The organism is Methylobacterium sp. Leaf123 (genome assembly GCF_001423405.1).
GTDB lineage: Bacteria > Pseudomonadota > Alphaproteobacteria > Rhizobiales > Beijerinckiaceae > Methylobacterium.
Map to the genome: position 1 here is coordinate 1 of NZ_LMNS01000010.1, position 57,120 is coordinate 57,120.

A 57,120-nucleotide genomic window follows, 5' to 3' on the forward strand; every position below is an offset into this window, starting at 1 on the left:
CTCGATCTTGAACTCACGTCCGAACTTGCGACGCTGCATGGAGCACCTCCGGCTTCATCATCACACCTAAACTGGGTGTCCGTGAAACCGGCAGCAGGCCACTCTTGGTAGAAGAGATGCCAAGCATGGATCATGTGAGGCTAGATTGCGAGATGCACGGAGACGTCCACGGCTCCCGCGGCAGCGGCCAGCCGAACCGCATCGTCGAGCAGCGTTTCAGCCGAGCCCACCTGGATCAGCATCGACGGCAGTCCTGCCAGGTCAGCGTAGATCGGTGAGACGAGCGCCACTCGCGCATTGGCACCGTTCAGGTAGAGGCCCGCAAGTTCCGCGAGGTAGGCCCGGCTGAGCAGCGGGTCGACGGCGGCCTTGGTCTCCAGGCTGGCACTGGTAAGGGCAAGATCAGTCCAGGGTGAGCTGAGCCAAAGGCAGCCCGGCAGCGGAAGCCCCGCCTCTCGCAACGACAGGACCGTCGCGAGCGCGAGACCGCCCCCAGCGCTTTCACCCGAGAGCGCGATCTGTGTCGGGGCGATGCCTGCATCGAGAAGAAAGCGATATCCGGCGAGCGCATCCTCGAGAGCGGCCGGAAACGGATGCTCGGGCGCGAGCTGGTAATCGAGCGCGAGGGTGCGCGCCCCAGCCTCGCGTCCGGCCTGCGCGACCATATGGCGGTGGCTTGTCAGTGAGCCGGAGACATAGCCGCCCCCGTGTAGGAACAGCAGGACACGGCCGCCGCTCGCCGTGGGCGTGCTCGTCCACTCGGCGGGCACGCCGTGAGCATCGACCGGTTCGACGACCACGTCCGGCGGCAGCAGGTAGCCCGCCCCGAGACCATCGATCCGCGCGCGTCGTGCCGCGAGGTCGACCGGTCTTGGATGCGCGGCGAGGCGGGCTCGGATCACGTCGATTTCGGAAGACGGCATCTCTCGCTCCCCCTCTGGCCGTATGGGAGGCATCTTCGGCGAATGCGAGATGAACCTCGCGCGCTCGCCGGAATATTTTCGTACGCAGTCGGGTCGCAGGGAATGGATTTTGGCGAACACTCTTCACATCTGGACTATAAGCGCCGAATGTAGGCAGCGCGGAGCCATTGCAAGTCCGAGCGTAGCGACGGCACCTTCAGCCGATCAGCTTTCACCGACAGGACCGTAGCGCGCCGTCAGATCCGTCGAGGATGCGCCCGTGAGCGGATCCGGCGCATGCCGTTCAGCACTTGGCGGTGATCCTCCACGAGCCGGCCTGTGCGCGGCTTTTGCGGAGGCAGCAGCGGGGCGATCTGTTCCCACTGCGCATCAGTCAGTTCAAATCGTCGCATCAAGCCCACGTGGGTCTCAACACCCATGCTGTGAACCCCTTTGCGGAGACAACCTAGGCGACAGCGGGACCCTTCGCGGTCGGCCGTCGGTTGAAGTAGCGTCGGTGTCACCGCAGGAGTGTTCGAGATGGCCCTACTCGTCCGCGAGCTTCAACGATCCGCCAAAGGCCCTGTCGACAACGATGAGGATTGGTGGTGCCTAATCTTCGACACGGACACGAAGCGCCTCTACGTCGAGCACGAATGGCAGCATACGGACGTGCGTGGGGCTGGCCACTCAGACCACGGTAAGGAGCAGCTGGAAATCCCGGAGTATCTCTTGCAGGCGGGGCAAACGACCGGGCACCGCGAGCTCTGGCGGCTCATCCGAACACTCTTTGCCGAGGTGCACTGACCTCTGCGCTTGCCGGCCTACAGACCCTGTCCCGGCATCGCTGCCGACCTGAGCCACCGCGAGATCCAAACTGCGCAGGGGGGGCTGCCGTAGGCCGCTCTTGATGGCAGGCTAGAGGCAACCGATCTTGAAGGCATGGTTCGAGGTTCGCCCGCCGCTTGGTTGGTGTCGCCGGCCACGGTGTGGGGGTGAACGGCTATCGCGATGGAGGAACTGATGGCGCGCCTGACGCAGTCGCTACGCTTGTTCTATGACCATCTGTGCTCACAGATCCGAGCATCGGCCGAGAGGCACGAAGCGGAGGCGGCACGCCTTCGAGCTGAGCTCGCCAAGCACTCCGGAGGACCGCCCGAGACCGCCCATTGAGGTCCTGTCTCTGGAGTTGCTGCAACGGTTTGTCGGCCGGGCAGGTATAGGCATCGGCCGCCGGGTCGTGGGAACGGTGTCGAGCCGGTTCTACCGCTGGCGCAAGGCCGGCGCATTCGATCGGGTGCTGCAGCGTCTGCATGCTGATTGCCCGCGCGGTAGTGCGCCGGCTGCGCATCGTGCTGTGCGATGAGGCGACCAGCGCTCTCGACAACGCGCTCTCCGAAGCACGGCCGCGGGGCGTCCCAGCCGATCCCGGTCCGCCAAGGATGCAATGGCGGATCTCGCGAGGACCCGAGGCACTGCCTTCGGGGATTGCGGGAATCTCTAGGACTTCGCGTTTGCTCAACTAAACCCAGGGCGCCCGTGCTCAAGCGGATGTGGCCCAATTGCGCCGTGCCGCGCTCGCAGCTCTTGGATCGCCAGTGCTAAGCGAGTTAAGTTTCTGATGTTCCGGGAGGCACTTAGCGCTCCGGAGAGCCGGATCCTCCACCTTCGGAGGGCAACGCTCTATCCAGCTGAGCTACGGGTGCTGACCGTGGCTCGTGAGTATCCCAACTGAGCGGCGGACGCAACGGCGCTGTGCGGGGCGCTCTAGGTAGGGGACTCATTCAGGTCCATGCCGACGACACAGGAAACGAGTGCGGCGGCGGCCAGATCGGTGCACGACAAGCGGTCATAGCGGGTCGCGACGCGCCGCCCGTTTTTGAGGCGGTCGAACAGGCGCTCGATCCGATTGCGCCGCCGATATGCGATCCGGCTGTGCTTGTAGGGGACCGTCCGGGTGGCCGTGGATGGGAGGGTGGCGATCACCTTACGGCTCTTCAGCCAATCCCTCAGGCTCTGTGCGTCGTAGGCCTTGTCGGCAATCAGGCGCTTGAGCGGCACGACGGCCTGCAGCAGAGGCAGCGCCATGCCGATGTCGGCGACGTTGCCCGGCGTCAAAGCGAACGCAACCGGTCGGCCACGACCATCGGCCAAGCAATGGATTTTGCTCGTGAACCTGCCGCGCGAGCGGCCGATGGCTTGGATCCAGGCCCCCCTTTTCCGCCGGATGCCGAGCGGTGTGCCTTCACGTGAGAAGCATCGAGCATCCACTCCTCGGGGACTGGACCTGCGGCTGCGACCTTCGCAAACAGGCGCTGCCGGATACCGCGCTGGGACCACCTGTTGTCGCGGTTGTAGATCGTGGTGTGCGGGCCGTACGCGGTGGGCGTATCCTGCCAACGGCATCCGACCTTCAGCACATGCAGGATGCCGCTGATGACCCGCCGGTCATCGACCCGAGGCTTGCCGGGTCGGCCGTGAGGCAGATGGGGCTCAATCCGCGCCCAAGCCTCATCCGAGAGCCAGAACAACCGTGCCATCGCGATCTTCCTTCACCGGAAACCCCATGCCCAGGAAGAAAACGCAAGGAACGGCAATTAGTTGTATGAGTTCCCTAGCTCGTTTCCACCTTGCGTGAGACGACCCTATGTCGGAGGTTTCCCTCTAACTCGAACAAGCGATCGCAGCTGCCCGGACGAGTGTTTGATCCTCCGTGTTGCTCCGGTAGATGAGCATCTCCGCTGTGCCAATATTAACATCTTCGATGTCTGCGGGGGCGACTTGATCGAGTCGCATGAGCAGGGATCGTAGTGAGTTTCCGTGAGCAACGACGAGCACGCACTCGCTACTTCGAACGCGAGGTGCAATGGCACGCTCGAAGAACGGCCACAGGCGCGCTGCCGTCATTGCCAAGCTCTCACCGCCGGGCGGCACCGCGTCGTAGGATTTCCGCCAGGTGCGGACCTGCTCGACGCCGAACCGGGCACGAGCCTCCGCCTTGTTCAGGCCGGCAAGCGCTCCGTAGTCTCGTTCGTTCAAGGCCGCGTCCGCATGCACGGGCAGGTCGGTTTGGCGCAGTTCCTCAAGGATCAGCGCGAGCGTGTGCTGAGCACGCTGGAGCCGGCTCGTGAACGCGTGGTCGAAGCGATATCCGAGCGTCTTCAGCCTGCGGCCGGCGGCACGCGCTTCGTTGACGCCGCGAGCGGTCAGGGCAGGATCTCGCAAGCCTGAAAACAGCTCCCGCTCATTATCCTCGCTCTGGCCGTGCCGCACGAGCACGAGAGTATGTGTGGTGCTGTCCATGTCCGTCTGCCTGCTTGGTGCCGCCATTGCGTCTCGATGCGAGGTCGCGACGGCACGCGCGGAGGTTCCCTCGGGCTCCGCCCCGTCGCTGTCCGGCTGCGACGCCTATGACGTTGGCGGTCCGGCGCTTCAAGTCTCGATCCGGGCGCTGAGCCGAGCGCAGTGTCGCGGCTTCATGTTGCCCGCGATCCGAAACCCGCGCCGCCTCGTTACCCATCTGGCCGCGCTCGCGCGACCGCTGAGACCGGACAACGAGAGGGTGGGGCGCGGGGATGCCGACGGTGTTTCTCGACTGCGACGGGGGCCTGGCCGACTTCGATGGCGGAGCGTCGCGCGTGCTCGGGATGTCGCCGGAGGATTTTCAGCGCCGGTTCGGGATGAGACAGTTCTGGAGCCGGCTGGCGGCGGAGCCCGACTTCTTCGCGGAGCTCGCACTGTTGCCGGATGCGTGGGAACTCTACGAGGCCGTCAGGTCCTGCGAACCCGTCATCCTCACCGGTCTGCCCCGCGGGAAATGGGCCGAGCCGCAGAAGCGGTGCTGGGCCGAGCGCCACTTCCCCGGCACGCCGATGATCACGACGACCGCTGCGCTGAAGCGCGAGCATTGTCGTCCGGGCGACGCGCTGGTTGACGACTGGGACACCCATCGGCACCGCTGGGAGGAGGCCGGTGGCGTCTTCATCCATCATCAGGGCGCGGCCACGTCGATCCGAGCCCTGCGCGCCCACGGCTTCCTCTGATCACCCGGGCAGAGGCACTCTCGACGAACGTTCGGGCAGCGCGAGAGGGAACAAGCCGCCGACGGCGCGTCTCCCATGCTCTCGCCGTTCGTCAGGAGCTTGCGGAGCGAGAATTTCTGATTGCCCGGTGACCGTCCGGAAGCGACCGGATCGGCGCCGGAACCTGACTGGTGCGGAAGGTCACGAGCATCCGCGCGATCGTGGCTGCAATCGCTCGGGCCGCTATCGCTCGGCGCGCAGGCTTTTGAGGAAGCGTCGCGCCACCTCCCGCACCGCCTCGTCGTCTCGATCGTCGCCATGAGCTTTGTCCCACAGGTGGTCGAGGCTACCGTCGAGTTCATCCAGAAGATCGGGATGAGTCTTGGCGACGAAGCGGATCGTGCCGAACAGGAGATGCTCGATCGCCATCTCGCGACGGCGCGCGTCGATGGCTGGGTCGGAGGCTGGGGCAGACGATGGGTCGGACATGCCTGCACAACGACGTCTCCCTCTTCTCGGTTCGCGCTCCGCACGTGCTGTAAGTGCCGCATCTCGCCCTGCACCGATTTTCGGAAAATGAGGGGAAGCGGCCTCTCGTGGCATAGGTCCGCCGAGGCGTGCGGGGGGAGCGGATCGTATCGGACCGCGTTGAATGGGTATCCCCGATACCAAGGACCACCGCGATGGACGTGAACCGATTGGACGAGACCGAAGCCGTTCTGGCTCGAACCGATCGCGCATGGCGATCCGAGATGGTCCGCCTCTACGGTCCCGACGGCGTCCTCCGGTTCGGCTACCGTTGCGAGGGGCGGGGGGAAGACGGCACACCCGTTCGGCGGACCTTCGAGGCGCGACAACACGCGATTGCGTCCTGGCGGCGGGAACGGCGTGCGCAGGCCTGAGAGCGAAGCGGGGCCGTACCGAACTTGACCAGCGCCGTCTTGAGCCTGTGGTCCGCCTACTGGGCGGCGATCTTCGCGCAGGTCGCCCACTTGCGAGCGCTTGATGATGGCGTGGGCGTCAGCGCGTTTGCCCGACTCTCGAGAAGTCTCCTGGCCGTGGGGTTCGCGTTCCTCCTGATCGCCAAGCTCGTGTGAGGGCGCGTGTCCGGCGGATGGCTGACCGAGCCGTGTCCGTCCCGTGGAGCAACGTGGAGTCCAGCGTGAACGAGGAGGTGCCATCCGGCATTCCGCCTCCGCGGCGCCAGAAGCCGGAGCGGATCACGGGCGCGCTCGGGCAGTCATCCTGTGGACGGTCGCGCCGTCGCCGACGGTGCTGCCGCGACAAATCTCGATGTCAGGATCCGCGACGAAGGACACCACGACGGATGGCGGGCGAAGCGGCCATGCCGGCGGCGACCAGTCGATGAACTTGCACGGCGAGCGCCGGGTTGGCCCCTCAAGGCGCAACCGATGGCCTGCCGGCCCGACCAAGGAATTCGCCGATGGCTGGCCCTGATATCGATGCCGATCGTCCTGGAGCAGGCAAGCGCAATCGGGCGGCCGGCGGTGTCCTGGTCCGAGGTCTGTTGGCAGGGGCGGCGGGAGTGGCGGCCATGACCATCGCCGAGAAGATCGAGCAGAGCCTGACCGGCCGGCCGAACTCGTTCGTGCCGGCCCATACCCTGCAACGGCTGCTCGGTCGCTCGCAGCCCGACCGAGACGATATTGTGATGAACTGGGCCATGCACTGGGGCCAGGGCATCGCCCTCGGCCCGCTTCGAGCCCTAATGGCCGAGCACGGCATGCGCGGTTCGGTCGCCTCGTTCCTATTCCTGAACGCACGGCTGTTCAACGATCAGGCCCTGGAGAACGTCACGGGAGCCGGAGCCCCGCCGTGGACCTGGCCCCTCGACGAGCAGCGCGTCGATCTCCTGCATAAGGCGATCGATGCCTTCGTGACCGGCTACGTGGCGGACCGGCTCGCGACGGGCGAGGGCCGAAACAGGGAGCACGGTCGCGCCTTCTACGAAGGGGGCGCCCCTTGATGGCCTTGCGACTCGAGAACGAATGCCGCCGCGCCCGGTTAGCCTCGCGAGATGGCCTCGACGCCCGTAGGGGCCGCGGCGACCGATGAGCGACGACGTGGGGAGCCCAGCGCATGACCCGGTTCAGCGGCAAGGTGGTGATCGTGACGGGATCGGGCTCCGGCATCGGGGCCGCGACGGCGCGGCGCTTCGCGCAGGACGGTGCATCGGTCGTGCTCAACGGCCGCACGCGGGAGAAGCTTGAGCGCGTCACCGCCGATCTCGAACCGGATCGCGTCCTGGTGCAGACCGGCGACGTGTCCGATCAGGGTGATGCCGAGGCTCTGATCGCCGCCGCGGTCGAGCGCTTCGGCCGTCTCGACATCCTCGTCAACAATGCCGGCGTCGTTCCGACCGGCCCGCTCCTTGAGGCATCCGTCACCGATTGGCGCAGGGTCATGGCCATCGACGTGGACGGCGTGTTTTTCTGCACGCGCGCCGCCCTGCCGCACCTGATCCGGAGCGGCGGCAACATCGTCAACGTCTCGTCCGTATCGGGGCTCGGCGGCGACTGGAACATGAGCTTCTACAACGCCGCCAAGGGGGCGGTGTCGAACTTCACGCGCTCGCTGGCCCTTGAACTCGGCGAGAGAGGCGTGCGGGTCAACGCGGTCAATCCCGGCCTGACCTTCACCGACCTGACCGAGGACATGAAGGGCGACACGGCCCTGATGAAGCGCTTCGCGGAGCGGATCCCCCTCGGCCGTGGGGCCGAACCCGATGAGGTTGCCGACGTGATCGCCTTCCTAGCGAGCGAGGATGCGCGCTACGTCACCGGCGTGAACCTGCCGGTGGATGGCGGCCTCACGGCATCGAACGGCCAGCCGAAACAGGCGTGAGACCTCGCAGGGGCGTGTCGCTCAACCCGCGCGACCGCGACGCTTGGACATGCGACGTCGGACGACCCGATGTGGAGGATAAATCATGGACCTGCAGACCACGATCAGGGACGCCATCCTGACGGAGCTTCAGCGTCAAGCGGAGGCGACGGATGCCGCACCGAAGGTCAGCCTCGCGGAAGACGGCTTTGTCGACATCCAAGGGCGGATCGATATCGACGCGTTGATTATGGTGATCACGGGCTTCCTCGCCGGAGGACCGTAAATCCGCTCCCGGTGGGGCAATCGCGACGGTCGCTATACGGATCAGGAATGGTAGACAATGAACAAGGCCTACGGTGTGCAGGTGACGGCGCGGGGACGGGACGGAGGCGAACCGAGGACCGTGCCGGTTCTCGTGGTCGCAGGCGACGAGCAGGACGCCCTTCTGATCGTCTCCGAGGCGGTCGGTGCCGACGCCGAATCCGAGGTGCTGCGCGAACTTACCGACGCGGAGATCCGGGAACACGGTCTCGATCTGGAGGAGCGCGGGGCCGCGAAGTCGCTCGCGATGCTGAACCTCTGAGATGTTTGGGCGGCTGGAACGCTCCCGGGCCGAGGGCCTCAGAGACGGCACGCAGTCGGGGGGCTTGTCGCGTCCCCGCCCGTTCAACGACCGTCGAGACGGCTCTTGATGAAGGTCCCGGCGCTCGCAAGGGAACGTCGGCCATCCGCGACATCTTGGTAGAAGAGATGCCACGCGTGGATCATGTGAGGCCAGATCTCGAGGTGCACGGCAATGTCGGTCGCGCCCGCAACCGCTGCGAGCCGCACGGAATCGTCTAGGAGCGTCTCGGCGGAGCCGACCTGAATCAGCATCGGCGGAAGCCCCGCGAGATCGGCGTTGATCGGTGAGACGAGGGCCCCCAGCGCATCGGCACCGTTCAGATAGAGGCTCGCGAGTTCGGAGAGATAGGTTCTGCCAAGCAGGGGATCGACGGCAGCCTTGGATTCCATGCTAGCCCCTGTCAGAGCAAGATCGACCCAGGGCGAGCTCAGCCAGAGGCATCCGGGCAGAGGCAAGCCCGCCTCTCGTAAGGACAGGGCCGTCGCGAGCGCAAGGCCGCCGCCCGCGCTCTCGCCCGCGAGTGCGATCCGAGCCGGCGCGATGCCCGAAGCCAGGAGAAAGCGGTAGCCGGTGAGCGCGTCGTCGAGCGCGGCCGGGAACGGGTGTTCCGGGGCGAGGCGGTAGCCGAGTGCCAGGGTGCGTGCCAGCGCTTCGCGGCCAGCCTGCGCGACCATGTGGCGGTGGCTCTTCAGGGATCCGGAGACGTAGCCGCCCCCGTGTAGGAATAGAATGACGCGTTCGCCATCGGCCGCGGGCGTGCTCGTCCACTCCGCTGGCACGCCATGAGCATCAATCGGCTCGACCCGGACATCCGGAGGCAAGGCGTAGTCGGCGGCGAGAGCGTCGACTCGAGCGCGCCGCTCGGCCAAGTCGGCAGGTCGCGGATGGGCAGCGAGGCGAACCCGGATCACGTCGATGTCGCTCGGCGCCACGTGTCGCTCCCAGCCTGATGACGGGGTGTCACTTCAACGCCAGATGGGCGACGATGACGCTTGCACCGCCACGATAGTAGACGGGCGCTGGCACGCAACGCACCCCCGCCGGATGATGGCGTCGGGGCTCATGCGGTTTAACTCGGAAGCTGTCTGTTGCTTGATGTGCGAAGGCCGCGAGATCAGCCCATTCGTCCCAAGGCTGTTCGCCAAGGGTTGGCTCCCGACAAGTGCAGCAACAAAAGGCATCGCCCTTTGGAGTAATCCAGATTTCGAGGACTTCGCATCTCATCCCGTCCGTTGGAACATGGCAGCGGTAGGGTGGGAGCGTCCGGACCTGGAGCTTGTCCAGGAGGCCGTTGTTGGCGCGGCGGTCCCCAGGGAAGTTCGGTGGAAAGCGGGGATGGTGACGCAGATCAGGAACCGCGGGCAGGTCGTGCGGTGTTCCCGGAAGCCGACCCCTGAAGTCGTTCGACGGAACAGAAATGGCACAGCCCAAGACCGCCAAGCCCCGAGACGATCAGGATGCGAACCCGGATGAGGGTGTCGCCCCGCTCGTCCCGACAGGGGCCCTGGCGGTGGCTCTGCTCGGTTTCGCGCAATCCGCGCGGCCGTTGATCCATGTGGCCCGCGACGGACGCCGCCTCGATGAAATTGCCGCGGTCCTGCGGGCGCTGGCGCCGGAGCGGACGGTGGCGGTTTATCCCGAATGGGATTGCCTGCCCTTCGACCGCGCTTCGCCCTCGCGCGGGGTCATGGGCGCGCGGACGGGCGTGCTGCGCTGGCTGACCGATGACCGGGCGCAGCCGGACATCGTCCTCACCACCGCCCCCGCGCTCCTGCAGCGGGTGCCTCCGCCGGAGACATGGGAATCGGCCCATATCGAGCTGCGCGTCGGCGAGCCGCTCGATCCGGAGCAGTTGACGGCGCAGTTGGCACGGCTCGGCTATATCCTCGACGATCGCGTCGATGAGCCCGGCGAGGTGGCGGTCCGGGGGCGGACCATCGACGTGTTTCCGGCCGCCGCGCCGCTTCCCTGCCGGGTCGAGCATGACGGCGCGCGCATCACCGCGATCCGCTCCTACGATCCGGTGTCGCAGCGCTCGCGCGTCGAAACCGAGCGGCTGGTGATCGACCCGGCCACCGAAATCGTCCTGGACCCGGATTCCGGCCACACCCTGGAACCCTTCACCGGGCAGGAGCACCGGCTTGCCCGGTTCTATCCCGCGCTCGTGACCATGCTCGATTACGTGCCCGAGGCGCGCCTCGTGGTCGAGGCCGGGGTGGAGGAGCGGGCCGCCGCGTTCTTCGAGCAGATCGCCGAGGGCCGCGAGGCGGAGGGGACGATGTCGCCGTCCGCGAGCCGGCGGGACGACCGATCGCAACAGAAGCCCGCGCCGGATCTCTATCTCGCGCCGGACGAATGGGCGGAACTGGTCGAGGCACGCAGCCTTGCCGCCGCCACGAGCGCCGAGGCGGAGCGGATCGCAGGGCCGGTCTTCACCCGCGAGCGCCGCCCCGAGGCCGCCTTTGCCAAGGCTCTGCGCGCTGCGCTGAAAGCGGGCGAGCGCGTCGTGCTCGCCGGCCCCAAGGCGCCGCTGCGCCGCCTCGTGCGGGCGGCCGCCGCGGCCGACGGGCGAACCGTCCGCCTGATCGATACCTGGGCCGAGGTCGAGACGGCGGAGCCCGGCGCGATGCTGGCGATCGAGATGCCGGTCGAAGCGGGGTTTCGCGTTCCGGGGGCCGGTGCGACGGTGATCGCCGCGGCCGATCTGTTCGGTCCGCTGGCGGCGGGCGCGGGGCGGCGGGCCGCCGTGCTGCCGATCGGCGAGGTCGAGCTGCGGGTCGGCGATGTCGCGATCGATCGCGATCACGGCCTGTGCCTCTTCGAAGGGCTGGAGGCGATCCGCGCCGGCGAGGCGGATGAGGAGGACGCGCTGCGCCTGCGTTTTGCCGATGACGCCATCCTCATGGTGCCGGTGAGCCAGGCCGACCGGATCTGGCGCTACGGCTCGGAGGCCGAAGCCGTGACCCTCGACCGGCTCGACGGCGGCACCTGGGCCCGGCGGCGGCTGGAGGCGGAGGCGACGCTCGCCAAGGCGGCGCGGGCGATGCTGAAGGCCGCCCAGGAGCGCCGGGCGGCCCACGCCCCGCAGATCGTGCCGCCGGAGCGGGAGATGGAGCGGTTCGCCGCCGGCTTCGGCTATCCGCTCACCAGCGATCAGGCCGGGGCGGTGGAAGAGACGCTGGCCGATCTCGCCCGCGCGATGCCGATGGACAGGCTCGTCTGCGGCGATGTCGGCTTCGGCAAGACCGAGGTGGCCCTGCGCGCCGCCGCGGCGGCGATCTTTGCCGGACGGCAGGTCGCCGTCATGGCGCCGACCACGGTGCTGGTGCGCCAGCATGTCGAGACGTTCCGGCGCCGGTTTGCCCGGTTCGGCATCGAGGTGGCGCATCTTTCGCGCCTCGTGTCCCCCGCCGAGGCGAAGCGGGTGAAGCAGGGCTTGGCTGACGGCAGCGTCCGCCTCGTCGTCGGCACCCAGGCGCTCGCCGGGCGCGGCGTGTCGTTCCACGATCTCGGGCTGGCCATCATCGACGAGGAGCAGCGCTTCGGGGCCAAGACCAAGGCGAGCCTGCGCAAGGCGGCGGGCGACGCCCACATCCTCACCTTGAGCGCGACGCCGATCCCGCGCACGCTTCAGGCGGCGATGGTCGGCCTGCAAAGCCTCAGCGTGATCGCCACGCCCCCGGCGGTGCGCCAGCCGATCCGAACGGTGATCGCCCCCTTCGAGGAGACGACGCTGGCGACGGCTCTTCGGCGCGAGCATCGCCGCGGCGGGCAGAGCTTCGTGGTCTGCCCGCGCATCGAGGACATCGCGCCGATGGCCAAGCGCCTGCGTGCCCTCGTGCCGGGCCTCGACGTGGTGACGGCGCATGGCGAGATGAAGCCCGCCGCGATGGATGACGCGATGGTGCGCTTTGCCGACGGCGAGGGCGACGTGCTGCTCGCCACCAGCATCATCGAGAGCGGGCTCGACGTGCCGCGGGCCAACACCATGCTGGTCTGGGATGCGGAGCGGTTCGGCCTCGCCCAACTGCACCAGTTGCGCGGCCGCGTCGGGCGCGGGCAGCGGCGCGGGGTGGTGTACCTGTTCGGCCATCCCGACAAGCCGCTCAGCCCGGCGACGGAGAAGCGGCTGCGCACGCTGGAGGCCCTCGACCGGCTCGGAGCGGGCTTTGCCATCTCCGCCCGCGACCTCGACCTGCGCGGGGCGGGCGACCTCGTCGGCGACGACCAATCCGGCCACGTCAAGCTCGTGGGGCTCGGCCTCTACCAGCACCTGCTGCAACTGGCGCTGCGCGCGGCCAAGGGCGAGGCGGCCGAGGATTGGAGCCCGGAGGTGCGGATCGGCCTGAACGGCCGTGTGCCCGCTGACTACATCCCTGAACCCGAAATCCGCCTGAGCCTCTACACGCGCCTCCTGCGCCTGCGCGCCGAGGCCGAAATCGACGCGCTGCGCGACGAGATCGAGGACCGCTTCGGGCCTCTGCCGGAAGCGGTGGATGCGCTGTTCACCCTGGCGCGCCTGCGGATCGGATGCCTCGCCCTCGGCATCGTCCGCCTCAGCGGCGGTCCGCAGGGGATCGCGGCCGATTTCCATCCGGACAGGCAGGCACCGGTGATCCCGGTCTCCGACGAGATCACGGTTCGGGACAAGCGTATCGTCATCCGCGGGGGCTGCGACGACGCGGTCGAGCGCGGCGCACGCGCCGCCGTTTTCCTGCGCCGTCTCCAGGAAGCCCGCGACCGGCGCGGCTGATCGCTGATCGCAGGAACGGAAGCCCTCCCGGTTGCGGGAACCGGGAGGGCACGAGGCCGGAAAAGGCCGAGTCTTCGGGTGAGGATTAGCCCGGAGCGAGGCCGAGCAGGGTGCCGAGCGGGACGACGAGGGTGGCGCCGGCGTAGAAGCCGTCCTTGGCGCGCCGCGCGGTGAAGGGGTTCCAGAACGTGTTCGGGTTGACCACGTACTGAACCACCGGCTCGATGATCACGCCNCTTGGCGCGCCGCGCGGTGAAGGGGTTCCAGAACGTGTTCGGGTTGACCACGTACTGAACCACCGGCTCGATGATCACGCCCGCGCCGACATCGAAATGGGCGTTGGCCTCGAACACGAACTTGTCGCGCGAATACGGGGCCCCCGAACCGCCCGAGATGAAGTTCGCATCCGCCAGGAACTGCGTGTAGTTCTCCGACAAGCGCTGCCAGTTCATCTTCAGCCCGTAGCTGTCGTTGGGCCGGCTCTGGTCGGGCGCGTCGAGGCGCACACCGACGAACGAGTTGAAGCGGATCGGCACCGTCGGGTCGAAGGAATAGCCCGTGCCGGTATAGAACGAGATCGACGTCGGGTGCGGGTTGGTGACCAGGCCGCCATCGGCGCGCCAGACCGTCTGCGTGCCGGTCAGAACGATGCCGGACGTGCCCGATTTCTGCAGAACCGGGGCGCCGGGGTTCAGGCCCTTCGAGGTGCCGAACACCGTCTTGAAGTTGTCGTCGTGATCCGCCGTGTTGAAGAAGCCGGTGAGCGAGGCCCGGCCGGGATAGGCGGTCATGGTGTAGTCGGTCTTGGTGCCGATCTCGGTCATCACCAGCGCGCCCGAGAGCCGCTCGTAGCCGAAATCGTAGCCGGACAGCGCGTTGGTGCCGGGNATGGTGTAGTCGGTCTTGGTGCCGATCTCGGTCATCACCAGCGCGCCCGAGAGCCGCTCGTAGCCGAAATCGTAGCCGGACAGCGCGTTGGTGCCGGGATTCACCGAGAACGCGCCGGCCTGGACGTAGCTCGTCGGCGAGAGCTGATAGGCGGCATTCGCGCCCCAGACCGCGTAGAGCGGCGAGGTGAAACCGGCATTGATGTAGAACAGGTCCTGGAAGCAGGAGTTGATCGAGTTGCACGGCGGCAGGCCGTAATACCGATCGGGATGGGTGCGGCCGACCTCGATGACGAGGCGGTCGTCGAGCAGCTTCTGCTGGTAGGTGAGGCCGTAATACCGATCGGGATGGGTGCGGCCGACCTCGATGACGAGGCGGTCGTCGAGCAGCTTCTGCTGGTAGGTGAGCAGCGAGAGGCGGTTGTTGTTGGGGTTGAACGGCGGTTGGTAGCCGACCGTGGTGTCGCCGATATCGGCGGCCATGTTGAGGTTGCGGACGTTGCCGAAGAAGGTCTGCGTAAACTTGATGGTGCCGCCTGAGATATTGGCGATCCGCTGCATGTCGGCGGTCATGGAGAGGACGAAGTAGGTCGAGTTCGACTGCTCTCCGGTGCGCAGGCCGGCGGAGGGGTTGGCTTGGTAGAAGTTGTAGATATTGATGTCGAAGGTGAGCCCGCGCTCGGCCATGTGGGTGGCCCAGGGGGCGAGCGGGCCGATGCGGATGGGGTCGGCGGGCTTCTCGGCGATGCGCGGATCGGTGCGCGGCTGGGTCTGGTCGTTGAACTGACCCACCGGTGAGGCTTGCTGCGCATAGACGCTCACGGGCAGGCCGAAAGCCAGGGCGCCGAGGAGCGTGCCGGCCGCCCATGCCCTTCGTCCGGGCTGAGCCGATCCTCGTTCCATTCCGTGTCCGCCGCGTCGCATCTTACATTCCCCTTGCTGTGCCGTTTGCGGTCAAGACTTAACTGATCTTGGGGGTTGTCGTGTTGTGCGCCGCACAACCGTACCGACCCTGGATCCGTAGGGCTGCCGAACGCGCCGCAAAAGCCGTTCCACAGCCGATGACCGGTTTCTGGATTTGATCGAATATCCGATAGTCGACGACATCCGCCGCGAAGCCGTCCGATTCTGTTGCAGCATGATCAAACCTCGCGCTTCTGCGTATTTTTTGATCATACTCCCCTTGCTCTACTAGGCTGGCACTGGCGAGCGTATACGGTCAACTCTCAATTTGGACTTTTTGGATTTTGCGGCATCCTGCTTGCGGCGAAGCCACGGCCGGGGCGCGGTGGCCGCCGACCGGCGCATTCTTTGCCTTCTGGAAAACAAGTGCCTTAGCAAAAAATGCGCTCTCGACGTGGTTTTAAGGGGCGCCACAGAGGTTCACTGAAGGAATTCGTATTTACTTTTTGAGCAGCGAAACGTTTGCCGTTCAAAAATGAGGCAATCGCACAATATTTAAGGAGATCGAGGTGGGTCTGATACGTCGAAAGCTTTCGAAACAGTCTTCGCTTGCTGACGCAGCGATCACCGCACCTCTGGCTCCCGACGGCGTAAGGCCTGGGGCGCAACCCTGAAGTAGGGCGAGCCGATCAAGGTCGGGCTCCTGGTCTCCCGCTCCGGCCCGCTCGCGGTTCCGGAGGAAGCCTCAACCCTGGCGATGCAGTCCGCCATCGACGCGATCAACAAGAGCGGCGGCGTCGCCGGGCATCCGATCCAGCCGGTGATCGTCGATGCCAAGCCGGACTTCAGCCTCTACGCGGAGAAGGCCGAGGAACGCATCATCCGCGAGAAGGTGACGCCGCCGCCGCGATGATGCACGCCTGGATCTGCGGCCGTCAGGACGGCGCTGGCGGGCGAAGGGTGTCAGGTCTTCCTGTTCCGGCGTGGACCGACGGGGGCCCCGGTCGTGGGTTAGGAGTGCGGAGCCGCTGCCGAACCGGTCGCCCGCGTGCGGCGAAACGCCGGCCAGTGCGTTGTCGTCGTCAGCCGACCCGTGCCTGGAGCGCCTAGATGTTCGTTCGTGCCGCCCTCCTCATCCCCGTCCTCGTGGCCCTCTCCGCCGGCGCCGAGGCGGCCCCGTTCGACGATCTGAAGGACGATCTCTCGGCCTGCCTGCGCTTCGAGGCGGGCGGGGCGACAGGGCCGCGCTCCGTGCCGATGACCGGCACGCCCGGGCGCGCGCTCCGGAAATGCGCTGGCGAGATGGATCGGCTCGAACGGGCGGATCCGCGCCGGCTGCGGAGCGACCGCGGTCTCAGCCCCTCGACCAGGGCCGTGATCGAGAGCGTGTTCGGGGCCGGCAGCCGCGGGCGGTTTTCCCGCGCGCGGTTCTGATCTCAAGCGGCGTCCGTGCGGCCGTGCGTCAGGCGCCGAACTGGGGCAGCACGCTGCGGCCGAAGGCGTCGATGAAGGCCTCCTGATCAGCGCCCACCTGATGCACGATGATCTCGGCAAAGCCCATCTCGGATAAGTCCGCGAGCCAAGCGGCGTGCTGCCCGAGATCGTCCGAGATCCGCACGCAGGCATGCATATCCTCGGGGCGGACGAAGCGGGCGGCGGTCTCGAAAATGTTCCGGGCGGCGCAGCTCCCAATTCACCTCGCCCTCGATGGCGTTGCTCGACCATTGCGCGTGCGCCTCGGCGAGCGCACGGGCCGGGTCGGGATCCCAGCAGATTTTGGTCTGGAGGAAGACCGGCTTGCCCGCACCGCCGCCCTCGCGGAAGGCCTCGACCACCGGGCGCAGCTTGTCCGGCTCGATCCCCACGGTGACGAGGCCGTCGGCCCAGGCACCGAGGGCGCGGGCACTCGCGGGGGTGACGGCCCCGCCGATCAGGAGGGGCGGGGTCTTGGGCCGCGAGTAGAGCTGCGCCTCGACCACTGTGACGCGGCCGCGATGGGTCACGGTCTCGCCGGCCAGCAGCGCCCGGATGATTGCGGCGCATTCGGCGAGCCGCGCGTTGCGCTCGGCCTTCTCCGGCCAGGGCAGGCCGGTGATGTCCTCGTTGAGGCGCTGGCCGCTGCCGAGCGCCAGCCACAACCGCTCGGGAAACATCTCGGCGAGGGTCGCCGCCGATTGCGCGAGCACGGCAGGATGGTGGCGGTAGCCCGGCGCGGTGATGATGCCGAACGGAAGGCGCGTCGTCGCCATCGCCGCCCCGAGCCAGGACCAGGCATGGCCCGAATGCCCCTGCGCCCGGCTCCACGGCTTGAAGTGCTCCGAGGACATGGCGCAGGCAAACCCTGCGGCCTCCGCCGCCTGCACGTGGCGCAGGAGGGCGGAGGGGGCGTGCTGCTCGTGCGAGGCGTGGTAGCCGATCCGCGTCATTCCCGCTCTCACTCTCCCGCCTCGGCCCCGTCGATACGGGGCGCCCGGCGCGAATCCGTCTCCCGCAGGGAGCGGTCGGCGTAGGTGCCCTGCACCGCCTCGCGGCCGCCATGCTCGTAGAGGTCGAGCATCAGCGCGCTGTGGATGAAGCCGAGATGGCTGAACGCCTGCGGAAAGTTCCCGAGGAAGGTGTCGTCCTCGGCGATCTCCTCGGCGTAGAGGCCGACATCGTTCTGCAGGGCGCGCAAAGCCTGGAAGCGGGTGCGCGCCTCCTCCTCGCGCCCGAGCCAGAGCAGGGCGTCCACGAGCCAGAAGGCGCAGAGCAGGAAGGTGCCCTCGTGGCCGGGCAGGCCGTCGTCGTTCTTGTAGCGGTAGACGAGGGGGCCGTGGCCGAGGCGCTCGATCACCACGTCGACGGTGCGGGCGAAGGCGGCTTCGTCCACGGGGAAGCCGACCATCGGCGCGATCAGGAGCGCGGCATCGACGTCGTCGCCGCCGATATATTGCGGGTAGTAGCCGTCGCGGTGGATCGCCTCGCCGTTGATGCAGGCGACGATCCGGTCGCGCTCGCGGCACCATTCCTCGCGCTCGCCGAACAGGCGGATCGCCCGGTCGAGGGCGACCCAGTTCATGATTGCCGCGTGCAGGTAGCGCTCCTCGGGCTTGCGCGGCTCCCACAGGCCGGCATCGGGCTCGTGCCAATGCGCCGCCGAGACGTCGGCGAGCCGGGCGCCGTGCTTGCGCATCGCCGCCGGCATCGTGCCGCCCAGGCGCTCGTAGAGGTAGAGCAGGTCGAGCACTTGGCCGTAGGCGTCGGACTGATGCTGCTCGGCCGCCTCGTTGCCGTGGCGCACGGGTTTGCTGCCGCGCCAGCCCTCGAAGTGATCGACCTGGATCTCCTTGAGGTCGGCCTCGCCGGAGATGCTGTAGAGCGGCTTCAGGCGGCTCTCCTCCCGCTCGCACAGTTCGGTGACGAAGCCGAAGAAGGATTCCGCCTCGCGGGTCATCCCGAACTTCTTGAGCACGTAGAAGGACAGGCAGGCGTCGCGAATCCAGCAGAAGCGGTAATCCCAGTTGCGGATGCCGCCGATCTCCTCCGGCAGGGAGGTGGTGGCCGCCGCCACGATCGCCCCGGTGGGTTCGTAGGTCAGCCCCTTCAGCACCAGCGCCGAGCGCATCAGCTCGTCCGCCAGCGGGCCGGCATAGGCCGCGCCCTCCGTCCACAGCACCCAGGCCCGGCGCGTCTCCTCCATGAGGATGCGGACATCCGGGCAGGTCTCGGGCGGCGTATCGCGGTAAAGCGCGAAACCGCAGGCCTGCCCACCCTCCAGGGTGAAGCGCGCGGCGGCAAGCTCGCCCTCGGCGGCGAAGTCGGCATCCGCCACGAGGCCGGGGCAGCCCGGCGCCGTGACGCGGTTGCCCGCGATGGCGAGCGGCGCGAAATCCTCGGCGAAGCCCGCCAGCGGGCGATATTCGGCGATCATCGAGACGCAGCCCGAGACGCCGGTGACGAGGCGCACCAGCCGCGGCCGACCCGCGCCGCCCTCGGGCCCGACCATGAAATCGTGAAGCGTCACGAAGCCGGTCTGCGTGGTGAAGGTGGTCTCGAGGACGTTGCTGCGGCTGAGATATTGCCGCGCGGTCTCGAAGCGCTCGGTCGGCCGGATCGTGAAATGGCTGCCGCGGTTGCGGTCGAGCAGACGCGAGAAGGAGGGGTCGGCATCAAAGCGTTCGAGGCAGGCCCAATCGATCGCGCCGTCGCGCGCCACCAGCGCGCAGCCCTCGCAATTGCTGAGGAGCGCGTAGGCCTCGATCGGCTGATAGGGGCGGGTCTGCGGATCGGACATCGTCTCGGACATGGTCGTTCCTGGGGCGCCGCAGGCCGGCCGCCCGGTTTCGGGGGATGAGGGCCGGGTCAGGCGTCGAGGCGGAAAGCCGGCTCGAGCAGGCCACGGATGCCGAGATCGACGAGCAGGGTGCGCCCGTGCTCGGGGTCCGCCGCCCGCGCGGCCTCGTCCATGCCCTCGTAGGCCGTGGTGAGGAGGAGCCGGTCGAGGTCGCGGCCGGCGAAGGTCGGGCAGGTGGGCTGGCGCGCCGGAACGGACACGGTGCGCACCCGCTCGCCCGCCGGGCTGTAGGCGTCGAGGCAGGCGCCGCCGAAGCGCGCGGTCCAGATCAGGCCCTCGGCATCCACCGCCGCGCCGTCGATCCCGCCCTCGCCGCCGCTGTGGTCGTAATGGGTCTCGGGCTCGCCCACGGGCAGGCCGGTGGCGGGGTCGAGGGTAACGCGGCGCAGTACGCCCTCGTCGGTATCGACGAAGTAGCCGGTGGCGCCGTCCGGCGAGAAGGCGATGCCGTTGGGGATCGAGAGGCCGGAGAACAGCCGCGTCACCCGCGTGCCGGCGACGTGGTAGATCGCGCCGCGCTGTGGTTCGGCGTCCCGGCCCATGGTGCCGATCCAGAGCGCGCCGCTCGGATGGACCCGGCCGTCATTGGAGCGGGTGCCGGCATCCTCCGCCTCCAGCGGGCAGAACAGGCTCAGCTTCCCGTCGCGGATCGTGCGGATGTAGAGCCCGTCCTCCGCCGAGAGCAGCTGCCGCTCGGCATCGATGGCGGCGACGTCGCTCGCCATGAACGGCAGGGCGTGCGCCTTGGCCGGGCCGGCGCCCGCGCTCAGGGGCAATTCGAACAGGCGGTACTCCAAGATATCGACCCACCACGCGGTGTCGGTCGCCGGATCGTAGCTCGGCCCCTCGCCGAGATGGCAGCGGGACGGATCGAGGACGCGGATCGATGGAGATGCGGCCAAATCGGAAGCTTCCTTTGACGTCGACGACCGTTGACGCCTGTCGAAAAGAGAAGTTCCGCGCGCTTTTCAAAGACTTAATGCGCGATCTGAGCTTGCCTGTGCTACGTCCGGGGCGAAATTTTCATCCGCTCGCACCGTGCGATCCGGGCTTTGCAGCCGATGGCCGCTCGACCCCGGTCTCACGCATCCGGATGCCAGACCTGTTCGATCGCGGTCAGCACGGCATCGATGCCGCCTTCCACGCCCTGGCCGGAGAGCCAGTAGCCCTCGCCGTACATCCGGTTGAGGCGTGCGCTGACACGGGCGCGGCGTGTCCAGGGCAGAGCCGCCGCGTGGTCCGGCTCCACCGCGATGCGCAGGAAGTGGTGACGGCCGACGGCGACCGCGTCGAGATCCGTGATCGCCGACCACGGAATCCAGTCGCTGGAGAGCCGGCGGTCGAACAGGCCGTGGCGCGAGACCGACACGACCGGACCGCGCCGCAGCACCTCGCGCAGGAACAGGGGAAGGGTCAGGCCGAAGAAGCCGACGCCGACGATCAGGATGAACTGCTCGACGCTGCCGGGCGCAACGATCGGCCCGTCCTCCGGCTCGAGGAAGAGCAGAGCGAGGCAGACGGCGGTGAAGCCGCAGGCCAGGAGCAGGAGGCCGACGAGCCGCCAGCGCGAACCGTGCAGGTCGATGCGCGCGTCCGTCGGGGTGGCGCTGTCGGGTGAGGACACGGGCATCAGACCGGACGGCCCGGCACCTTGGCGAAGAAGGCGCCGAGGGCGGCCAGCGCCACGCCCGCGACCAGCACGGACATCACACCCCAACCGGACCAGATGATCATTGTCGGTCTCCGCGATCATAGCCAAGCGCTTTTGGGCCGGCGCTTTCAGTGCCTCACACAACGTCCGATTACCGATCGCCGCCCCTCAGGGCAGGTCGGCGCAGCGGGTGTTGTGTGAGAAACACGGACAGGCCGTTTCCCGCGCCGCTCGCGTTCCGGCCCAGGCGCCGTGGGACGCGCAGACGTGATTTCGCCGCCGGACAAGGGGTACAGGACCATCCATGAGCCATTTTCGCATGATCTACGAGGGCACGGCCTACGCACCGGAGATCGCCTCGTGCAGCCTCGCGTTGAATGCGGCGGACGGGCGGTGGCGCGGACAGGAGCCCGAGGAGACCGTCGGCCTCACCCTGAGCCTCCAGGGGCAGCCCTTCACCTACGACGTGCCCGCGGACGAGGACGAGCATCTCGCCATCACCCCGACCATGGACACGCAGTGGCTCGAACTGCCGACGCGGCTGTTCGCGGGGCGTGGTCTCGGCAGCCTCGACGGGCTCGATCTGACCTATGAGGGGCCGCGCGCGGTCAACCCGCTCACCGGCGAAACCTGGCGCGAGCCGCCGGGCCTGCTCGGCACCTACGGTAACGAAGCCTTCGGCCCCTGCCGGATCACGGTGGCGCATCGCGGCAGCGACCGCTTCGCCCTGCATCTCGTCGGGCAGACCGAGGCCGGCACCGGCTTCGACGTGGCCGTCGAGACGCCGCTGACGGTCGCGCTGACGAGCTATACCGGACAGGCGGGCGAGGACCGCCTGCGCCGCTGGTTCGATGGATTCCTGCGCTGGGACGACTTTTCCTGGGAGCGGGTCGTCCATCCGGGCGAGGTGCCGCAGCACAGCCTGACCGGCACCTTGCGCGCCTGAGCTCGCCCCTGCGCCGCCTGTTGCCGAGCCCTTCCGCCGTTGCACTCGCCCCGGCGGGTCTCAGCGCCTAGAACGCTTCGCGAGCGCCCGTTCACGGGGGCGAGAGGACGTGACGGAATGGACATGCAGGCTCCGCCCGGCCACGCGGCGCCGCGCTTGGTGCCGCCGGTGCCGGTGCCACCGGAAAAGGACTTGCCGACTCTGCGCTTCATCGCGGCGATGCGGGTCAACGGCATCGATTGCTGGCCGGCCTCCGCCTACGAGGCGCCCCTGCGCCGCCGCCGGCTGCTCGGGCGCACCCGCTTCACCGTCAGCGATCCGGATCTGGTGCGGCGCGTGCTGGTGGACAACGCCACCAACTACACCCGCACCCCGATGACCATCCGCATGCTGCGGCCGATGCTCGGCGACGGCCTGCTCATCAGCGAGGGGACGGCGTGGCGCCACCAACGCCGGACGCTGGCGCCCGCCTTCACCCCGCGGGCGGTGGAGACCTTGGTGCCCCATATCCTGTCGGCGAGCGACGAGGCGGTCGCCGCCCTCGACGGCGCGGCGGCACGGGGGCCGGTCGATCTGTTCCCTGCGCTCCAGCGGCTCGCCCTGGAGATCGCCGGGCGCACCATGTTCTCCGTCGGCATGGCCCGCCACGGCGACCGTCTGCGCGGCTTCCTCGAAGCCTATGCCGCGCGGCTCGGGCGCCCGCACCTGACCGATCTGGTCGTGCCCCTGCGCTTCGCCACGCCGCTCGACCGGGCCCGCGCCCGCTTCCGCCGCGACTGGGTCGCCTTCCTCGATGAGGTCATCGCCGACCGCGACGAGGGCCAAAGCGGACGCGAGGCTGGAGGCGAGGCGCGCGACCTGCTCGACCTGCTGCGGGCCGCCCGCGATCCAGAGACCGGCCGCGGCTTCTCGCATGAGGAGCTGCGCGATCAGGTCGCCACCATGATCCTGGCCGGGCACGAGACCACGGCGGTGACCCTGCTCTGGGCCTGCACCGTGCTCGCGCTCACGCCGGAGACGCAAGGAGCCGTGGCGGCGGAATCGGGGAGCGCGGACAAGCCGTTCACCCGCGCAGTGATCGAGGAGACGATGCGGCTCTACCCGCCCGCCTTCGTCATCGCCCGCCGCGCGCTCGATTCGGACGAACTGGCCGGCGAGACGGTCCGGCCCGGCGACAGCGTGACGATCTCGCCCTGGCTGCTGCACCGACACCGCAAGCTGTGGCGCGACCCCGATGCGTTCGATCCGGGCCGCTTCCTGCCCGGCGCGCCGCCGGTGCCGCGCTTTGCCTACCTGCCCTTCGGGGCGGGGCCGCGGGTCTGCATCGGCGCGGCCTTCGCGCTCACCGAGGCGACGCTGGCGCTGAGCCGGCTCGTCGGGCATTTCCGGATCGAGCGGGCCGATGACCGCCCGGTGCTGCCGGCAGCCGTGGTGACGACCCAGCCCGACCACGCCCCCGCCTTCCGGCTGACGCGACGGGGGTGAGCCCTCAGAAATCCACCGAGGCGGAGAGCAGCACCGTCCGCGGCGTCCCTTGCGCGAGGATGCCGCGCCCCGTCGTCGCCCAGTAGTTGTTGCCCGTCACGTTGACGACGTTGGCCCGGAGCGTCAGCGGCCTGTCCCGGAACAGGGTGGCGTAGCGCAGGCCGAGATCGAGCGTCGCCCAATCCGGAATCTTCTGGCTGTTGGCCAAGTCGTAATACTGCGCCGCCGTGTAGATCACCCGGCCCGTCAGGCTCAGCCCCGGCAGAAGGCTCGGCGGCAGATCGGCCTCGCCGTAGAGGTTGAGCTGCACCTCCGGCACGCCGACCGCGACCCGGCCGACATTGCGCGGGTCCTGCGAGCGCACCTGCACCCCATCGAGCAGGCTGACGCCGCCCAGCACCCGAATGCCCGGCACCGGCTCGCCGAACACGGTCATCTCGACACCGCTGTTGCGCTGGCGCCCATCGACCAAGAACAGCTGAGTGGCCGTGTCGAGGAAGCCGAAGGGCTGTTCGATCTCGAAGGCGGCAAAGCCGAGGCCGACGGTGCCGAAATCGTATTTGGCGCCGACTTCCGTCTGCCGCGAGACCGCCGCGGGGAAGGCGGCGCTGGCGTTGAGCGCGTTCACCGGCGGGGCCGGCGAGGTCAGGCCCTCGACATAGTTGGCGTAGAGCGAGAGCCGTTCCCACGGCTTCACCACGAGGCCGATGCCGGGCGAGAAGGCGCCGCTCTCGCTCGCACCGCTGCGAAAGCCCGTGACGGGATTGTAGGAATTCACATCGAGGCTCTGCCAGCGGCCGCCGACGGTGAGCAGCACCCGCTCGTCGAAGAGCGACATCGTATCGGCGAGGGCGATGCTGCGGTTGATCCGGCTCGACGTGCGCGGCGTCGCGTTCGACAGGCCGACCGTGGAGCGCGGCGCGACAGGGACCGGATCGTAGAGGTTCGACACGATGACCGGGCCGACATTCTGGGCCGGCGGCTGGGCGAGATCCTGCCAGAAGCCGACCGCGGCGAGGCCGAAGCTGTGCCGGATCGGCCCGGTCTCGACGGTGCCGCGCAGGCCCGCCTCGGCGGTCCGGTTGACGATGTGGAACGGAAGGTAGCTGATCGGGTCGCGGTAATCGCCGCGCGCATTGAAGATCGTCAGAACGCCGCCGAAATATTCCTGCCGGAAGTTCGAGCGGCCATAGGCGCCGTAGAGGGTCAGGTCCGAGGTCAGGTCGTACTCGACCCGGGTGGCGATCTGCTGGTTGGCGCTGTCGCGATACTCCCAGGGCTGGTGCTGGTTCAGGGTCAGGTCGGGCGCGCGGGGGATGCGCACGCCCGCCGCGACGTTGCGGTTGCGCAGGGGCGATTGGAAGTCGAGCTCCTGGTAGCCGAGGTCGAGCGCGGCCCGCAGGCGCTCGCCGCGATAGTCGAGGGCGAGGGCGGCGGTGCCGAAATGAAGGCTCTGGTTGTCGATCGGCGTGGCGCCGTTGTTGAACGCGCCGTTGAAGCGGATGCCCCACTCCTTGGCCTCCCCGAAGCGGCGGCTGATATCGACCGCCTTGTAGACCTGCGCATCGGAGGCGTAGCCGAGGGTGACGCGGTTGAGCGGCTCTTCGAGCGCGCGCTTGGGGATCAGGTTGATGACGCCGCCGATATTGCCGAAGGGCGGCACGCCCGACAGCAGGGTCGAGGGGCCGCGCAGCACCTCGACGCGCTCGATCGGCTCGATCGCCGGGTTGAACGCGTCGGCGACGCCGAACAGGCCGTTGAAAGCGATGTCCTGCGCAAAGACCGGGAAGCCGCGGATGAAGAAGCCGAGGATGCCGGAGAAGGCCGGCACGTTGGTGCGGATCGAGGGGTCGTTGTTGACGACGTCCTGAACGTTGCGCGCCTGCTGATCGCGGATGAGCTTCTCCGTGTAGCTCGTCGCGGTGAAGGGCTGGTCGAAGGTGTTGCGGTTGCCGAGCAGGCCGAGGCGGGAGCCCGACGCGACCTGCCCGCCGGCGTAAGGCACCGGCGGCTGGCCGATCGTGCCGGTCGGCGGCGGCAGGCCCGCCGCGCGGGCGGTGCCCCCCGCCCGGCCCTCGACCGCCAGCTCCTCCAGCGTGACGGCGGCCGGTTCATTGCCGAGCTGGACGTAGCGCGGATTGACGAGGGTGATCGTCGAGGGGCCGGCCGCCCGGTAGGTCAGGCCGGTGCCGTCGAGCAATTCGGCCAGGGCGTCGAGCGGCCGGAACGCGCCCTCCACGCCGCGGGTGGTCAGGCCTTCGGTCAGAGCGGTGCGGTAGGCGAGCTTCAGCCCGGCCTGTCCGGCCAGAACCGTCAGGGCCGGTTCGAGCGGTCCGGCTGGGACCGCGACCGGAACCCGCGCCATATCCGTGTCGCCCGCGCCGGACGGTGCGTCAGTGGTGATCGGGACGAGACGAATCCGATCCACGGCGAGCGGGGCCGCGCCCTGCGCACCCGCCACAGCCGTCATGGCGATCAGCGATGCACCTGCCAGCGTGAGATGCCGCGCCTGCCGCGCCCCTCCGCGTCGATCTCCCACCACCATGTCCCACGCCCCTATCCCCGGCCGGGAGCGGCTCTGCCCGCCCCCTGTTTCGGTAGACAGGCGAGCCGCGAAACTCCTGACCTCCGGGGGCGCGTTTTTTCCGATCTTTCTCAGGGGGCCGAGCGCACGACGACGAGCAGCGGGGTCAGGCGGGTGAGCCGGAGCCCCATCGCGGCGGCCAGCACGTCGAGCGCGGCGTCGGTGTCGCGCAGGTCGAGCGTGCCGCTGAAGCGGCGGCTGTCGAGCGCGGAATCCGCCAGCAGGATGCGCCCGCGCCGGTAGCGCTCCAGCTCGGTGAGGACTTGGGAGAGCGGCTGGCCCGAGACGGCGAGTTTTCCCTCGCGCCACGCGATCGCCCGCGCCACGTCGCTTGTGCGGGCGACGGGACGGTCATCCGCACCGCGCACCGCGATTTCGCCGGCCTGGAGCCGCGTCTCGCCGCCTTGCGTCGCGACATCGACGCGGCCCTCGGCGACCCCGACCGGGGTGGCTCCATCGATCCGGACGTAAAAGCGCGTCCCGACCGCTTGGGCCCGCACCCCGTTCCCGCGCACGACGAAGGGGCGCTGGGGGTCGGGCACCACATCGAACACCGCCTCGCCGCGCAGCAGCGCGACGCCGCGCTCGCCCTCCGTGAACCGCAGCGCCAGGGCCGTATCGGTGTTGAGATCGACCCGGCTTCCATCGGGGAGGGTGGTCGTCTCGAAGCCGCCGCGATCGGTCCAGGCATCCGCCCGCATCCGGTCCACCCAGCCGAGTGGATCGCCCAGCAGGCCGGCCAGACCGATGATGGCGGCGAGCGCCGCGAGCCCCTTTGGCACGCCGCGCCGTCGCGGATCGGGCGCCCGCTTCATCGTGCGGCGCCACGCATCCATCTCGGCGAAGGCTTCGGCATGGGCGGGATCGGCCGCGCGCCACGCCTCGAAGGCGCTTCGGTCGGCCTCCGTCGCGTCCGCGGAGGAGAGGCGGGCGACCCAGAGGGCGGCCTCCGCGTAGACCGGATCGTCCTCCGCCTCCTCCGATGCGTCCGGGGGCTCGCGCTCGTTCATCCGGGTCTTCTCGCCGCTCGTCTCGCATGCCCGTGCCGGGCAGGCGCGCGCCGCCCCTCTCATAGAGACCGGTGAGGCCGGAAAACCCTGACGTGGATTTAGAAAAAATCGCGGCAGGTGCGGCGGGTGTAGAGGAGCGCCTTCATCAGGTGCTTCTCGACCATGTTGCGGCTGATCCCGAGCCGGGTCGCGATGACGCCGTTGGGCAGGCCGTCGAGGGTGCTGAGCAGGAACACCTCGCGGCAGCGCGGCGGCAGCCGGTCGATGGCGGCGGCGACCAGGCGCAGTTGCTGGCGCGCGATGACCTGTTGCTCGGGCCGCGCCTGGCCGTCCGCCACTTCGGCGAGATCGAGATCCGTCAGGGAAGAGAACAGCCCCGTCTCGAAGCGGCGCCGCGCCCCGAGATTGAGCGCGACGTTGCGCGCCACGAAGAACAGGAAGATGCGGGGCTGCTCGATCTCCGTTCGGCCGAGCGCCTTCACGAGGCGCAGATAGGTTTCCTGCGCGGCGTCGGCCGCATCGGCCGGATTGCCCAGCAGGCGCGTCAGGAAGCGCTGGAGCCTGACGCCTTCACCCCGATGCAGAGCCTCGATCAACCCTGCCGACATCCCGCGAACCCCGAACCGATGAAGGCGCGCGACGGCACCGTTCCTGCCCGTTACGGGAGACGTAAAAAGCGCAATGAACAAGTCCGGGAGGGCAGTTTGTATGTGTTCCAGAGTATTCTTCGCAATCAAAACAAGCCGTTGAAGGCTTTGCGGGAATCGATTGCCGGAGAGTCTGTTCGTCTATTGCGCCCGTCTTGGGCGGGTCCGCAAAAACGACATATGTTGCCGCCGGGCAACGGCCGGTCGTTCCCGTTCGCCCATCGCAACGCGGCCACGGACAGCACTTTGAAACGAAAAGACCTGCGGCACCCGTTCGGGGCCGCAGGTCTTGGTTGGCTGGAAGGAGCAGCCGGTCAGGCGATGGCGCGCTTGGCCTTCGCCTTCGGCTTGAGCACCGCATCGACAGGGAATTCGATGTCGACGCCGAGGGTCGAGACACCTTCGCCCCGCTCCAGCTTGATCTGCACCTTGTCGCGCTCGACCGTGACGTGCTTGGCGATCACGTTCAGGATCTCTTCGCGCAACGTGATGATCAGGTCGGGCCGCCCATTCTCCACGCGCTCGTGCGCGAGAATGAGCTGAAGGCGTTCGCGGGCGACCGAACCGGAGCCACGCGGCTTGAGGAAGGTCAGGACACTCATGCGGCCCTCCGTGTGAACAGCTTGTTGATCAGGGACTTACGGTCGGAGGGGATCGCCATCGGCACGGTCTCGCCCTTCAGGCGACGCACGGCATCGATGTAGGCGCGCGAGGGCGCGCAGAGCGGGTTGTTGAGCGTCACCGGGCAGCCGACATTCGAGGCGCGCAGCACTTCGAGGCTCTCCGGGATGATGGCCAGCAGCGGGATCGAGAGGATCTCGAGCACGTCATCGACCTTGAGCATGTCGCCACGGTCGGCGCGGGCCGGGTCGAAGCGGGTCAGGATCAGGTGTTTCTCGATGGTGTCGCCGCGCTCGGCGCGGACGGTCTTGGAGTCGAGCAGGCCGATGATCCGGTCCGAGTCGCGCACCGAGGAGACCTCGGGGTTCGTCACCACCACGGCGACATCCGCGTGGCGCATGGCGAGCTGGGCGCCGCGCTCGATGCCGGCGGGGCTGTCGCAGACGATCCAGTCGAACCGCTCGCGAAGCTCGCCCATCACCCGCTCGACGCCCTCGTCGGTGAGCGCGTCCTTGTCGCGGGTCTGCGAGGCGGGCAGCAGGGAGAGGTTCTCGAGGCGCTTGTCGCGGATCAGCGCCTGGGGCAGCTTGGCGTCGCCGTTGGTGACGTTGATCAGGTCGTAGACCACGCGGCGCTCGGCGCCCATGATCAGGTCGAGGTTGCGCAGGCCGACGTCGAAATCGACCACGCAGACCTTCTCGCCGGCCTGCGCCAGCGCCGCACCGAGCGCTGCCGTCGTGGTGGTCTTGCCGACGCCGCCCTTACCGGACGTGACACAAAGAACCTTGGCCATTCTCTTTTCCCCTTAACCCAAGGCTGCAATTTTGATCGCGCCGCCGTCGGACCAGATCTGGACCGCTTGACCGCGCAGGTGAGTGCCCATGTCCTCGGCCGTGCGGACGAGGCGGTCGATGCCGAGAAGCTCGGGCTCGAACTTGCGGCAGTAGATGCGTGCGCGAGGGTTGCGGGCGGCGCCCGCGATGGCCCGCCCGCGCAGGGCGCCGTAGACATGGATGGAGCCGCCCGCGAGGATTTCGGCGCCCGAAGACACCGAGCCCATCACGGTCACGTCCCCCTCGCGGTGGACGATGCTTTGGCCCGAACGCACCGAGCCCTCGATGGTGAGGGACGACACGCCCGGCTTCTCTTCCTCGAACGCCGGCGCCTCGACGACGTCGCCGGCGGGGCGACCGCCGATGAGCCGCGGCGGCAAGAGCGAGGGCAGCGGGGCCTCCGCACCCTCGATGCCGAGGATACGGAGCTTCCGGGCCGACAGCTCGGCGATCAGGGTCTCCAACTCGGACGGCGCGGGTTTGAGGCCGGCGACGTCGAGGATCACGGCCCTGTCGTCGAACAGCGTGGCCGATCGCTTCAGGGCTGCGTCCAGAAGGGCGAGCCACTCGGCGAGGGGAGCTTCCGGCGCCAACGAGACGGCGCGGAAGACGCGGCCTCGCAGGGGCAGTGAGGGGCGGGTGGGAGCGGGGCTGGTCACGGGCGTTGACGTTTCCTTACCGACACGCCCATTGACCGCCCGGATGGTTACCGGGGAGTTAATTTTTTCCGGCACCGGGCAAGAATTGCCGGGCAAGATTTATCCGGTCCATCCCCGCGGATCGAAAAATCCTCATCGTGCCAGGGGTTTGGCTGAAATTTGCCGGGTGGAAACAATCCTTAAGCCGGCCTGTGCCTGTGGGATCGCTGGATCCTGTGATCGGCGCGAATCAAGCACATCGGCCCCGTGCGGCGGCACAAGCGCACAACTTTGTTGTGCCACCCTGGATTAACGGGGCTTTAGGCGCGCCGTGACCATCATTTGTTGAAGCGCCGCCGCCGTGCAGCGCATGTGAGCCCGCGGATCAGCGCAATGCGTGCCATCGCCAACCTTTCCATTATCGCCAAGCTCGTCGTCGTCTTCGCGCTCGTCATCCTAGCCGTCTGCGGTTCGACCTTCATCAGTTGGCGTAGCCTCGGCACGATCGAGGAAACCAACCGCTGGCGCGACCACACCTATCAAGTCCTCCTCGATCTCGACCGGCTGACGGGCAGCATGGTGGACCGGGAGACGGGCCTGCGGGGCTACCTCGTCTCGGCCGACACCGCCTTCCTCGAGCCGTTCCACGCCGGGACCAAGAATTACACCGAGGCGCTGGCGCGGCTGCGCACGCTCGTCTCCGACAACGCCGAGCAGCTTCGCCGGCTCGACGTCCTCGATACCGCCGCCGGCCAGTGGGCCCGCGATGTCGCCGAGCGCGAGATCGCGCTGATGCGCGACGAGGCGACCCGCGAGCAGGCGCGCCGGATCGAGGCGTCCGGTGCCGGCAAGACCACCATGGACACGGTGCGCAAGGTCGCCGTCACGATCGCCGATACCGAGCGGGCCCTTCTGGAATCGCGCGCCCGGATCGCGGCGGAGGCCGCCAGCGCCTCTCGCTTCGCCGTCGGCACCGGCCTCGCGGCGCTGCTGGCCGCCGCCGGCCTCGGCATCCTGTTGCTCAACGGCTTCGTCGCCCGCCCGATCCGCCGCATGACCGGCCTGATGAGCCGCCTCGCGGAGGGCGATGCGAGCGTCGAGATCCCCTTCCGTGAGCGCCGCGAGGAGGTCGGGGCGATGGCGAACGCGGTTCAGGTGTTCAAGGACAACCTGATCCGCACCCGCGCCCTGGAGGAAGAGACCGCCCTGGCGCGGGCCGGGGCCGAGGCGCAGCGCAAGGCGGCGATGCGCGACATGGCCGACAATTTCGAGCAGGCCGTGAGCGGCATCGTCGGCACCGTTTCCGCCGCCGCCACCGAGTTGCAGGCCACCGCGCGGAGCATGGCCGGCACCGCCTCGCAGACGGCCGACCAGTCGAACGCCGCCGCCGCCGCGGCGGAAGAGGCCGCCACCAATGTCGGCACGGTCGCCGCGGCGGCCGAGGAGCTTGGCGCCTCGGTGCAGGAGATCGCCCGGCAGGTGACCGGCTCGACGAGCCTGGCGCAGAAGGCCGTCGTCGAGGCCGAGGGCACCGCGCAACTCGTGCAGGATCTCAGCGTCGCCGCCGCCCGGATCGGCGACGTGGTGGGGCTGATCTCCACCATCGCCGGCCAGACCAACCTGCTGGCGCTCAACGCCACCATCGAGGCGGCGCGGGCGGGCGAAGCCGGCCGCGGCTTCGCCGTGGTCGCGGCGGAAGTGAAGGAACTCGCCAACCAGACCGCCCGGGCGACCGACGAGATTTCCGGCCAGATCGGACAGGTCCAGTCCATCACTGGGCAGGCGGTCACGGCCATCGGCGACATCGCGGCCCGCATCCGCGAGATCGACGGACTGGCCAGCTCGATCGCCGCGGCGGTGGAGGAGCAGGGCGCGGCGACCCAGGAGATCGTGCGCAACGTCTCCGAAGCGTCCGCCGGCACCGGTGCCGTGACGGGCAACGTCGCGAGCGTCGCGGTGGCGGCCGAGGAGACCGGGGCCGCCGCGAATCAGGTTCTGACCTCCGCCTCCGAGCTGTCGCAGCAATCCGAGCGCCTCGACGGCCAGGTCCGCCACTTCCTCGCGACGGTGCGGGCCGCCTGAGGCGCGCCGGGACCCCCATCACTTCCGCGGACCGGGGGTGATGGGGGTCTGAAACGCCCCGTTCGTGACGGGCGCCGAATGAAAAAGGCCCCGATGCGTTCACCGCATCGGGGCCTTTTCGTTGGGGCGGAGGAAGCGGGGCTGTTAGCCCGTCAGCGCTTCCTTCGAGCGCTCGAAGCGCTTGCGCTCGTTCGGGTCGAGGTGGATCTTGCGCAGGCGGATCGACTTCGGCGTGACTTCCATCAGCTCGTCGTCCTGAATCCAGGCCAGCGACTTCTCCAGCGTCATCCGGATCGGCGGCGTCAGGCGCACGGCCTCGTCCTTCGAGGTGGTGCGGATGTTGGTGAGCTTCTTGCCCTTGAGCACGTTCACCTCGAGGTCGTTCTCGCGGTTGTGCTCGCCGACGATCATGCCCTGATAGACCTTGGCGCCGGGCTCGATCATCATCGGGCCGCGATCTTCGAGGTTCCACATGGCGTAGGCCACGGCCTCACCCTTGTCGTTCGAGATCAGCACGCCGTTGCGGCGGCCGGCGATCTCGCCCTTGTAGGGCTCGTAGGCCTTGAACAGGCGGTTCATGATCGCGGTGCCGCGGGTGTCGGTCATCAGCTCGCCCTGGTAGCCGATGAGGCCGCGGGTCGGAGCGTGGAAGACGAGCCGGAGCCGGTTGCCGCCCGAGGGCCGCATCTCGATCATCTCGGCCTTGCGCTCGGACATCTTCTGCACGACGACGCCCGAATATTCCTCGTCGACGTCGACCACGACCTCCTCGACCGGCTCCAGGATCTCGCCGTCCTCGTCCTTCTCCAGAACGACGCGCGGACGCGACACGGCCACCTCGAAGCCTTCGCGGCGCATGGTCTCGATCAGGATCGAGAGCTGCAGCTCGCCGCGGCCGGAGACGTAGAACGAGTCCTTGTCGGCGGCTTCCTCGATTTTGAGCGTGACGTTGCCCTCGGCCTCCTTGAACAGGCGGTCGCGGATCATGCGGCTCGTGACCTTGTCGCCCTCGGTGCCGGCCAGCGGCGAATCGTTGACGATGAAGGACATGGTGACGGTCGGCGGATCGATCGGCTGGGCCTGGATCGGGGTCTCGACCTGCGGGTCGCAGAAGGTGTCGGCCACCGTGCCCTTCACGAGACCGGCGATGGAGACGATGTCGCCCGCCTCACCGACCTCGATCGGCGCACGCTCCAGGCCGCGGAAGGCGAGGATCTTCGAGACGCGGCCGGTCTCCACGACCTTGCCGTCGCGCGAGAGAACCTTGATCGACTGGTTCGGCTTCACCGTGCCGGAGGCGATGCGCCCCGTGATGATGCGGCCGAGGAACGGGTTGGCTTCGAGCAGCGTGCCGAGCATCCGGAACGGACCCTCCTCGACGCGGGCTTGCGGCACGTGCTTGAGCACGAGGTCGAACAGCGGCGCGAGGCCGACATCCGGCGAGGCGTCGGGCGAATCGGCCATCCAGCCGTTGCGGCCCGAGCCGTAGAGGATCGGGAAGTCGAGCTGCTCGTCGGTGGCGTCGAGCGCCGCGAACAGGTCGAACACCTCGTTCACGACTTCGTTGATGCGCGCGTCCGGCCGGTCGACCTTGTTGATCGCCACGATCGGGCGAAGGCCGATCTTGAGCGCCTTGCCGACCACGAACTTGGTCTGCGGCATCGGGCCTTCGGCGGCATCGACCAGCACGATCACGCCGTCGACCATCGAGAGGATACGCTCGACCTCACCGCCGAAATCGGCGTGGCCGGGGGTGTCGACGATGTTGACGCGGGTATCCTGCCAGACGACCGAGGTCGCCTTGGCGAGAATCGTGATGCCACGCTCCTTCTCGAGGTCGTTGGAATCCATCGCCCGCTCCTCGACCCGCTGGTTTTCGCGGAAGGTGCCGGACTGCTGAAGCAGCTTGTCGACCAGCGTCGTCTTGCCGTGGTCGACGTGGGCGATGATGGCGATGTTGCGCAGCTTCATCGGAGATCTCGAGCCGTTCGGAAACTTGGAGCCCGGCCATAAAGCGCCGTGTCGCGGGCCGTGTTTCGACGGTCGTGACGCCAGGGTACGGATTCGGGCGGTATCGCGTCGCAATATAAGGTGTCGCCCGATCCGGCAAGTGCGCGCGGCGCCGTGTCGGTCGCGGGAGCCATGCCTTCACCCCGTGGCAAGACGGGCCGAGGCATGAATCGTGTTCGATCGCGCCCTCATGCGGGGACGCTGTGGGGCCGCTTGGCCTGAGTGACGGCTGCCGGCGCTTCCGCTTCGGCATGCTCTGCGGGACGGTGGTCGAAGATGCCGCGTTGGCGATGGTTGATGGCGCAGGTCGTGCGGCGCCTCTGGGTGCGCGCCACGCTGATCGGCTCGGCGGGGGTGATGGCGGCGCTGCTGGCGGCGGTGGCCGAGCGCTACCTGCCCTGGACGGTGCCGGGCGCGATCAGCACCGATGCGCTCGACAGCATCCTCACCGTCATCGCCTCCAGCATGCTGTCCGTCACTACCTTCTCGCTGAACGTCATGGTGTCGTCCTACGGCTCGGCCACGAGCAACGTCACGCCCCGCGCCACCAAGCTCCTCATTGAGGACCGGGTGACCCAGACCGTCCTCTCGACCTTTCTGGGGTCCTTCCTGTTCGGCATCGTCGGCCTCGTCGTCTCGAAGACCGGGGCTTACGGCGAGAGCGGGCGCACGATCCTCTTCGTCGTCACGATCGCGGTCATCGTTCTGATCGTCGTCGCGCTGCTGCGCTGGATCGACCATTTGACGCGCCTCGGCCGCGTGGGGGAGACGACCGACCGGGTCGAGACGGCGGCCCGTACCGCGATCGAGACGCGCCTGCGCGACCCCTATCTCGGGGGCCGACCCCTGCGCGATCCCGACCAGCAGATCCCGGCGGGCGCCGTGACGGTAACCGTGGACGCGATCGGCTACGTTCAGCACATCGACATGGCGGCCCTGTCCAAGATCGGCGAGGCGCACGACATGGAGATCTTCGTCGCGGCGACGCCCGGACGGTTCGTCCATCCGGAGACGCCGGTGGCCTGGATCGACCGGCTCGAGGCCGGGGAGGACCGGGACACGCTGCGCCGGAGCGTCGGCGGGGCGTTCTTGGTCGGGAACGAGCGTGCCTTCGACCAGGACCCGCGTTTTGGCCTCGCGGTGATGAGCGAGATCGGTTCGCGCGCCCTGTCGCCCGCGACCAATGATCCCGGCACTGCGATCGACGTGATCGGCCGCTCGACCCGCCTCGTTAGCCTCTGGGTGCGCGGCACGACCGCTCCGGAGGCGGGCGAGCCGAAACATCCGCGCATCCATGTCCCGCCGCTCGACACTGCCGATATGTTCGAGGACGCCTTCATGTTGATGGCCCGCGACGGCGCGGGGCTGATCGAGGTGCAGCTGCGCATCCAGAAGGCGCTGCTGGCCCTGAGCCGCATCGGCGGCGAGGCATCCCGGGCCGCCGCGCTGCATCAGTCGCGCATGGCCCTGGAGCGCGCCGAACTCGCGCTCACGCTCGAGGCCGACAAGATCCGGCTGCGCGCGGCGGCCGGCGCCGTCGAGGCCGCCGAGGCGAGCCCGGCCTGAGGGCGGCGCTCGCCCCGGTCTCGCGCCGTCGAGGCGTTTGCTGTTGAGGACGCAGCACCCCCGCGCGGCGCGGCGCGCGATCTGCCATAAGCTGTCGGGCATGATCCACACGCTGCGACGTTGCCCGTGACCGACCGTCCCCCGATCCGCTTCCGCGGCCGCTCCTTCCTGGCGATGGTGCTGGCCCCCGTGCCGCCGATCGATCAGTGGCTCGCCGAACTCGATGCGCTCAAGCGGCGCGCGCCCGCCTTCTTCTCGGTGCGGGCGATCATCCTCGACGTGACTGGCCTGCGCTTCGAGCGCTCGGACCTCGCGCATCTCTGCGAGGAGTTGAACCAGCGCTCCATCACCATCCTCGGCATCGAGGGCATCGGGCCGACCTCGCTCGGGCCGGGCTTCCCGCCGCCGCTTGTGGGGGGCAAGCCGGTCGATGACATTACGCCGCCCGAGCCCGGCGCCGCCGAGGCGCCGGCTGCGGCGGATCACCCGTCCGCCCCGGCTTTAGTGGCGTCCGCGGCCCCGGCTCGGACGCGCTCCTTCGTCCTCGATGCGCCGGTGCGCTCGGGGCAGGTGATCCAGCATCTCGACGGCGATGTGACCGTGATGGGGTCGGTCGCCTCGGGGGCGGAGGTGATCGCGGGGGGCTCGATCCACATCTACGGCGCCCTGCGCGGCCGGGCGATCGCAGGGGCGGTGGGCGATCCGGGCGCGCGCATCCTCACCCGGAAGTTCGAGCCGGAACTCGTCGCCATCGACGGTCTTTACAAGACCGCCGACGATCTCGGCGGCACCCGCTGGGGCCAGTCGGTCCAGGCGCGGCTCGAAGGCGACGCCATCGTCCTCGTGCCGCTCGACTGACGCCGCGTTTCGGCACGCGCCACCCGGCGACATCCGTCCATCACGAAAGCGTGCGGGTGGCGGTCATCCGCCGCCCAGACGGCGCGGGTGGCGGTCATCCGCCGCCCAGACGGCGCGGGTGGCGGAAATCCGCCGCCCGTCCTTCGGATGTGAACCGGGAGCTTCCGAAAAAACCCTTTCCAAGCAGTAAATTGCAGGAATCTGGGTGCTTTCTGCATGGCTGGCATGCGCTCTGCAAAGAGGACCGGACCATTCGCACCGGCCGCAGAGCCGGGCCATCCGGGAGAAGCCCCTTGCTCGAACGTCTTCGTTTCACGCGTCGCGGCCTTGCCATGCTCGCCGCCGCGACCGCCGCATCGCTCGCCCCGCTTCCGCTCTCCGCGCAGGAAGTGGTGCGCGTCGGCAACCTCAAGCTCGCCCACTTCGCCGGCGTCTCCTACGTCAAGGAGATTGCCAAGACCTGCGGCCTGACCGTCGATCTCAAGATCTTCGCCAAGGGGCCCGATATCATGCAGGCGATGCTCGCCGGCGAACTCGATGTCGGCGCCACCGCCTCGGAGGCGGCGATCTCGGCCCGCGGCAACGGCGCCCAGGTCTTCATCGTCGGCGGCTTCGCCAAGGGCGGCGCCCGCCTGCTGGCGACGCCGGATTCCGGCATCAAGTCGGCCGCCGACCTCAAGGGCAAGCGGGTCGGCGTCACCCGCGGCTCGATCCAAGAGGTGCTGCTCGGCGCCGAGATGGCCAAGCACGGCCTCAAGGCCCGCGACGTCAACCTGATCTATCTCGGATACCCGGATCTCAACCAGGCGCTGCTGCAGAAGCAGGTCGATGCGATCATGCAGACCGAGCCGCAATCGGCCCAGGCCATCGCCCGCGGCTTCGGCGTCGAGGTGATCAAGCCCTACGACACCCCGGTCGGCTCGCCGATCCGCACGCTGGTGATGACGGAGAAGTTCTACGGCGAGAAGAAGCCGGTCGCGGCCAAGTTCATGGAATGTTTCGTGAAGGCGCAGAAGACCTTCATGGACGATCCCAAGGCCGCCGAGACCTTCGTCACGCAGGACGTGTTCAAGGGGCAGGTCACCGCGGCGGAGTTCCAAGAGGCGCTCGCCAACTCGCCCTACACCCTGGAGATGAGCGCCGACCACATCCAGCGGACCACCGACGTCATGGCCGAGCACGGCATCGGCAAGATGTCGAAGCCCGCCAAGGCCGCCGAGTGGGTGAAGCTCGACCTGCTGGAGGCCGCCAAGGCCTCCGCCGGCACGAACTGAGGAGGGCTCCCCGTGAACGCCTTGCGTCTCAAACCCCTGGCCGAGGGGCTGGCGGTTCCCGTCGCCATCCTCGTGCTCTGGCAGCTCGCCTGCACGGCGGGGCTCGTCAACCCGATGGTGCTGCCCTCGCCCGCCGCGGTCGCGGTGCGCTGGTGGGCCTATCTCGCCCCGCTCGAAGCCTATGATCCGGAACACGGATCGTGGTTTGCGTGGCTCTTCTCCGGCGAGATGCTGCACGATGCGGTGGCATCGCTCTACCGCGTCGTCGTCGGCTTCGCCGTCGGCGCCGGGCTCGCCCTGCCGCTCGGCCTGTTCATGGGCTCCAGCGACCTGATCTACCGCCACATCAACCCCTTGATGCAGGTTCTGCGGCCGATCCCGCCGATCGCCTACATCCCGCTCTCGATCCTGTGGTTCGGCCTCGGCAACGCGCCCGCCGTGTTCCTCATCGCCATCGGCGCCTTCTTCCCCGTGCTGATGAACACCATTGCCGGCGTGCGCCATGTGGACGGGATCTATATCCGCGCCGCCCGCAGCCTCGGCGCCAGCCGGATGACGATCTTCCGCCGGGTCATCCTGCCGGCCGCCACCCCCTACATCCTGTCGGGGGCGCGGATCGGCATAGGCACCGCCTTCATCGTGGTGATCGTGGCCGAGATGATCGCGGTCAATAACGGCCTCGGCTTCCGCATCCTGGAGGCGCGCGAATATTTCTGGTCCGACAAGATCATCGCCGGAATGCTGACCATCGGCGCGCTCGGCCTCGTCATCGACATGGCGGTAAGCCGCCTGAACAATCACCTGCTCCGCTGGCATCGCGGCCTGGAATCGTGAGGTCCCCCATGTCCGTGCAACCGCATCCCCTCGAATCCGTCACCCAGGACGCCGTTCCGATCGCGCCGCCGGTGACGTCCGCCGCCTCCCCGCACATCGTGGTCTCGGGCGTGGACAAGATCTTCCCCGTCCCCGGCGGTGAGGTCGTCGCCCTCAAGGACATCGACCTCACCATCAACCGCGGCGAGTTCGTCTGCCTCCTCGGCCCCTCCGGCTGCGGGAAGTCGACGCTGCTCAACGCCATCGCCGGCTTCTCGCACCCGACCCGCGGCGGCATCGACGTGGAGGACCGCAAGGTCGCCGCGCCCGGTCCCGACCGGGGCATGGTGTTCCAGGAATACGCCCTGTTTCCCTGGATGACGGTGGCGCAGAACATCGCCTTCGGCCTGGAGATCAAGGGCATGGCCCGCGGGGCGATCCAGGCGCGGGTGGCCGAACTCCTCGACATGCTCAAGCTCGCCGAGTTCCGCGACCGCTTCCCCAAGGATCTGTCCGGCGGCATGCGCCAGCGCGTGGCGATCGCCCGCGTGCTGGCGCTGGACAGCCCGGTGATGCTGATGGACGAGCCGTTCGGCGCGCTCGACGCCCTGACCCGCCGCTCGCTGCAGGACGAGCTGCTGCGGATCTGGGCGGCGACGGGCAAGACCATCGTGTTCGTCACCCACTCGATCGAAGAATCGATCTATCTGGCCGACCGCATCGTCGTGCTCACCTACCGCCCCGGCACGATCAAGCGCGACCTGCGGGTCGAGCTGCCGCGCCCGCGCGACAGCGCCTCGGCCGCCTTCAACGCCCTGAAGCGCGACCTCTCCGCCCTCGTCACCGCCGAGCAGCACCGGTTCGAGCAGGTGGAGTTGAAGGGGCTGACGACGGATTGAGGATTGCCGCCGCAGCTTTCTTCGGCCTGCGGCGCTGCCATGTTAGGCTCTCATATCGTTTCCGAATGATCACGTCGGGGACCGCGGATCCCCTCTCCCCGCTGAGCGGGGAGAGGGCTCGACCGACCTCGTCGTCGGCTGAGCGAGCCGGCAGGCGAGGGTGAGGGGGCTTCGACGGATGTGCTTCTTCCGTACAGGCCCCCTCACCACCGCTTCGACTCTCGCCTCCGCTTCCCGCAGGCACGGCAGGGTGCCTGCGGGCCTCTCCCCGCACGGCGGGGAGAGGGGGGAGTTGCGGCCCCCGTCCGATCAATCGGAAACCGCATCAGATCGCTCACCGCATATGGTGGCGGTGACGGAAGTCTCGTCCGGTCCATGAGAGTGACGCCCTTCCCCCGCGCCACGGTCGCGCATGTCCTCATCCTCGCCGTGCTGGCGGTTGCCGCCGTCTTCGCCGTTCTCAAGGCGGGGGAGGTGACGGAGGCCCGCGTGGCGGAAAGCCTCGCGGGGGACGCGCGCCAGCGGGCGGAGATCTACGCCCAGAGCCTGGAAGGCACCATCGAGCGGTTCGGCTTCCTGCCGGCCGCCGCCGCCCTCGATCCGCGGGTGCAGTCCTTGCTCGCCGCCCCCGACGATCCGGCGCAGGTCGCCACCGTCAACGCCTATCTCCAGCGGCTGAGCCGCGAGGCGGGGGCGGGCGTCGTCTATCTGCTGATCCCGTCCGGCCTGACCATCGCCGCCTCGAACTGGGACACGCCCCAGACCTATATCGGCCAGGATTTTTCCTATCGTCCCTATTTCACGCAAGCGCGCGACGGGCGCACCGGGCGCTTCTATGCCATCGGCACGCTGACCGGCGTGCCCGGCTACTTCATCAGCGCCCCCGTCATCATCGACGGCACGGTGCGCGGCGTGGTGGCGACCAAGGTCAGCCTCGACCCGCTGGAGACGATCTGGCGCGAGGGCAGCGACCGCGTGCTGGTGACCGACCAGAACGGCATCGTCTTCCTCGCCTCCGATGCAGGCCTCAAGTTCCGCGCGACGAAGCCCCTCGACGAAGCCGCCCGCGCCGGCATGGAGCGGACGCGCCAATACGGGCGCGACGACTATGCCCCGATCGATCTCGGCCGGACGGAGACGGTCGGCGGCGTGCCCCTGGTCACCCGGTCGGAGGCGGCGCCGCTCACCCGCGCCCTGTTCGAGGAGGCGAGCCTGCCGGCCTATGGCTGGACGCTGCTGCTCTTCGCCGACGCCGCGCCGGTGGCCATTGCCGGGCGCAGCGCCCGAGCCGGCGCGATCCTGGCGCTGGTCGTGCTCGGCCTGATCGGCCTCTACGGGGGCCAGCACCTGCGGCGGGTGCGCGAGAACCGCGCGGCGCAACGCGCTTTGGAAGCCGCGGTCGCGGCCCGGACCGCCGATCTCAGTGCGGCCAACCTCAAGCTCGCGGGCGAGATCGAGGAGCGGACCCGCGCCGAGAGCGACCTGCGCGAGGCGCAAGGGGAACTGGTTCAGGCGGCCAAGATGGCGACCCTCGGCCAGATGGCAGCGGGCATCACCCACGAACTCAACCAGCCGCTCGCCGCCATGCGGGGGCTGGCCGACAATGCCTCCGCCTTCCTGAGGCAGGGCCGGGAGGCGGACGCTGCCGCCAACCTGACCCGCATCGTCTCCCTGGTGGACCGGCTCGGCAAGATCACCGGACAGTTGCGCAGCTTCTCCCGCCGCTCGGGGACGGAGCGGGTCGCGGTCGATGTCGGCGTGGCGGTCTCGGAGAGCCTCGCCATCCTGTCCGCCCGCATCCGTGACGCCGGCGCGCGGGTGACGACCGACCTCGATCCGGCGGCGCGATGGGTGGTGTTCGAGCCGATCCGCCTGTCGCAGGTGCTGGTCAACCTCGTCGGCAACGCCCTCGATGCGGTGAAGGGGCGCCCCGGCGCGGAGGTCGCGGTGCGCGCCTGGGCCGGGGACGGGCAGGTCGTGCTCAGCGTCGAGGATAACGGGCCGGGCCTCGACGCGGCGGCCCTGGCGCGCCTGTTCGAGCCGTTCTTCACCACCAAGCCGGCGGGGGAGGGGCTCGGCCTCGGCTTGCCGATCTCGCTCGCCATCGCCCGCGAATTCGGGGCGAACCTCCAGCCCCGGCCGATGCCCGGCGGCGGCCTCGCCTTCGACCTCGTGATGGAGGTCGCCAAGGAAGCGATCAAGCAGGACGCGCTCAAGCAGGACGCGGACACGCCCCCGCCGGAGAGGATGCGCCATGTTTCCTGAGGCTGAGCCAGCCGCGGCGCGGGTCGTGCTGATCGACGACGAAGAGATGGTCCGGCTTGCCATGGAGCAGGCGCTGCAGCTCGCCGGCATCGCGGTCGAGGCTTTTTCCAGCGCCGAGGCCGCGCTGCCGGCCATCGGGCGCGGCTTTTCCGGCATCGTCGTGAGCGACGTGCGTCTTCCCGGCCGCGACGGGCTCGAACTCCTCGCCGACATCCGCCGCCGCGACCCGGAATTGCCGGTGGTGCTCGTCACCGGTCATGGCGACATCGCCATGGCGGTCGCCGCCATGCGGGAGGGCGCCTACCACTTCATCGAGAAGCCGTTCGTCAACAACGCCTTCGTCGAGGTGGTCCGCCGTGCCCTGGAGAAGCGGGCGCTGGTGATGGAGAATCGCCGCCTGCGTGATGCCCTCGATTGCGGTGACGCCCCGGGCAGCGCGGTGGAGCGCTGCCTTGTCGGCCAATCGCCGGCCCTGCGGCGGCTGCGCGACGACATCGCCTCGCTCAGCTCGGCCGCCGCCGACGTGCTGGTGCTCGGCGAGACCGGGGCGGGCAAGGAGCAGGTCGCCCGCGCTCTGCACGAGGGCGGGGCGCGGGCGGCAAAACCCTTCGTGGCGATCAATTGCGGCGCCATCCCCGAGAGCATGTTCGAGAGCGAGATGTTCGGCCACGAGGCCGGCGCCTTCACGGGGGCGGGCAAGCGCCGCATCGGCAAGGTCGAGCATGCGAGCGGCGGCACGCTGTTCCTCGACGAGGTCGAGAGCATGCCGCTGGCCCTCCAAGTGAAGCTGCTGCGCGTGTTGCAGGAGCGGCGCGTGGAACGGCTCGGCTCCAACACCAGTGTGCCGGTGGATCTCCGCGTGGTGGCCGCCACCAAGGAGGATCTCGATGCGCTCTCGGAGGCCGGCCGCTTCCGCCGCGACCTGTACTTCCGCCTCAACGTGGTAACGCTGACCCTGCCGCCCTTGCGCGAGCGCCGCGAGGACATCCCGCTCCTGTTCGAGCGCTTCCTCGTCCAGGCGGCGGTGAAGTATCAGCGCCCGGTGATCGAGGTGCCGCCGTCCTTGCGCCGGTCGCTGATGCTCGCCGATTGGCCGGGCAATGTGCGCGAACTCAAGAACGCCGCCGAGCGCTACGTCCTCGGCTTCCTCAGCCCGGACCTTGCCGGCGGCCCCGGCGCGGCGCCTAGCCTCGACGCCCTGCTCGACCGGGTGGAGCGCCTCGTGATCGAAGATGCGCTCAAGGCCTCCGGCCAGCGCATCGCCGAGGCGGCGCGGACGCTCGGCCTGCCGCGCAAGACGCTCTCCGACCGCATGCGGCGTCTCGGCTTGAGCGCGGGCGACTGATTTCCTTCAAGCACGAGACCGAGCCCATGACGCACGATTCCGGCTGGCCGCCGCTCATCCTCGCCAACGCCCCCAACGGCGCCACCCGCAGCAAGGCCGACCATCCGGCCCTGCCGATCACGGAAAGCGAGATCGCCCGCACCGCCGCCGAGATCGCGGAGGCCGGTGCCGCCCTGATCCACGTCCATGTCCGCGACGCGCAGGGCCGCCACCTTCTCGATGCGCAGGTCTATCGCGCCGTGACCGCCGCGATCCGCGCCGAGGTCGGGGATCGCCTCGTGGTGCAGATCACCTCGGAGGCCGCCGGGCGCTACGAAGCCCCGGAGCAGATGGCGGTGGTGCGCGCGACCCGGCCCGAAGCGGTGTCCGTGGCGCTGCGCGAGATCGTGCCGGATGCCGGGGCCGAGGCCGCGGCGGCGGCGTTCTTCGCCTGGGCGCGACGCGAGCGCGTCCTCCTCCAGATCATCCTCTACGAACCGGCCGAGGTGGCCCGCTACGCCGATCTCAAAAGCCGCGGCGTGCTCGGCGAGGGCGGGGATTTCCCGCTCTTCGTGCTCGGCCGCTACACGCCCGGACAGGTCTCGCGGCCCGCCGACCTGCTGCCCTTCCTCGCGGCGGCCGGGGAGGGGATGCCGCTCTGGGCGATCTGCGCCTTCGGCCCGCGGGAGAATGCCTGCGCCCTCGTCGCGGCGGGCCTCGGCGGGCATGTGCGCGTCGGCTTCGAGAACAGCCTGCTCGCGCCCGATGGCCGCCCGGCCGAGAGCAACGCCGCCCAGATCCGCCGCGCGGCGGAGGGGGCCCGCCTGCTCGGGCGCCCGCTGGCCGATGCCGACACCGCGCGGGCGCTGATGGCCCGACCGGCCGTCCGATAGGGCGGGGGTCGCGGGCCGGTATCCGCGCGCGGATCCTGCGTTCCGCAGGCTACGGCACTGGCGCCGGGCCCAATCGGCCACGCCTTGCGGCTCGGTTCGAGAGGCTATGCTTGATACCGGGCCGACTTCTACTGCGGTATGGGCGCCCTCGATCGCCGCGAAGGGCAGATTTGAGGGAGGGCGATTTTTAATCCCGCATTTTTTGCAGACGTGCAGATATTTTTAGTCTGTTGTTTTTGGATTAAAATTGTAACAAGTCCCGAGCTTTATCAATTGATGGACCGAAGCTCGGCTTTTCCCCCTCGGTCCTTCCCTCCATGAAGAACACTCAACGAGCAAAGCGTGCCGAGTCGAGGACGGCGGTTCAGGCGCGAGTTCCGGGGGAATCGACTTGAAATTCGGACAGAAAGTGCGCCGCGCCGCACAGGTCTTCACGTCTGTTTGCGTAGCGGGCGCCTGCCTGGCTGGGGCCTCTTCCTCGGCCCTGGCCCGCTCCGCCGCCTTGCCCGGTATCACCGTCGGCCTTCCGACGGGCTGGCAGGTTCCGGAGGGCGTCCAGATGGCCCTCACGACGAGCTTTGCCGAGCGCAGCACCCAGCCGCGGGACAATCAGGGCAACAACAACCTCGTCGTCTTCCTGTGGGCGACGCCCTGGAAGGTTCTGGGCGGACAGTTGCGGTTCCTTCAGTCGTTCCCGTTCAATGCGCAAAGCCCGCAAGGCGGCCCCTGGCAGGCGGGTCTGTTCCAGCCCCTGACGACGGCCCAGATCGCCTGGAAGATCAACGACAACCTCGGCGTCAGCTACTTCCTCGGCGGCTTCTGGCCCAGTGACACGCTCCTGGCGCTCCGCTCGGCCTCGATCGCCCAGCGCTTCGCGATCAGCTATGTCGGCGATGGCTGGAACGTCACGGCCAACCTCCATTACGGCACGATGCTGGCCGAGAACTCGCCGACCAACGTGCACTATTCCGACTACCTGAACCTCGACCTGACCGCGACCAAGCGGTTCGGCAAATGGTCGTTCGGTGCCGTCGCCTTCGGCTCGACCGACCTGCCGACGAACCGGCGGGGCTACCGGCCGGGCGGGCAGTTCGCAATGGGACCCCTCGTCGCCTACGCGTTCGACAAGTTCACGGTCCAGTCCTTCGTTACCCGCGACATCGCACAGCGCAACCTCGGCGGCGAGGAAACCCGCGCCTGGATGCGCTTCCTCGTGCCGCTCTGGCGGCCGGAAAAGGGCGAGCAGGTTCCGAACCGGGTCACGGTTCGGCGCAACAGCGCCGCGGGGCCGGCGATCGCGGGCCAGTGACGGATCGGCCTGCCTCAGGCGGGCCGGGGCAACGTTTGGTCTGAATATCAGGCGCGGCCGCTCTCCGAGAGCGGTCGCGCCTGCGTCGTATGATGGGTCCGCAGGCGGAAGCCGAGGATCAGCAGCATCACGCCGAAGACCAGCGCGTAAGCGCCGAGCCACCATGTCAGCACCAGCGCCGACATGCCGGGATTGATCAGGAGCGCGATCCCGAACAGCACCGAGACGGCGCCGCCGAGACCCAGCCACCAGCGCCCGTAATGCGGATGGAGGCGGAAGGCCGCCGCGATCATCAGCCCGCCCGAGAGCAGGGCCCAGGCGGCCACGAGAAGCACGAAGGCCCAGACGGCGGCGGCCGGCACGAGAAACGCCGCGACGCCGACCGCGATGTCGAGCAGGCCCTCGAGCAGCAGGAAGCCCCAGCGCTCGTGCTGCCGTGCCGCCCGCACCCCGGCGGCGATGCCGAAGGCGCCATCGACCAGCATGTAGGCCGAGAAGAACAGCACCAGCGAGAGCACGAAGGCCGCCGGTGCCACGAAGGCGATGACGCCGAACAGGATGGCGAGCGCGCCGCGCAGGGCGACGAGCCACCAGTTGCGGGCCAGGACGGTGCTCATCGCGTCGAGGCGGGCCGATCCGGTCAGCGGCACGCCGGACGGAGGGGTTGCACCGGATGTCTCGGACGCTCCAGCCATCTCACGCTCCTTCGGCACAGTTGGGCAAGGTCGAGGTAAGGTCGGGCATGTCGGCGCCGCAGCCGGATCGAACCGGGCACGAGCGTCGCATCGGCTGTGCAACGCAACTTATAGCTGCTCGTTCCCTGCTGCGTGACGGAGAGTCGGGTCGGTAAGCCAATTCGCAAGTGTCCGTGCTCGGGAGCACCAGGTCTCCGGCGAACGCGATGCGTATCCGAGTCGCCGCGATGGGTATCGGTTGCTGCGATCCCACCGTTCGGGATTTCGCTTTCTCGATCCTGAACTCACGATCCCCTGAGCCAGGGCCGTGCGCGGGAAAAGACATCTGCGGGTCTCTCGGATTCTTTGCCGTGAACCTTTCGCGGCCTTTCCAGCAAGCCCCTGCGTGATCGAAGGGTCTGGCGTGTCCGGGTTCGACCGACGCGGTTTGCCCTGTCGAAATTCGACGAGCGAGTCGCCCGGTCCCATGCAGGCATTGCGGCGGCCCGAGCCACGCCGATGGCTTCGCGGGATCGCTCGAAGATGGCAGAACCGTCCGGCCGGAGCCTCGGCCGGAGATCCCCGCGGCTTTCTACGAAGGCCGGGACGGGGAAGCCGGCCCCGACCGTGCGAAAGGACGCGACATGACGGTGTCGAACGACGACGAGTTGGCGGGGCTGAAGCAGATCGGTCGCATCGTGGCCGATACGCTGGCCGTGATGGGCCGGGCGATCGAGCCCGGCATGACCACGCGCGAACTCGACGATGTCGGGCGGGCCTTCCTGGAGGCGGCCGGCGCGCGCTCGGCGCCGGAGACGGTCTACGCCTTTCCGGGTGCGACCTGCATCAGCGTCAACGAGGAGATCGCCCACGGCATCCCCGGCGAACGCCGGATCGCGCCGGGGGATTTGGTCAATATCGACGTCTCGGCGGAGCGGGACGGCTACTTTGCCGATACGGGCGCGTCCTTCGCCGTGCCGCCGGTGACGCGCGCGGTCGAGCGGCTGTGCAAGGACGGGCGCCGGGCGATGTGGGCGGGCCTGCGTCAGGTCGGTGCCGGCAAGCCGCTCTCGGGCATCGGCCGGGCGGTGGGCACCTTCGCGCATAAGAACGGCTACACGCTGGTGCGCAACCTCGCGAGCCACGGCGTGGGCCTGTCGCTGCACGAGGAGCCGACCGAGATCGCGACCTGGCCCGACCCGTCCGAGCGCCGGATCATGCGCGACGGCATGGTGTTGACCGTCGAGCCGTTCCTGTCGCTGGGCGCGGATTTCGCCGAGGACGGCGACGATCCCTGGACCCTCTATAGCCGGCCGCGCGCCCTCACAGTCCAGTACGAGCACACCGCCGTCGCCACGCGCAACGGGCCGCTGATCCTCACCATGCCGGGGTCGTAGCGGGGTCTTCGTTCACCCCGCATTCGCGTCGAGCCAGTGCTCGGCGCCGGAGAGGTCATAGCCGTGGCGGGCGCCGTAGGCCGCCACCTCGTCCCGGCCCAAGCGTCCGGCGAGCACTTCGCCGATCACCCAGAGCGTCAGCGAGCGCGTGCCGCTGCGGCAATGGGCGACGACCGGGCCGGGTGCCGCCTCGACCGCCGCGTGGAAGCGCTCCACCGCCTCGCGGGTGAGGGTGGGGCCGGTCACCGGCAGATCGAGGTAGTGCAGGCCCGCCGCCTCCGCCGCCGCGCGCTCGGCGGCCGCGCCGGGCTGGCCCGGCTCCTCGCCGTCGGGGCGGTTGTTGATGAGGAGGCTCACGCCCTCCGCCCCGAGCGCCTCGATCTCCGCGAGGCTCGGCTGGCCGGCAACCGACAGCTTGGAATCGATGGTTGTCCGCTTCATGCTGCCCACCCGTGTTGCCGTTCGAAACCTGGGCGTAGCGCGCACCCTTCGTCGCAACAAGGCGAGACGCGCGATCAAGCCGGCGCACGTGACGCGGGGCCTCGGCGGGAGCCGTGCAGCCCCTCCGTCCGTTTCCCTGGCACCCGGCAGGACCGGGTCGCTGAACGGAGACACGGGGTGGTGGGGCGGCGCGCCCGTCGCTGGCGCGACGCGGATCCCGAGACGCACGGACCGAAGCCGGCGGACACGCCGGTCTGCCCGCTCTGCGAGCGGCCGATTCCGGCCCATGCGCGCCAGAGCCTGCATCACCTCACGCCGAAGATGAAGGGCGGCACTCACGGGGCGACCGTGCGGCTGCATCAGATCTGCCACTCGGCGATCCATGCCCGCTACAGCGAGGCCGAGATCGCCCGGCGGCTCGCCGAGGTCGAGGCGCTCCGCGCCGATCCCGAGATCGCCCGCTTCCTCGACTGGGTGCGCGGCAAGCCCGATGATTTCCACGCCCCCACGCGCAAGACCCGCGCCCGGCGCGGCGACGGAGCCGTACGGCGCTAGGGGGGGCGTCGGCTCGATCGGAGCGAGGCTTGCCGCCCTACGCCGCCTCGTCCGCCTGCGCCAACTCCGTGTCGAGCCCCGCCAGGGCGCGTTCCAGCGCGTCGAAGCAGTCCGGATCGAAAGCGGTGCCGACATCACTGCGCATGATCGCGAGCGCCTTTTCCACGGGCATCGCCTTCCGGTAGGGCCGGTCCGCGGTTAGGGCGTCGAACACGTCGGCGACCGAGACGATCCGGGTCTCGGGCGCGATCGCCTCGCCCTTCAGCCCTCGCGGATAGCCTCGTCCGTCGAGCCGCTCGTGGTGGCCGCCCCCGATCCGGGCGATCTCGTGGAAGGCAGCCACCCGGGTCAGGATCGTCTCCGACATCGCGGCGTGGTTGCGCATGTCCTGCCACTCGGCCTCGTCCAGCTTGCCGTTCTTGTCGAGGATCGCGTTCGAGACCCCGAGCTTGCCGACATCGTGCAGCAGCGCAGCCCGCTTCAGCCAGCGTCGGCGCTCCGGCGTGTAGCCGAGCTCGGCCGCGACCATGTCGGCATAGACCGCGACGCGCTCCGAATGGCCCGAGGTGAACGGGCTCTTGGCATCGATGATCTGCGCGAAGGCGCGGGCGATGTCGTCGAGATAGTCTTCGTCCACGGTGATCGGGCTGCGGGGCGCCAGGGCGACCACCGCCGCCTCGATCTCGTCGGAGGCCAAGGTCTCCCAGAAGCCGGGGGTGGCCGCGGCCGCTTCGAAGCTCGCCACGATCTGCGGATCGAACCACGTGCCGGCGCGCGCCCGCACCTCGGCCAGGGCCGCCGCGCGGCCGGCGGAGGTGTGGAAGACATCGACCACCTGGGCGAGCAGCGCCACGCGGGCATAGAGTGGGATCGCGGGGCCGGCGAGTCGATCGGGCCGGCCCCCGCCGTTCCAGTGCTCATCAAGGGCGTGGATGGCCTCGCAGACGCTTGGCGGGAACCGCAACTGCCGGGCGATCTCGGCACCGCGCTGGCAGCGGGTCTGGATCAGTTCGTCGACGATCGTCCCCCCGTTCTGCAGAATGTTGAGCACCGCGCGGAAGCGGTCGGCCAATCCGGCCTTGAGGCCCGTATGCGAGAAGACGAAACCCAGAACCTTCGGCAGGCTGTCGCTGACCGTCTTGAAGTCGCGCTTGAAGCTCAGATCGTCCGAAAGGTAGAGTTCACAGATGCGCGCGGCGTTGCTGGAGCAACCGAGGTCTTTCAGCATCACGGTGTGGTAGAGTTCCCAGAGCTGCAGATCGGGCAGGCCCATCTGCCGGCCGATATGGAAGCCGATCCAGGTCGCGCGCACGCAATGCCCGACGGGTTGGCCCTCCGTCAGATCGAGGGCGTGGCTCAGGGCGCCGAGGATCTCCGAAAGTTGGACGGTCCCGGGTTCATCTTCGCCGCCTGACACGATGCGCATGCCGTCCCCCACCCGTCCTCTTGCTCTTCGGCCGGAACAGTGCTGGCAGAGCCTGATGAAAGCGTTGCGCCAAGACAGCGACCCGGCCGGATGGTGAACGGACTCTGCGTGTTACTGCATCCGCAGGTTTGCCAGGGGCGAATACGGCGTTTCAGCCGAGGGCGCGGCAACCGGTGGGAAATGTCCGGCCGTGTTGCTGCGGTATTAACCGCATGGCGAGATCGCCGGGCCGTGCTCGTAGGCGCTTAACGCTTCGGCGCCACGATCGTGGCTCGATCCCGCCCGCACCAGGTCCGCCCACCATGACCGCGATGCCCTCCGAAGCGTCCACCGCGGCCACCCGCCCCCTTCGCCCGCATCCCGAAGAGGCCGCCCGGCTCGCCTGGGTCGATGTCGCCAAGGGCCTGTGCATCATCCTCGTCGTGATGATGCACTCGACGCTCGGCACCGGCGAGGCCCTGGGCGGCGAGGGCTTCCTGCATACGGTCGTTGAATTCGCCAAGCCGTTCCGGATCCCCGACTTCTTCCTGCTCTCGGGGCTCTTCCTCGGCCGGGTGATCGACCGCGACTGGCGCCTGTTCGCGGACCGGCGGGTGGTTCACTTCGCCTATTTCTACGGGCTGTGGGTGGTGATCCAGTCGCTGTTCAAGGCCGGCTCCATCGTCGGCGGGGCGGACGGGATCACGGAGAAACTCGCCGCCTTCGGCCTGCATCTCGCCGAGGCGCTGGTCGTGCCCTACTCGACGTTGTGGTTCGTCTACCTGCTCGCGGTGTTTTCGGTGGTGACGAAGCTGCTCCACCGCCGGGTGCCGCCGGCCCTGCTGCTCGTCGCGGCGGCCCTGCTGCAGATCCTGCCGACGAGCGGCCTACCCGAACTCTTGGACGAGTTCTGCGAGCGCTACGTCTACTTCCTGGGCGGTTATGTGTTCGCCGAGTGGATCTTCCGCTTCGCCGACCGGGTGCGCGCGCGGGCGGGCCTGGCGCTCGCGGGCCTTGCCCTGTGGGCCGTGCTGGAGGCCGTGTTCGTGTTCACGCCGACGGGGATCGAGGCGATGCCGACGCTCGCGCGCCTGCCGGTGGTCAGCCTGGCGCTCGGCACGGTCGGCGCGCTCGCCATCGTCGCCTTTGCCGGGCTGATGACGCGAGCGGGCGGGCCGGTCACCGCGGCGCTGCGGGCCTGCGGCGAGCGCTCCATCGTGATCTATCTCGGCTTCTTCCTGCCGATGGCGCTCACCCGCACCCTGATCGCCCGGTTCAACGAGGCCCAGCCCGATCGCGCCCTCGATGTCGGGCTCGCGAGCCTCGTCGTTACCGTTGCGGCGGTGACGGTGCCGCTCGCCTTCGAGCGGCTGGTGCGCGGCACCCGTCTCGATTTCCTGTTCCGGCGCCCGGCCGCCTTCCACATCGCACCCGCACCGGCCGCTCCGGCACGTCTGCGGCCGGCGGCGGCCCCGCGCGAGGCGTGAGCGGACGACCATAGGCGGAACCATCCTGCCCCGCCCGCCGGTTTGCCCCCATTGGCCCGCGTCGTCACGCGGGTATGGATGGGGAGGACAGGGGCATGGTGCAGGAAGCGTCCGACACGGGACAGGCGGTGAGCGGCGATCCCGCCCAGGTGGTGCTCGACGCGCCACGGGACCGTGCCTACTGGGCGCGCCGGTTCGAGGTGACGGCGGAGCAGGTGCAGGCCGCGGTCGAGGCAGTGGGTTCCGACGCCGCCCGAGTTGCTGCCCATCTCGGCAAGCCCTGGCCCTACGAGAAGAGCGGCATCGTGTGAGGCGGAAGGGGCGGGGCGATCCCCGTTCCAGCAAGAGCCTCGTCCCGGATCCGCGCTTCAGGACGAGGCTCCAGGCTCCTGCCTCGGCCGCTCAGCCCTGATGCGCATCCGCATCGCGGCTCGCTTCGAGATGGCCGAGGAGTTGGCGCTCGTAGGCGATCAGCTCGCGCCCGTGCTTGATCGCGCGGTGATATTGGCTCGCCGAGAGTTCGTCCTGAATCGCGAGGATGTAGGGCGCCATGCTCGGCGACGCCTTCATGATCTCCGTGGCTTGGCGCACGAACAGATCCTCGGCCTCCGGCGGGTTGTCGGCGAGATAGATGAACTGGAGCGTGACGCAGAGCCGCTTGGCGGCGGTGTCGGCCTCGGTCTCGGTGATGATCTCGCTCTCGCGCAGGAACTTGCACTGGTTCTCGATCACGAAGGTCGAGCGGCGGTCGCCGTTGCGGATCAGCGCGCCGTTGATGATCAGCCGCTCCTGGGGCTTGAGCTCGATGCGCAGGGCCATGATGAAGAGTTCCTCGGTGGGACGAAACGAAGCAAAGATCGTGATGTTCTCTTAACCACGATGGCAAGGCTTTGCGCGATGCTTGCGTTTGACAGGCGAAAGCGGCGGAATCGGGCGGTTGGATTAAGGTCTCGGCAAGGCGCGGGGTGGAGGGTCAGGGTGTCGCCAAAAAGGCGGTATCAAGACCCACAAGGATCGCCCCCATGTCTTCCGGCATCACGCTTTCGTCTGCCACCCGTCAGAACCTGCTCTCGCTGCAGGACACCTCATCGCTGACGGCCACCACCCAGAACCGCCTTGCTACCGGCCTCAAGGTTTCCTCCGCCCTCGATAGCCCCGTCAACTTCTTCACCGCTCAGAACCTGTCGAACCGCTCGACCGATCTCAGCGGCCTGCTCGACGGCATCTCGAACGGCGTCCAGGCGATCCAAGCAGCCAACCAGGGTATCACCTCGATCCAGAAGCTGATCGACTCGGCCAAGTCCACCGCCAACCAAGCGCTGTCGACCCAGATCACCACGACCGGCACCGCAGCCAACGACTACGCCGCTCCTGGCTCCGGTGGTGCCAGCGTCAAGCTCTATGTCAACGGCACGGCGACGACGGCGACCATCGCCAGCGGCGATTCGATCGACACGGCCAAGGACACGACCGGCAAGAAGATCGTGCTGAACGCCAGCTCGGCGGTCGAGTTCGCAACGACGACCGGCCAGACCGCACTGGGCTTTGCCGCCGGCACGGGTACGGCTACGGCCGACAAGTACGGCACCGGCAACACGGCCGCGAGCAACAGCGCCAACCTGACGGTGTCAGGCGTCGACACGCGCGCCAAGCTTGCTGATCAGTACAACAGCTTGCTGACGCAGATCACGCAGCTGGCCAAGGATTCGAGCTTCAACGGCACGAACCTGATCAGCAACGGCGCCGCTTCGAACAAGCTGCACATCGCCTTCAATGAAAAAGACACCTCGAACCTCGACGTTCAGGGTCAGGATCTGACGGCCGATGGCCTCAGCCTGACCTCGATCACCGGCAACTCGGGTGCGTCGGTGAACGGGCAGGGCAAATTCCTGCTCGACACCGACATCAAGAGCACGCTGACCAAGCTGACCTCAGGTTCCGATACCCTGCGTACGGCGAGCTCGACCTTCGGCTCGAACCTCTCCGTGGTGCAGAACCGTCAGAGCTTCTCGAAGAACCTGATCAACGTTCTCGATACCGGCGCGTCGAACCTGACCAATGCCGACCTCAACCTGGAAGCCGCGAACTCCCAGGCGCTGTCGACCCGTCAGTCGCTGGGCATCTCGGCGCTCTCGCTTGCCAACCAGGCACAGCAGAGCATCCTCCAGCTTCTGCGCTGATCGCCTTCCCTGAGACGCATCGTGCCAGAAAAGAGACGGCCGGGACCTTGTTCCGGCCGTCGACCCATTCCAAAATCGAAAATTATCCTGCCGAGCGACGGCCGTTAACGCATAAGAAACCCGATACATGGTGAATTAACCCTAATGACGGATCGGTACCGATCTGAACGGGGTTGTTACCCATGTCTTCCAGCGTCACGCTTTCCGCCGCCACCCGCCAGAACCTGCTCTCGCTGCAGGATACCTCGGCGCTGACGGCCACCACCCAAAATCGGCTGGCGACGGGCCTGAAGGTCTCGTCGGCCCTCGACAACCCGGTCAACTTCTTCACCGCGCAGTCCTTCAACAGTCGCTCTGGCGATCTCAATGCGCTGCTCGACTCGATCTCGAACGGCATTCAGACGATCCAGGCGGCCAACCAGGGCATCACCTCGATCCAGAAGCTGATCGACTCGGCGAAATCCACCGCCAACCAAGCGCTGTCGACCCAGATCACCACGACCGGCACCGCAGCCAACGATTACGCCGCTCCTGGCTCCGGTGGTGCCAGCGTCAAGCTCTATGTCAACGGCACGGCGACGACGGCGACCATCGCCAGCGGCGATTCGATCGACACGGCCNTACGCCGCTCCTGGCTCCGGTGGTGCCAGCGTCAAGCTCTATGTCAACGGCACGGCGACGACGGCGACCATCGCCAGCGGCGATTCGATCGACACGGCCATCACGACACTGAACACGGCGGCCGGCTCAACGATGTTCTCCAAGGACACGACCGGCAAGAAGATCGTGCTGAACGCCAGCTCGGCGGTCGAGTTCGCAACGACGACCGGCCAGACCGCACTGGGCTTTGCCGCCGGCACNAAGGACACGACCGGCAAGAAGATCGTGCTGAACGCCAGCTCGGCGGTCGAGTTCGCAACGACGACCGGCCAGACCGCACTGGGCTTTGCCGCCGGCACAGGCACGGCCACGGCCGACAAGTACGGCACCGGCAACACGGCCGCGAGCAACAGCGCCAACTTGACCATCTCGGGCGTGGAGACACGTACGAAGCTGGCCGAGCAGTACAACAGCCTCTTGATCCAGATCACGCAGCTGGCCAAGGATTCGAGCTTCAACGGCATCAATCTGATCAGCAACGGCGACGCTTCGAACAAGCTGCATATCGCCTTCAACGAGCGCGACACCGCCAACCTCGAGGTTCAGGGCCAGGATCTGACGGCCGATGGCCTCAGCCTGACTTCGATCACCGGCAACTCGGGTGCGTCGGTGAACGGGCAGGGCAACTTCCTGCTCGACACGGACATCAAGGGCACGTTGACCAAACTGACCGCAGGCTCCGACACCCTGCGCGCGGCGAGCTCGACCTTCGGCTCGAACCTCTCCGTGGTGCAGAACCGGCAGGACTTCACCAAGCGGCTCGTCAACATCCTCGATACCGGCGCGTCGAACCTGACCAACGCCGATCTCAACGAGGAGGCGGCCAACTCCCAGGCGCTCTCGACCCGTCAGTCGCTGGGTATCTCGGCGCTCTCGCTTGCCAACCAGGCGCAGCAGGGCATCCTCCAGCTCCTGCGCTGAGGGCGGTTTCCATCCAAGGGGCGGCCGGCGCGGCTGGCCGCCGCGGCGCATTCAGGGGCGATCGCGCGAGGCGGTCGCCCTTTTGCGTCGTGCGCGCGCCGCGCCCACACCTGCCGCCGACGCATCCCCGCCCCGTGGCGTCCGGGCGAGCGTGTCCATAAATCAGCCGCGTTGTGCGCCGCTTGATCGGTCCCGGCACGCTGTCCGTCGCGTGCCGGCCGGGGACCTCCACCGCTCGATGAACGCCATCCTGATCAAGCTGTTCGCGACCGCGCTGACCCTGTCCCAGGTCACGACGCGGCCCGATGCGGTGCGAACCCAGTTCGACCCGGCCAAGGATGGCGCGCAGGTCGTGGCGATCCTGCGCGACGGCTGCGCCCATATGCGCAAGTCCTTCGACATCGAGGACATCAACCTCGATGAGCTGATCTCCACCGCCATGGAGGATCCAAGCGCGGTGGCGGGCGACAACGCGCCCAAGATCCTGCACGGGCTCGATATTGCCGAGCTGAACACGAGCTACAAGCAGTTCTGCAAGGGCGAGAACCCGGCCAATTCCCCCTTCGAGGCGGCGGCGGTGATCGCGTTCTACAACAACGCCGTGAAGGATCTGCCCTCGGCCGAGGCCCTGCGCGACATCAAGCTGCCCAGTGCCAGCGTCATCTTGGATTCGGCGGGAAAACCCTATTCCGAGACCTTCGAGACGCATGGGCGCCGCCTCGTCGTGCCGATCGAGGGCGTGCCCGACCTCGTGCAGAAGGCCTTCGTCGCGGCCGAGGACAAGCGCTTCTACCAGCACCACGGCATCGACGAGCGCGGGGTGATCCGCGCCTTCGTCGGCAACCTTGCCTCGCCGGGGCGCCCGGCCGGCGGCTCGACCATCACGCAGCAGGTGGTGAAGAACCTCTCGGTCGGCGACGACGTCACCTACGAGCGCAAGATCCGCGAGATGATCGTGGCCTCGCGCCTGGAGCGGCTTCAGACCAAGCCGCAGATCCTCGGGCTCTACCTCAACGGGATCTATCTCGGCCGCGGCGCCTACGGCATCGAGATGGCGGCGCGGAGCTGGTTCGGAAAATCGGTCGGCGCGTTGACGCTGCCCGAGGCCGCCCTGCTCGCCGGCCTGCCGAAGGGCCCGAACTATTACAGCCCCGACAAGTACCCGGAGCGGGCGCGGGAGCGGCGCGCCTACGTGCTCAGCCGGATGAAGGAAGAGGGCACGATCACCGAGGCGCAGATGAATGCGGCGCTGGTCGCCGATCTCGGCATCAAGCCGCCGGACGCCGCCCGCCAGGATTCCGGTTTCTACCTCGTCGATCACGTGGCCCGCGAGACGCGCAGCTTCGCCGGGCTCGAAACGCTCACCAACGCGAGCTACACCGTGCGGACCACGGTGAATGCCGGCCTGCAAAGCGCGCTCGAAGGGGCCTTGCAGGAGGGGCTGGCGGCCTACGAGCGCGGCACCGGCCGCGCCCGCTATGAGGGGCCGGAACTGAACCTGTCCGAGGCGATCAAGCGCATCGAGGCCGCCGCGCCCGCGCCGGCCGCCGAGCCGGCCCCCGCGCCCGAGACGAAGAAGGGGGCCAGGAAAGGAGCGGACAAGGCGGCCGCGAAGGCGCCGGCCAAATCCACCGTCCAGCCCGCTTGGCAGCGCGCGCTCGTCTCCGCCCGGCCGCCACTCTACGACGTGCGCTGGCCGCTGGCGGTGGTGCTCCAGACGGGCAAGAACGGCACCAAGGTCGGCCTGCCCGACGGCCGGGTCGCGAGCCTGGAGCCCGGCCCCGCGCGCGGCAAGCTTCAGCTCTACGACGCGGTTCGGGTGCGCTTGCGCGAGGGCAAGGGCAGCCTTCGCGCCGATTTGCGCGTGCGCCCCACCGTCCAGGGCGCCGCCATCGTGCTGGAGAACCGCACGGGCAAGATCCTGGCGATGAGCGGGGGCTTCTCCTACCCCCTGAGCCAGCTCAACCGGGTGACCCAGGCCGTGCGCCAGCCGGGCTCGACCCTGAAGCCGCTGACCTACCTTGCCGCGCTGAATGCGGGCCTCCAGCCCAACACCCTGGTGATGGATTCCGCCGTGACCCTGCCGCCGATCGGCGGGACCGGCGATTCGTGGTCGCCCAAGAACTACGACGGCGGCGGCTCCGGCGCGACGACGATCCGGCGTGGGCTCGAATTCTCCAAGAACCTCGTCACCGCCCGCCTGCTTCAGGGCGGCATCGCGGCCAAGGCGCCCGACAGCCTGCAAAGGGTCTGCGACATCGCGCTGGAGGCCCAGCTCTATGCCGAGTGCGAGCGCTACTACCCGTTCGTGCTCGGCGCCCAGCCGGTGCGGATGATCGATCTGGCGAGCTTCTATGCGGCCATCGCCAACGAGGGCGCGCGCCCGAGCGCCTACGCCCTGGAAGCGGTCGAGCGTGACG

General features: G+C 68.5%; 48 protein-coding genes and 7 pseudogenes (1 of these 55 only partly in view). 31 read left to right on the forward strand and 24 right to left on the reverse strand.

The annotated features are described in order from the left end of the window. Positions 1-140: 140 nt before the first annotated feature. Entirely contained in the window at positions 141-923 is a 783-nt protein-coding gene (locus ASF53_RS08995; RefSeq protein WP_286134262.1) for an alpha/beta hydrolase, read from the reverse strand. Between the two features lie 213 nt (positions 924-1,136). Next, positions 1,137-1,315 (reverse strand): annotated as a pseudogene (locus ASF53_RS24850) (transposase); the annotation flags it as partial. Between the two features lie 127 nt (positions 1,316-1,442). Between ASF53_RS24850 and ASF53_RS09000 the strand changes: the two are divergent. Further along, positions 1,443-1,709: a hypothetical protein gene (locus ASF53_RS09000; RefSeq protein ID WP_156635456.1), complete on the forward strand. Its 267-nt coding sequence runs from the start codon at positions 1,443-1,445 to the stop codon at positions 1,707-1,709. A 960-nt stretch (positions 1,710-2,669) separates the two neighbouring features. Here ASF53_RS09000 and ASF53_RS26980 read toward each other — a convergent pair. Together ASF53_RS26980 and ASF53_RS09010 are read right to left on the reverse strand one after the other, a co-directional pair. Continuing rightward, positions 2,670-3,442 (reverse strand): IS5 family transposase gene (locus ASF53_RS26980; RefSeq protein ID WP_353652172.1). Its coding sequence is split into 2 segments (ribosomal slippage): positions 2,670-3,086 and positions 3,089-3,442, totalling 771 coding nucleotides; the frame shifts between segments, so codons are not numbered across the junction. 124 nt (positions 3,443-3,566) lie between these two features. Then, the gene (locus ASF53_RS09010) at positions 3,567-4,205 is read right to left on the reverse strand and encodes a 2,3-bisphosphoglycerate-dependent phosphoglycerate mutase (protein WP_056197354.1); all 639 of its coding nucleotides are present in this window, start codon (positions 4,203-4,205) and stop codon (positions 3,567-3,569) included. A gap of 272 nt (positions 4,206-4,477) precedes the next feature. Here ASF53_RS09010 and ASF53_RS09015 point away from each other — a divergent pair, with 272 nt between their 5' ends. Next, on the forward strand, positions 4,478-4,945 hold the full coding sequence (locus ASF53_RS09015) for a 5' nucleotidase, NT5C type (protein ID WP_056197144.1): 468 nt from the start codon (positions 4,478-4,480) through the stop codon (positions 4,943-4,945). A 222-nt stretch (positions 4,946-5,167) separates the two neighbouring features. Here the strand turns inward: ASF53_RS09015 and ASF53_RS09020 are convergent, their stop codons facing one another. Continuing rightward, complete coding sequence (locus tag ASF53_RS09020) at positions 5,168-5,353, reverse strand: hypothetical protein (RefSeq protein ID WP_056197147.1); 186 nt, start codon at positions 5,351-5,353, stop codon at positions 5,168-5,170. Between the two features lie 497 nt (positions 5,354-5,850). On the opposite strand from ASF53_RS09020, the gene ASF53_RS26270 reads away from it, so the two are divergent. From ASF53_RS26270 to ASF53_RS09040, 5 genes are all read left to right on the forward strand, one after another. Then, positions 5,851-6,021 (forward strand): hypothetical protein, encoded by a 171-nt coding sequence (locus ASF53_RS26270; protein WP_200943192.1) that lies wholly within the window; start codon positions 5,851-5,853, stop codon positions 6,019-6,021. A 458-nt stretch (positions 6,022-6,479) separates the two neighbouring features. After that, entirely contained in the window at positions 6,480-6,911 is a 432-nt protein-coding gene (locus ASF53_RS09025) for a hypothetical protein (protein WP_056197149.1), read from the forward strand. 113 nt (positions 6,912-7,024) lie between these two features. Beyond that, on the forward strand, positions 7,025-7,789 hold the full coding sequence (gene budC, locus ASF53_RS09030) for a meso-2,3-butanediol dehydrogenase (RefSeq protein WP_056197151.1): 765 nt from the start codon (positions 7,025-7,027) through the stop codon (positions 7,787-7,789). Positions 7,790-7,874: 85 nt separating this feature from the next. Continuing rightward, positions 7,875-8,054 carry a hypothetical protein gene (locus ASF53_RS09035; protein WP_056197152.1) on the forward strand — a complete coding sequence of 60 codons (180 nt, stop codon included), beginning with the start codon at positions 7,875-7,877 and terminating at the stop codon, positions 8,052-8,054. A gap of 57 nt (positions 8,055-8,111) precedes the next feature. Beyond that, positions 8,112-8,354 (forward strand): hypothetical protein, encoded by a 243-nt coding sequence (locus ASF53_RS09040; RefSeq protein ID WP_056197155.1) that lies wholly within the window; start codon positions 8,112-8,114, stop codon positions 8,352-8,354. An 83-nt stretch (positions 8,355-8,437) separates the two neighbouring features. Here ASF53_RS09040 and ASF53_RS09045 read toward each other — a convergent pair whose 3' ends face one another. Continuing rightward, positions 8,438-9,328: an alpha/beta hydrolase gene (locus ASF53_RS09045; protein ID WP_056197157.1), complete on the reverse strand. Its 891-nt coding sequence runs from the start codon at positions 9,326-9,328 to the stop codon at positions 8,438-8,440. 485 nt (positions 9,329-9,813) lie between these two features. On the opposite strand from ASF53_RS09045, the gene ASF53_RS09050 reads away from it, so the two are divergent. Further along, on the forward strand, positions 9,814-13,149 hold the full coding sequence (locus tag ASF53_RS09050; RefSeq protein ID WP_056197159.1) for a helicase-related protein: 3,336 nt from the start codon (positions 9,814-9,816) through the stop codon (positions 13,147-13,149). A gap of 85 nt (positions 13,150-13,234) precedes the next feature. Here ASF53_RS09050 and ASF53_RS26600 read toward each other — a convergent pair. The 3 pseudogenes from ASF53_RS26600 to ASF53_RS24865 all read right to left on the reverse strand — a co-directional run. Then, positions 13,235-13,384: pseudogene (locus ASF53_RS26600) on the reverse strand (carbohydrate porin); the annotation flags it as partial. 1 nt (position 13,385) lies between these two features. Next, positions 13,386-14,036, reverse strand: a pseudogene (locus tag ASF53_RS26985) (carbohydrate porin); the annotation flags it as partial. 1 nt (position 14,037) lies between these two features. Next, positions 14,038-14,939: pseudogene (locus tag ASF53_RS24865) on the reverse strand (carbohydrate porin); the annotation flags it as partial. 703 nt (positions 14,940-15,642) lie between these two features. On the opposite strand from ASF53_RS24865, the gene ASF53_RS26605 reads away from it, so the two are divergent. Both ASF53_RS26605 and ASF53_RS09060 read left to right on the forward strand, forming a co-directional pair. Continuing rightward, positions 15,643-15,852: a transporter substrate-binding protein gene (locus tag ASF53_RS26605; RefSeq protein ID WP_286134280.1), complete on the forward strand. Its 210-nt coding sequence runs from the start codon at positions 15,643-15,645 to the stop codon at positions 15,850-15,852. A 197-nt stretch (positions 15,853-16,049) separates the two neighbouring features. Next, the gene (locus ASF53_RS09060) at positions 16,050-16,373 is read left to right on the forward strand and encodes a hypothetical protein (RefSeq protein ID WP_056197165.1); all 324 of its coding nucleotides are present in this window, start codon (positions 16,050-16,052) and stop codon (positions 16,371-16,373) included. Positions 16,374-16,401: 28 nt separating this feature from the next. On the opposite strand, the pseudogene ASF53_RS09065 reads toward ASF53_RS09060, so the two are convergent. From ASF53_RS09065 to ASF53_RS09080, 4 genes and pseudogenes are all read right to left on the reverse strand, one after another. Beyond that, positions 16,402-17,365, reverse strand: a pseudogene (locus tag ASF53_RS09065) (TIGR03885 family FMN-dependent LLM class oxidoreductase). An 8-nt stretch (positions 17,366-17,373) separates the two neighbouring features. Beyond that, positions 17,374-19,224, reverse strand: coding sequence for a glycoside hydrolase family 15 protein (locus ASF53_RS09070; protein WP_056197167.1), 1,851 nt, complete (start codon positions 19,222-19,224; stop codon positions 17,374-17,376). Positions 19,225-19,280: 56 nt separating this feature from the next. Further along, positions 19,281-20,174 carry an SMP-30/gluconolactonase/LRE family protein gene (locus ASF53_RS09075; protein WP_056197169.1) on the reverse strand — a complete coding sequence of 298 codons (894 nt, stop codon included), beginning with the start codon at positions 20,172-20,174 and terminating at the stop codon, positions 19,281-19,283. Positions 20,175-20,353: 179 nt separating this feature from the next. Next, positions 20,354-20,896: an STM3941 family protein gene (locus ASF53_RS09080; RefSeq protein WP_156635462.1), complete on the reverse strand. Its 543-nt coding sequence runs from the start codon at positions 20,894-20,896 to the stop codon at positions 20,354-20,356. Positions 20,897-21,227: 331 nt separating this feature from the next. Between ASF53_RS09080 and ASF53_RS09085 the strand changes: the two genes are divergently transcribed. Then, a complete protein-coding gene (locus tag ASF53_RS09085) occupies positions 21,228-21,869 on the forward strand; it encodes a hypothetical protein (RefSeq protein ID WP_156635464.1) in 642 nt (213 codons plus the stop codon). A 117-nt stretch (positions 21,870-21,986) separates the two neighbouring features. Continuing rightward, a complete protein-coding gene (locus tag ASF53_RS09090) occupies positions 21,987-23,354 on the forward strand; it encodes a cytochrome P450 (RefSeq protein WP_056197175.1) in 1,368 nt (455 codons plus the stop codon). Positions 23,355-23,358: 4 nt separating this feature from the next. On the opposite strand, the gene ASF53_RS09095 is transcribed toward ASF53_RS09090, so the two are convergent. From ASF53_RS09095 to minC (ASF53_RS09120), 6 genes are all read right to left on the reverse strand, one after another. Next, on the reverse strand, positions 23,359-25,899 hold the full coding sequence (locus ASF53_RS09095; RefSeq protein WP_056197178.1) for a TonB-dependent receptor: 2,541 nt from the start codon (positions 25,897-25,899) through the stop codon (positions 23,359-23,361). Between the two features lie 110 nt (positions 25,900-26,009). Then, positions 26,010-26,948, reverse strand: coding sequence for a FecR family protein (locus tag ASF53_RS09100; RefSeq protein WP_056197180.1), 939 nt, complete (start codon positions 26,946-26,948; stop codon positions 26,010-26,012). 98 nt (positions 26,949-27,046) lie between these two features. Continuing rightward, positions 27,047-27,556 carry an RNA polymerase sigma factor gene (locus ASF53_RS09105; RefSeq protein ID WP_056197182.1) on the reverse strand — a complete coding sequence of 170 codons (510 nt, stop codon included), beginning with the start codon at positions 27,554-27,556 and terminating at the stop codon, positions 27,047-27,049. A gap of 353 nt (positions 27,557-27,909) precedes the next feature. Beyond that, positions 27,910-28,197, reverse strand: a complete 288-nt coding sequence (minE, locus tag ASF53_RS09110) for a cell division topological specificity factor MinE (RefSeq protein ID WP_056197183.1) — start codon at positions 28,195-28,197, stop codon at positions 27,910-27,912. Beyond that, on the reverse strand, positions 28,194-29,009 hold the full coding sequence (gene minD / locus ASF53_RS09115; RefSeq protein ID WP_056197185.1) for a septum site-determining protein MinD: 816 nt from the start codon (positions 29,007-29,009) through the stop codon (positions 28,194-28,196). The genes minE and minD overlap by 4 nt, the downstream gene beginning before the upstream one ends. Positions 29,010-29,021: 12 nt before the next feature. Beyond that, positions 29,022-29,708 (reverse strand): septum site-determining protein MinC, encoded by a 687-nt coding sequence (minC, locus tag ASF53_RS09120; RefSeq protein WP_056197187.1) that lies wholly within the window; start codon positions 29,706-29,708, stop codon positions 29,022-29,024. A 372-nt stretch (positions 29,709-30,080) separates the two neighbouring features. On the opposite strand from minC (ASF53_RS09120), the gene ASF53_RS09125 reads away from it, so the two are divergent. Then, a complete protein-coding gene (locus ASF53_RS09125; RefSeq protein ID WP_056197189.1) occupies positions 30,081-31,769 on the forward strand; it encodes a methyl-accepting chemotaxis protein in 1,689 nt (562 codons plus the stop codon). A 144-nt stretch (positions 31,770-31,913) separates the two neighbouring features. Here ASF53_RS09125 and typA read toward each other — a convergent pair whose 3' ends face one another. Further along, positions 31,914-33,740: a translational GTPase TypA gene (gene typA / locus ASF53_RS09130; protein ID WP_056197195.1), complete on the reverse strand. Its 1,827-nt coding sequence runs from the start codon at positions 33,738-33,740 to the stop codon at positions 31,914-31,916. A gap of 336 nt (positions 33,741-34,076) precedes the next feature. Here typA and ASF53_RS09135 point away from each other — a divergent pair, with 336 nt between their 5' ends. From ASF53_RS09135 to ASF53_RS09175, 9 genes are all read left to right on the forward strand, one after another. Beyond that, positions 34,077-35,345 carry a DUF2254 domain-containing protein gene (locus ASF53_RS09135; protein ID WP_056197198.1) on the forward strand — a complete coding sequence of 423 codons (1,269 nt, stop codon included), beginning with the start codon at positions 34,077-34,079 and terminating at the stop codon, positions 35,343-35,345. 126 nt (positions 35,346-35,471) lie between these two features. After that, entirely contained in the window at positions 35,472-36,203 is a 732-nt protein-coding gene (gene minC / locus ASF53_RS09140) for a septum site-determining protein MinC (protein ID WP_056197199.1), read from the forward strand. A gap of 293 nt (positions 36,204-36,496) precedes the next feature. After that, positions 36,497-37,477 carry an ABC transporter substrate-binding protein gene (locus tag ASF53_RS09145; RefSeq protein WP_056197204.1) on the forward strand — a complete coding sequence of 327 codons (981 nt, stop codon included), beginning with the start codon at positions 36,497-36,499 and terminating at the stop codon, positions 37,475-37,477. A 12-nt stretch (positions 37,478-37,489) separates the two neighbouring features. Then, a complete protein-coding gene (locus ASF53_RS09150) occupies positions 37,490-38,311 on the forward strand; it encodes an ABC transporter permease (RefSeq protein WP_056197207.1) in 822 nt (273 codons plus the stop codon). Positions 38,312-38,319: 8 nt separating this feature from the next. Further along, the gene (locus tag ASF53_RS09155) at positions 38,320-39,189 is read left to right on the forward strand and encodes an ABC transporter ATP-binding protein (protein ID WP_056197208.1); all 870 of its coding nucleotides are present in this window, start codon (positions 38,320-38,322) and stop codon (positions 39,187-39,189) included. 375 nt (positions 39,190-39,564) lie between these two features. Next, positions 39,565-41,454 carry a sensor histidine kinase gene (locus ASF53_RS09160; protein WP_056197211.1) on the forward strand — a complete coding sequence of 630 codons (1,890 nt, stop codon included), beginning with the start codon at positions 39,565-39,567 and terminating at the stop codon, positions 41,452-41,454. Continuing rightward, a complete protein-coding gene (locus ASF53_RS09165; RefSeq protein ID WP_056197214.1) occupies positions 41,444-42,799 on the forward strand; it encodes a sigma-54-dependent transcriptional regulator in 1,356 nt (451 codons plus the stop codon). Before ASF53_RS09160 ends, ASF53_RS09165 begins: the two co-directional genes overlap by 11 nt. A gap of 26 nt (positions 42,800-42,825) precedes the next feature. Continuing rightward, complete coding sequence (locus ASF53_RS09170) at positions 42,826-43,671, forward strand: beta-keto acid cleavage family enzyme (protein WP_056197217.1); 846 nt, start codon at positions 42,826-42,828, stop codon at positions 43,669-43,671. Positions 43,672-44,062: 391 nt separating this feature from the next. After that, positions 44,063-44,980, forward strand: a complete 918-nt coding sequence (locus ASF53_RS09175; RefSeq protein WP_200943195.1) for a transporter — start codon at positions 44,063-44,065, stop codon at positions 44,978-44,980. A gap of 47 nt (positions 44,981-45,027) precedes the next feature. On the opposite strand, the gene ASF53_RS09180 is transcribed toward ASF53_RS09175, so the two are convergent. Then, positions 45,028-45,675: an HdeD family acid-resistance protein gene (locus tag ASF53_RS09180; protein WP_056197219.1), complete on the reverse strand. Its 648-nt coding sequence runs from the start codon at positions 45,673-45,675 to the stop codon at positions 45,028-45,030. 623 nt (positions 45,676-46,298) lie between these two features. Here ASF53_RS09180 and map point away from each other — a divergent pair. Then, a complete protein-coding gene (map, locus tag ASF53_RS09185) occupies positions 46,299-47,051 on the forward strand; it encodes a type I methionyl aminopeptidase (protein WP_056197221.1) in 753 nt (250 codons plus the stop codon). Between the two features lie 12 nt (positions 47,052-47,063). On the opposite strand, the gene ASF53_RS09190 is transcribed toward map, so the two are convergent. Then, positions 47,064-47,492 (reverse strand): protein tyrosine phosphatase family protein, encoded by a 429-nt coding sequence (locus ASF53_RS09190; RefSeq protein ID WP_056197223.1) that lies wholly within the window; start codon positions 47,490-47,492, stop codon positions 47,064-47,066. A 177-nt stretch (positions 47,493-47,669) separates the two neighbouring features. On the opposite strand from ASF53_RS09190, the gene ASF53_RS09195 reads away from it, so the two are divergent. Next, positions 47,670-48,047 carry a hypothetical protein gene (locus tag ASF53_RS09195; protein ID WP_056197225.1) on the forward strand — a complete coding sequence of 126 codons (378 nt, stop codon included), beginning with the start codon at positions 47,670-47,672 and terminating at the stop codon, positions 48,045-48,047. Positions 48,048-48,084: 37 nt separating this feature from the next. Here the strand turns inward: ASF53_RS09195 and ASF53_RS09200 are convergent, their stop codons facing one another. Further along, positions 48,085-49,473, reverse strand: coding sequence for an HD-GYP domain-containing protein (locus ASF53_RS09200; protein ID WP_056197228.1), 1,389 nt, complete (start codon positions 49,471-49,473; stop codon positions 48,085-48,087). A 302-nt stretch (positions 49,474-49,775) separates the two neighbouring features. On the opposite strand from ASF53_RS09200, the gene ASF53_RS09205 reads away from it, so the two are divergent. Both ASF53_RS09205 and ASF53_RS09210 read left to right on the forward strand, forming a co-directional pair. Beyond that, positions 49,776-50,939, forward strand: coding sequence for an acyltransferase family protein (locus ASF53_RS09205; RefSeq protein WP_056197230.1), 1,164 nt, complete (start codon positions 49,776-49,778; stop codon positions 50,937-50,939). Between the two features lie 95 nt (positions 50,940-51,034). Beyond that, positions 51,035-51,250 carry a DUF3606 domain-containing protein gene (locus tag ASF53_RS09210; protein ID WP_056197232.1) on the forward strand — a complete coding sequence of 72 codons (216 nt, stop codon included), beginning with the start codon at positions 51,035-51,037 and terminating at the stop codon, positions 51,248-51,250. Positions 51,251-51,341: 91 nt separating this feature from the next. Here ASF53_RS09210 and ASF53_RS09215 read toward each other — a convergent pair whose 3' ends face one another. After that, positions 51,342-51,758 carry a flagellar biosynthesis repressor FlbT gene (locus tag ASF53_RS09215; RefSeq protein WP_056197235.1) on the reverse strand — a complete coding sequence of 139 codons (417 nt, stop codon included), beginning with the start codon at positions 51,756-51,758 and terminating at the stop codon, positions 51,342-51,344. 203 nt (positions 51,759-51,961) lie between these two features. On the opposite strand from ASF53_RS09215, the gene ASF53_RS09220 reads away from it, so the two are divergent. The 5 genes and pseudogenes from ASF53_RS09220 to ASF53_RS09230 form a co-directional block, all read left to right on the forward strand. Continuing rightward, positions 51,962-53,119, forward strand: coding sequence for a flagellin N-terminal helical domain-containing protein (locus ASF53_RS09220; RefSeq protein WP_056197237.1), 1,158 nt, complete (start codon positions 51,962-51,964; stop codon positions 53,117-53,119). Positions 53,120-53,301: 182 nt separating this feature from the next. Next, positions 53,302-53,739 (forward strand): flagellin N-terminal helical domain-containing protein (locus ASF53_RS24880; protein WP_502690572.1); only part of this gene is annotated, 438 nt, incomplete at its 3' end. Position 53,740: 1 nt separating this feature from the next. Further along, positions 53,741-53,979, forward strand: a pseudogene (locus tag ASF53_RS27075) (flagellin); the annotation flags it as partial. 1 nt (position 53,980) lies between these two features. After that, positions 53,981-54,700, forward strand: a pseudogene (locus ASF53_RS09225) (flagellin); the annotation flags it as partial. A 238-nt stretch (positions 54,701-54,938) separates the two neighbouring features. Then, positions 54,939-57,120 carry the 5' portion of a penicillin-binding protein 1A gene (locus ASF53_RS09230; protein WP_056197357.1) on the forward strand. 860 nt of this gene lie beyond the right edge of the window, so the window shows 2,182 of its 3,042 coding nt (coding positions 1-2,182); its start codon is at positions 54,939-54,941; its stop codon lies beyond the right edge, outside the window.

Coding starts and splice junctions, on each gene's coding strand:
- ASF53_RS09020 (WP_056197147.1), bottom strand. CDS start 5,353: ATGGCGATCGAGCATCTCCTGTTCGGCACGATCCGCTTCGTCGCCAAG.
- ASF53_RS09105 (WP_056197182.1), bottom strand. CDS start 27,556: ATGTCGGCAGGGTTGATCGAGGCTCTGCATCGGGGTGAAGGCGTCAGG.
- ASF53_RS09010 (WP_056197354.1), bottom strand. CDS start 4,205: ATGGACAGCACCACACATACTCTCGTGCTCGTGCGGCACGGCCAGAGC.
- ASF53_RS09025 (WP_056197149.1), top strand. CDS start 6,480: ATGACCATCGCCGAGAAGATCGAGCAGAGCCTGACCGGCCGGCCGAAC.
- minE (WP_056197183.1), bottom strand. CDS start 28,197: ATGAGTGTCCTGACCTTCCTCAAGCCGCGTGGCTCCGGTTCGGTCGCC.
- ASF53_RS09015 (WP_056197144.1), top strand. CDS start 4,478: ATGCCGACGGTGTTTCTCGACTGCGACGGGGGCCTGGCCGACTTCGAT.
- ASF53_RS09060 (WP_056197165.1), top strand. CDS start 16,050: ATGTTCGTTCGTGCCGCCCTCCTCATCCCCGTCCTCGTGGCCCTCTCC.
- ASF53_RS09190 (WP_056197223.1), bottom strand. CDS start 47,492: ATGAAGCGGACAACCATCGATTCCAAGCTGTCGGTTGCCGGCCAGCCG.
- ASF53_RS09040 (WP_056197155.1), top strand. CDS start 8,112: ATGAACAAGGCCTACGGTGTGCAGGTGACGGCGCGGGGACGGGACGGA.
- ASF53_RS09125 (WP_056197189.1), top strand. CDS start 30,081: ATGCGTGCCATCGCCAACCTTTCCATTATCGCCAAGCTCGTCGTCGTC.
- ASF53_RS09100 (WP_056197180.1), bottom strand. CDS start 26,948: ATGAACGAGCGCGAGCCCCCGGACGCATCGGAGGAGGCGGAGGACGAT.
- ASF53_RS08995 (WP_286134262.1), bottom strand. CDS start 923: ATGCCGTCTTCCGAAATCGACGTGATCCGAGCCCGCCTCGCCGCGCAT.
- ASF53_RS09170 (WP_056197217.1), top strand. CDS start 42,826: ATGACGCACGATTCCGGCTGGCCGCCGCTCATCCTCGCCAACGCCCCC.
- ASF53_RS09180 (WP_056197219.1), bottom strand. CDS start 45,675: ATGGCTGGAGCGTCCGAGACATCCGGTGCAACCCCTCCGTCCGGCGTG.
- ASF53_RS09090 (WP_056197175.1), top strand. CDS start 21,987: ATGGACATGCAGGCTCCGCCCGGCCACGCGGCGCCGCGCTTGGTGCCG.
- ASF53_RS09135 (WP_056197198.1), top strand. CDS start 34,077: ATGGCGCAGGTCGTGCGGCGCCTCTGGGTGCGCGCCACGCTGATCGGC.
- ASF53_RS09070 (WP_056197167.1), bottom strand. CDS start 19,224: ATGTCCGAGACGATGTCCGATCCGCAGACCCGCCCCTATCAGCCGATC.
- ASF53_RS09095 (WP_056197178.1), bottom strand. CDS start 25,899: ATGGTGGTGGGAGATCGACGCGGAGGGGCGCGGCAGGCGCGGCATCTC.
- ASF53_RS09085 (WP_156635464.1), top strand. CDS start 21,228: ATGAGCCATTTTCGCATGATCTACGAGGGCACGGCCTACGCACCGGAG.
- ASF53_RS09155 (WP_056197208.1), top strand. CDS start 38,320: ATGTCCGTGCAACCGCATCCCCTCGAATCCGTCACCCAGGACGCCGTT.
- ASF53_RS09000 (WP_156635456.1), top strand. CDS start 1,443: ATGGCCCTACTCGTCCGCGAGCTTCAACGATCCGCCAAAGGCCCTGTC.
- ASF53_RS09160 (WP_056197211.1), top strand. CDS start 39,565: ATGAGAGTGACGCCCTTCCCCCGCGCCACGGTCGCGCATGTCCTCATC.
- budC (WP_056197151.1), top strand. CDS start 7,025: ATGACCCGGTTCAGCGGCAAGGTGGTGATCGTGACGGGATCGGGCTCC.
- ASF53_RS09210 (WP_056197232.1), top strand. CDS start 51,035: ATGGTGCAGGAAGCGTCCGACACGGGACAGGCGGTGAGCGGCGATCCC.
- ASF53_RS09205 (WP_056197230.1), top strand. CDS start 49,776: ATGACCGCGATGCCCTCCGAAGCGTCCACCGCGGCCACCCGCCCCCTT.
- minD (WP_056197185.1), bottom strand. CDS start 29,009: ATGGCCAAGGTTCTTTGTGTCACGTCCGGTAAGGGCGGCGTCGGCAAG.
- ASF53_RS09215 (WP_056197235.1), bottom strand. CDS start 51,758: ATGGCCCTGCGCATCGAGCTCAAGCCCCAGGAGCGGCTGATCATCAAC.
- ASF53_RS09035 (WP_056197152.1), top strand. CDS start 7,875: ATGGACCTGCAGACCACGATCAGGGACGCCATCCTGACGGAGCTTCAG.
- typA (WP_056197195.1), bottom strand. CDS start 33,740: ATGAAGCTGCGCAACATCGCCATCATCGCCCACGTCGACCACGGCAAG.
- ASF53_RS09220 (WP_056197237.1), top strand. CDS start 51,962: ATGTCTTCCGGCATCACGCTTTCGTCTGCCACCCGTCAGAACCTGCTC.
- ASF53_RS09050 (WP_056197159.1), top strand. CDS start 9,814: ATGGCACAGCCCAAGACCGCCAAGCCCCGAGACGATCAGGATGCGAAC.
- map (WP_056197221.1), top strand. CDS start 46,299: ATGACGGTGTCGAACGACGACGAGTTGGCGGGGCTGAAGCAGATCGGT.
- ASF53_RS09165 (WP_056197214.1), top strand. CDS start 41,444: ATGTTTCCTGAGGCTGAGCCAGCCGCGGCGCGGGTCGTGCTGATCGAC.
- ASF53_RS09200 (WP_056197228.1), bottom strand. CDS start 49,473: ATGCGCATCGTGTCAGGCGGCGAAGATGAACCCGGGACCGTCCAACTT.